Source organism: Streptococcus sp. 27098_8_66 (genome assembly GCF_041431945.1).
Classification (GTDB): domain Bacteria; phylum Bacillota; class Bacilli; order Lactobacillales; family Streptococcaceae; genus Streptococcus; species Streptococcus dentalis.
Map to the genome: position 1 here is coordinate 1 of NZ_JAPVYS010000010.1, position 57,671 is coordinate 57,671.

General features: G+C 43.2%; 56 protein-coding genes and 1 pseudogene (1 of these 57 running past the window's edge). 4 read left to right on the forward strand and 53 right to left on the reverse strand.

Going from position 1 to position 57,671, the window contains the following annotated elements:
* Positions 1–19: 19 nt before the first annotated feature.
* The 19 genes from O3642_RS07530 to O3642_RS07620 form a co-directional block, all read right to left on the reverse strand.
* Entirely contained in the window at positions 20–727 is a 708-nt protein-coding gene (locus tag O3642_RS07530) for an ABC transporter (protein WP_371605718.1), read from the reverse strand.
* 2 nt (positions 728–729) lie between these two features.
* Positions 730–1,404 (reverse strand): ABC transporter ATP-binding protein, encoded by a 675-nt coding sequence (locus O3642_RS07535; RefSeq protein WP_371605719.1) that lies wholly within the window; start codon positions 1,402–1,404, stop codon positions 730–732.
* A 288-nt stretch (positions 1,405–1,692) separates the two neighbouring features.
* Positions 1,693–2,952 carry a sensor histidine kinase gene (locus O3642_RS07540; protein WP_371605720.1) on the reverse strand — a complete coding sequence of 420 codons (1,260 nt, stop codon included), beginning with the start codon at positions 2,950–2,952 and terminating at the stop codon, positions 1,693–1,695.
* A 58-nt stretch (positions 2,953–3,010) separates the two neighbouring features.
* Entirely contained in the window at positions 3,011–3,745 is a 735-nt protein-coding gene (locus O3642_RS07545) for a response regulator transcription factor (RefSeq protein ID WP_371605721.1), read from the reverse strand.
* An 875-nt stretch (positions 3,746–4,620) separates the two neighbouring features.
* On the reverse strand, positions 4,621–6,246 hold the full coding sequence (groL, locus tag O3642_RS07550) for a chaperonin GroEL (RefSeq protein ID WP_070590330.1): 1,626 nt from the start codon (positions 6,244–6,246) through the stop codon (positions 4,621–4,623).
* Positions 6,247–6,267: 21 nt separating this feature from the next.
* The gene (gene groES / locus O3642_RS07555) at positions 6,268–6,549 is read right to left on the reverse strand and encodes a co-chaperone GroES (RefSeq protein WP_024055367.1); all 282 of its coding nucleotides are present in this window, start codon (positions 6,547–6,549) and stop codon (positions 6,268–6,270) included.
* Positions 6,550–6,678: 129 nt separating this feature from the next.
* Positions 6,679–6,972 carry a hypothetical protein gene (locus O3642_RS07560; protein ID WP_003004348.1) on the reverse strand — a complete coding sequence of 98 codons (294 nt, stop codon included), beginning with the start codon at positions 6,970–6,972 and terminating at the stop codon, positions 6,679–6,681.
* A 101-nt stretch (positions 6,973–7,073) separates the two neighbouring features.
* Complete coding sequence (locus tag O3642_RS07565; RefSeq protein ID WP_037585172.1) at positions 7,074–7,928, reverse strand: PTS system mannose/fructose/sorbose family transporter subunit IID; 855 nt, start codon at positions 7,926–7,928, stop codon at positions 7,074–7,076.
* On the reverse strand, positions 7,912–8,754 hold the full coding sequence (locus tag O3642_RS07570; protein ID WP_014712796.1) for a PTS sugar transporter subunit IIC: 843 nt from the start codon (positions 8,752–8,754) through the stop codon (positions 7,912–7,914). Before O3642_RS07570 ends, O3642_RS07565 begins: the two co-directional genes overlap by 17 nt.
* Before the next feature lie 56 nt (positions 8,755–8,810).
* The gene (locus tag O3642_RS07575) at positions 8,811–9,305 is read right to left on the reverse strand and encodes a PTS sugar transporter subunit IIB (protein ID WP_000261775.1); all 495 of its coding nucleotides are present in this window, start codon (positions 9,303–9,305) and stop codon (positions 8,811–8,813) included.
* Positions 9,306–9,319: 14 nt separating this feature from the next.
* On the reverse strand, positions 9,320–9,757 hold the full coding sequence (locus O3642_RS07580) for a PTS sugar transporter subunit IIA (RefSeq protein WP_049499847.1): 438 nt from the start codon (positions 9,755–9,757) through the stop codon (positions 9,320–9,322).
* Positions 9,758–9,897: 140 nt separating this feature from the next.
* Entirely contained in the window at positions 9,898–11,196 is a 1,299-nt protein-coding gene (locus O3642_RS07585; RefSeq protein WP_269795788.1) for an ABC transporter substrate-binding protein, read from the reverse strand.
* Positions 11,193–11,879 carry a response regulator transcription factor gene (locus O3642_RS07590; RefSeq protein ID WP_003009811.1) on the reverse strand — a complete coding sequence of 229 codons (687 nt, stop codon included), beginning with the start codon at positions 11,877–11,879 and terminating at the stop codon, positions 11,193–11,195. Before O3642_RS07590 ends, O3642_RS07585 begins: the two co-directional genes overlap by 4 nt.
* Positions 11,880–11,882: 3 nt before the next feature.
* A complete protein-coding gene (locus O3642_RS07595; RefSeq protein WP_037607173.1) occupies positions 11,883–13,199 on the reverse strand; it encodes a sensor histidine kinase in 1,317 nt (438 codons plus the stop codon).
* Complete coding sequence (locus tag O3642_RS07600; RefSeq protein ID WP_369088039.1) at positions 13,199–14,182, reverse strand: substrate-binding domain-containing protein; 984 nt, start codon at positions 14,180–14,182, stop codon at positions 13,199–13,201. Before O3642_RS07600 ends, O3642_RS07595 begins: the two co-directional genes overlap by 1 nt.
* 189 nt (positions 14,183–14,371) lie before the next feature.
* On the reverse strand, positions 14,372–14,767 hold the full coding sequence (locus tag O3642_RS07605) for a single-stranded DNA-binding protein (RefSeq protein ID WP_003004675.1): 396 nt from the start codon (positions 14,765–14,767) through the stop codon (positions 14,372–14,374).
* Positions 14,768–14,868: 101 nt separating this feature from the next.
* Positions 14,869–15,495, reverse strand: coding sequence for a YtpR family tRNA-binding protein (gene ytpR, locus O3642_RS07610; RefSeq protein WP_151379294.1), 627 nt, complete (start codon positions 15,493–15,495; stop codon positions 14,869–14,871).
* 9 nt (positions 15,496–15,504) lie between these two features.
* Entirely contained in the window at positions 15,505–15,822 is a 318-nt protein-coding gene (locus O3642_RS07615; protein WP_371605722.1) for a thioredoxin family protein, read from the reverse strand.
* A complete protein-coding gene (locus O3642_RS07620) occupies positions 15,819–16,109 on the reverse strand; it encodes a DUF4651 domain-containing protein (protein WP_150905154.1) in 291 nt (96 codons plus the stop codon). Before O3642_RS07620 ends, O3642_RS07615 begins: the two co-directional genes overlap by 4 nt.
* Before the next feature lie 143 nt (positions 16,110–16,252).
* Between O3642_RS07620 and pepA the strand changes: the two genes are divergently transcribed.
* Together pepA and O3642_RS07630 are read left to right on the forward strand one after the other, a co-directional pair.
* Complete coding sequence (gene pepA, locus O3642_RS07625; RefSeq protein ID WP_371605723.1) at positions 16,253–17,317, forward strand: glutamyl aminopeptidase; 1,065 nt, start codon at positions 16,253–16,255, stop codon at positions 17,315–17,317.
* A 245-nt stretch (positions 17,318–17,562) separates the two neighbouring features.
* Positions 17,563–19,047 carry a DUF1846 domain-containing protein gene (locus O3642_RS07630; protein ID WP_371605724.1) on the forward strand — a complete coding sequence of 495 codons (1,485 nt, stop codon included), beginning with the start codon at positions 17,563–17,565 and terminating at the stop codon, positions 19,045–19,047.
* Between the two features lie 335 nt (positions 19,048–19,382).
* On the opposite strand, the gene folK is transcribed toward O3642_RS07630, so the two are convergent.
* The 23 genes from folK to pbp1b form a co-directional block, all read right to left on the reverse strand.
* Complete coding sequence (folK, locus tag O3642_RS07635; protein WP_371605725.1) at positions 19,383–20,192, reverse strand: 2-amino-4-hydroxy-6-hydroxymethyldihydropteridine diphosphokinase; 810 nt, start codon at positions 20,190–20,192, stop codon at positions 19,383–19,385.
* A gap of 25 nt (positions 20,193–20,217) precedes the next feature.
* A complete protein-coding gene (gene folE, locus O3642_RS07640) occupies positions 20,218–20,772 on the reverse strand; it encodes a GTP cyclohydrolase I FolE (RefSeq protein ID WP_003013598.1) in 555 nt (184 codons plus the stop codon).
* 8 nt (positions 20,773–20,780) lie between these two features.
* Positions 20,781–22,091, reverse strand: a complete 1,311-nt coding sequence (locus O3642_RS07645; RefSeq protein ID WP_371605726.1) for a folylpolyglutamate synthase/dihydrofolate synthase family protein — start codon at positions 22,089–22,091, stop codon at positions 20,781–20,783.
* Positions 22,092–23,042 carry a dihydropteroate synthase gene (gene folP / locus O3642_RS07650; RefSeq protein ID WP_371605727.1) on the reverse strand — a complete coding sequence of 317 codons (951 nt, stop codon included), beginning with the start codon at positions 23,040–23,042 and terminating at the stop codon, positions 22,092–22,094.
* Between the two features lie 162 nt (positions 23,043–23,204).
* The gene (locus O3642_RS07655) at positions 23,205–23,936 is read right to left on the reverse strand and encodes a CPBP family intramembrane glutamic endopeptidase (RefSeq protein ID WP_371605728.1); all 732 of its coding nucleotides are present in this window, start codon (positions 23,934–23,936) and stop codon (positions 23,205–23,207) included.
* Between the two features lie 72 nt (positions 23,937–24,008).
* Positions 24,009–25,202 carry an acetate kinase gene (locus O3642_RS07660; protein ID WP_003013749.1) on the reverse strand — a complete coding sequence of 398 codons (1,194 nt, stop codon included), beginning with the start codon at positions 25,200–25,202 and terminating at the stop codon, positions 24,009–24,011.
* 51 nt (positions 25,203–25,253) lie between these two features.
* Entirely contained in the window at positions 25,254–26,207 is a 954-nt protein-coding gene (locus tag O3642_RS07665; protein ID WP_371605729.1) for a class I SAM-dependent methyltransferase, read from the reverse strand.
* A gap of 30 nt (positions 26,208–26,237) precedes the next feature.
* Positions 26,238–26,675, reverse strand: a complete 438-nt coding sequence (comGG, locus tag O3642_RS07670; protein ID WP_371605730.1) for a competence type IV pilus minor pilin ComGG — start codon at positions 26,673–26,675, stop codon at positions 26,238–26,240.
* The gene (gene comGF, locus O3642_RS07675) at positions 26,662–27,114 is read right to left on the reverse strand and encodes a competence type IV pilus minor pilin ComGF (RefSeq protein WP_003013730.1); all 453 of its coding nucleotides are present in this window, start codon (positions 27,112–27,114) and stop codon (positions 26,662–26,664) included. Before comGF ends, comGG begins: the two co-directional genes overlap by 14 nt.
* Entirely contained in the window at positions 27,104–27,391 is a 288-nt protein-coding gene (comGE, locus tag O3642_RS07680; RefSeq protein WP_151379300.1) for a competence type IV pilus minor pilin ComGE, read from the reverse strand. Before comGE ends, comGF begins: the two co-directional genes overlap by 11 nt.
* Positions 27,357–27,761, reverse strand: a complete 405-nt coding sequence (comGD, locus tag O3642_RS07685) for a competence type IV pilus minor pilin ComGD (RefSeq protein ID WP_003004513.1) — start codon at positions 27,759–27,761, stop codon at positions 27,357–27,359. The genes comGE and comGD overlap by 35 nt, the downstream gene beginning before the upstream one ends.
* Positions 27,751–28,068, reverse strand: coding sequence for a competence type IV pilus major pilin ComGC (comGC, locus tag O3642_RS07690; RefSeq protein WP_003013558.1), 318 nt, complete (start codon positions 28,066–28,068; stop codon positions 27,751–27,753). Before comGC ends, comGD begins: the two co-directional genes overlap by 11 nt.
* Entirely contained in the window at positions 28,065–29,096 is a 1,032-nt protein-coding gene (comGB, locus tag O3642_RS07695; protein WP_320911301.1) for a competence type IV pilus assembly protein ComGB, read from the reverse strand. Before comGB ends, comGC begins: the two co-directional genes overlap by 4 nt.
* Positions 29,029–29,970, reverse strand: a complete 942-nt coding sequence (comGA, locus tag O3642_RS07700) for a competence type IV pilus ATPase ComGA (RefSeq protein WP_003004071.1) — start codon at positions 29,968–29,970, stop codon at positions 29,029–29,031. Before comGA ends, comGB begins: the two co-directional genes overlap by 68 nt.
* A gap of 87 nt (positions 29,971–30,057) precedes the next feature.
* Positions 30,058–30,447 carry a DUF1033 family protein gene (locus O3642_RS07705; protein WP_037615753.1) on the reverse strand — a complete coding sequence of 130 codons (390 nt, stop codon included), beginning with the start codon at positions 30,445–30,447 and terminating at the stop codon, positions 30,058–30,060.
* Positions 30,448–30,668: 221 nt separating this feature from the next.
* Positions 30,669–31,772 carry a glycosyl hydrolase family 8 gene (locus tag O3642_RS07710; RefSeq protein ID WP_369088023.1) on the reverse strand — a complete coding sequence of 368 codons (1,104 nt, stop codon included), beginning with the start codon at positions 31,770–31,772 and terminating at the stop codon, positions 30,669–30,671.
* 8 nt (positions 31,773–31,780) lie between these two features.
* Positions 31,781–33,091: a glycosyltransferase gene (locus O3642_RS07715; RefSeq protein ID WP_003004511.1), complete on the reverse strand. Its 1,311-nt coding sequence runs from the start codon at positions 33,089–33,091 to the stop codon at positions 31,781–31,783.
* Entirely contained in the window at positions 33,084–33,224 is a 141-nt protein-coding gene (locus O3642_RS07720; protein WP_003004308.1) for a hypothetical protein, read from the reverse strand. Before O3642_RS07720 ends, O3642_RS07715 begins: the two co-directional genes overlap by 8 nt.
* Before the next feature lie 9 nt (positions 33,225–33,233).
* Positions 33,234–34,022, reverse strand: coding sequence for a hypothetical protein (locus O3642_RS07725; protein ID WP_003004116.1), 789 nt, complete (start codon positions 34,020–34,022; stop codon positions 33,234–33,236).
* A complete protein-coding gene (gene wecB / locus O3642_RS07730; protein ID WP_320910984.1) occupies positions 34,023–35,177 on the reverse strand; it encodes a non-hydrolyzing UDP-N-acetylglucosamine 2-epimerase in 1,155 nt (384 codons plus the stop codon).
* Positions 35,178–35,499: 322 nt separating this feature from the next.
* Complete coding sequence (gene rpoC, locus O3642_RS07735; protein WP_003013785.1) at positions 35,500–39,153, reverse strand: DNA-directed RNA polymerase subunit beta'; 3,654 nt, start codon at positions 39,151–39,153, stop codon at positions 35,500–35,502.
* Between the two features lie 159 nt (positions 39,154–39,312).
* Positions 39,313–42,882 carry a DNA-directed RNA polymerase subunit beta gene (rpoB, locus tag O3642_RS07740; RefSeq protein ID WP_371605731.1) on the reverse strand — a complete coding sequence of 1,190 codons (3,570 nt, stop codon included), beginning with the start codon at positions 42,880–42,882 and terminating at the stop codon, positions 39,313–39,315.
* 351 nt (positions 42,883–43,233) lie between these two features.
* A complete protein-coding gene (gene pbp1b / locus O3642_RS07745; RefSeq protein WP_320910986.1) occupies positions 43,234–45,705 on the reverse strand; it encodes a penicillin-binding protein PBP1B in 2,472 nt (823 codons plus the stop codon).
* Positions 45,706–45,887: 182 nt separating this feature from the next.
* Here pbp1b and tyrS point away from each other — a divergent pair, with 182 nt between their 5' ends.
* A complete protein-coding gene (gene tyrS / locus O3642_RS07750; RefSeq protein WP_320910987.1) occupies positions 45,888–47,144 on the forward strand; it encodes a tyrosine--tRNA ligase in 1,257 nt (418 codons plus the stop codon).
* A gap of 62 nt (positions 47,145–47,206) precedes the next feature.
* On the opposite strand, the gene O3642_RS07755 is transcribed toward tyrS, so the two are convergent.
* The 5 genes and pseudogenes from O3642_RS07755 to O3642_RS07775 all read right to left on the reverse strand — a co-directional run.
* Positions 47,207–47,620: a DUF3021 domain-containing protein gene (locus tag O3642_RS07755; RefSeq protein ID WP_031572583.1), complete on the reverse strand. Its 414-nt coding sequence runs from the start codon at positions 47,618–47,620 to the stop codon at positions 47,207–47,209.
* A 9-nt stretch (positions 47,621–47,629) separates the two neighbouring features.
* Complete coding sequence (locus tag O3642_RS07760; RefSeq protein ID WP_155172865.1) at positions 47,630–48,085, reverse strand: LytTR family DNA-binding domain-containing protein; 456 nt, start codon at positions 48,083–48,085, stop codon at positions 47,630–47,632.
* 18 nt (positions 48,086–48,103) lie between these two features.
* Positions 48,104–48,946: an ABC transporter permease gene (locus tag O3642_RS07765; protein WP_371605732.1), complete on the reverse strand. Its 843-nt coding sequence runs from the start codon at positions 48,944–48,946 to the stop codon at positions 48,104–48,106.
* Positions 48,946–49,812, reverse strand: a complete 867-nt coding sequence (locus O3642_RS07770) for an ABC transporter ATP-binding protein (protein WP_155172861.1) — start codon at positions 49,810–49,812, stop codon at positions 48,946–48,948. The genes O3642_RS07765 and O3642_RS07770 overlap by 1 nt, the downstream gene beginning before the upstream one ends.
* 121 nt (positions 49,813–49,933) lie before the next feature.
* Positions 49,934–50,020 (reverse strand): annotated as a pseudogene (locus tag O3642_RS07775) (winged helix-turn-helix transcriptional regulator); the annotation flags it as partial.
* A 58-nt stretch (positions 50,021–50,078) separates the two neighbouring features.
* Between O3642_RS07775 and O3642_RS07780 the strand changes: the two are divergent.
* On the forward strand, positions 50,079–50,933 hold the full coding sequence (locus tag O3642_RS07780) for a putative RNA methyltransferase (RefSeq protein ID WP_371605733.1): 855 nt from the start codon (positions 50,079–50,081) through the stop codon (positions 50,931–50,933).
* A 40-nt stretch (positions 50,934–50,973) separates the two neighbouring features.
* Here O3642_RS07780 and O3642_RS07785 read toward each other — a convergent pair whose 3' ends face one another.
* The 6 genes from O3642_RS07785 to O3642_RS07810 all read right to left on the reverse strand — a co-directional run.
* Positions 50,974–52,278, reverse strand: a complete 1,305-nt coding sequence (locus O3642_RS07785; RefSeq protein WP_371605734.1) for a response regulator — start codon at positions 52,276–52,278, stop codon at positions 50,974–50,976.
* 10 nt (positions 52,279–52,288) lie between these two features.
* Positions 52,289–53,935 carry a sensor histidine kinase gene (locus O3642_RS07790; RefSeq protein ID WP_371605735.1) on the reverse strand — a complete coding sequence of 549 codons (1,647 nt, stop codon included), beginning with the start codon at positions 53,933–53,935 and terminating at the stop codon, positions 52,289–52,291.
* 2 nt (positions 53,936–53,937) lie between these two features.
* Positions 53,938–54,549, reverse strand: a complete 612-nt coding sequence (locus O3642_RS07795; RefSeq protein WP_371605736.1) for a YesL family protein — start codon at positions 54,547–54,549, stop codon at positions 53,938–53,940.
* Positions 54,550–54,717: 168 nt separating this feature from the next.
* Positions 54,718–56,199: an ABC transporter substrate-binding protein gene (locus O3642_RS07800; protein WP_150905123.1), complete on the reverse strand. Its 1,482-nt coding sequence runs from the start codon at positions 56,197–56,199 to the stop codon at positions 54,718–54,720.
* 79 nt (positions 56,200–56,278) lie between these two features.
* Complete coding sequence (locus O3642_RS07805) at positions 56,279–57,211, reverse strand: carbohydrate ABC transporter permease (RefSeq protein ID WP_003004100.1); 933 nt, start codon at positions 57,209–57,211, stop codon at positions 56,279–56,281.
* 13 nt (positions 57,212–57,224) lie between these two features.
* Positions 57,225–57,671: the final stretch of a sugar ABC transporter permease gene (locus O3642_RS07810; RefSeq protein WP_003009701.1), read on the reverse strand. 483 nt of this gene lie beyond the right edge of the window; the window shows 447 of its 930 coding nt (coding positions 484–930); its start codon lies beyond the right edge, outside the window — the gene reads right to left on this strand; its stop codon occupies positions 57,225–57,227.

A 57,671-nucleotide genomic window follows, 5' to 3' on the forward strand; every position in this document is an offset into this window, starting at 1 on the left:
AGCCTCTTTTTAACTGCTCTTAGTTCCCCATTTTCCCTTTGGGTACGAGCAGATAGAAAAATAGCAAATTCAATCCAAATACGGCAACAAATAGCGCCAATTGAGAGACATCGATCGTTTGTTTCTCGGTCAAATCTTGGATCAGCTTTGTATAATAATAGCCTGGGAAAACCCGTTGTAGCTTGCCAACCAGGTCCATAAATCCTCCACTTGCGCCAAGCGTATCAAAGGGAATAATGGTCATAGCGGCCAAAATAATGACAGGAAAGCCAATGGTATCAATCGTCTTAGCATCTACCCTGACCCCAAGTACAAAGCCAATCACACTAAAGTAGATCCCCATCAAGGATAAGAGGAAAAATTGTACCAACAGGCTAGTCGTCACCGGAAAGTGAAAACCTAGAACAGCAACTACTAGTACTGCTAAAAAGATCAAGCTGTTCAGAATCAGTTGTACGATGCTTTGATCCCATAAATAGTTCTTGACACTATAGCTTGTAAAGTGGGATTCAAAAGAATAAAAGCCAATATCTGAGGCGATCCGCTTACTAAAGGTTGCAAGGCTATTGCCAATGACCCCGATAAATACGGCAATACCTAATAAAATACTTGGCGAAACCCCTTTTTGAAGCTGATAAAAGAAGATATACCAGCCTATGGGTAAAATAATGGTGAATAATACGAAGCGCTTATTTCGTAAAACTTGTTTTAATTGAATCTTTTTCATGCTTATTCCCCTCCTTTATTCATCTCTTCTCGGAAATACTGCTCAATGGTTTGACCAGCCTGGTGAATGTCCTCAACAGCCTTTGTTGCAGCAATTCGACCCTCTTTTAAAATCAGGACTTTTGTAAAAAAGGCATCAATTTGGTTAAAATCATGGGTCACCACAACAGATGTAAATTCTTGCTGCTCCAGTAATTTCCAAAAATTATCCACTGCTTCCAAGTCCATGCCAGTCGTTGGCTCATCTAAAAAAATCAACTTTGGATGATTCAAAATAGTTAACAACAAGGACAAGCGTCTCTTTTGACCACCGGAAAGACTGCCCACCATCTGCACTCTTGATTCTCTCAATTCGACCATTTCTAAGAGTCCATTGATATCAGCCTGCTTCAGCTGATTCATCCGGCTTTTTAATTCGACGAGTTCGGCAACAGTTAGATCCTCGATGAGCAGATCTCCCTGAGGCATCATCCCAATTTCTCTTTGAAAATCAAGCGAAGTCTTTATCGTTCCCGAATCGGCCTGGAGCTGCCCTGCGATAATGTTAAACAGGGTGCTTTTACCTGCCCCATTATTTCCCAGCAAGGCAATTTTGTCTCCTTCTTCTATCGAAAAAGACACCCCCTTTAATACAGCTTTCTCCTTAAATGATTTTGTAATAGATGCTACCTGAAACATACGATCCCTCTTTTCTTATTGATCTTGTATACAGTATACTTCAAAGGGACAGTCTTTGTAGCTCTCTGTCAGAATCGGTCAGAAAATCGTCGTGAATGGTCAAAAAAGAGGCTGGGACAAAAGTCCTAGCCTCTCAATTATTTTTGATTGTCGAGCAAGACGCAGTGGTTGAGTGGGCTCTACTACGCTGATTTCATCAGCTTTTACAGCCCTACTCAACTGTGCGGAGGTGGGACGACGAAATCGAATTCTAACGAATGACCGATTTCTGTCCCACTCTCTCTTCCATTATTCCTTCCAAAAGGTCAGGCTCTGGGTAAATCGGTAGTTTGAACTCTTGGTAGACACTGTCGTTTTGGGATATTTTTCCAGTAATTGTTGGATCTTGTACAAACCAAGACCGCGGTCTTCTCCTTTACTCGAGTAGTCCTTTTCAAAAATTCTCGCCAGTTCTATTTTTTCAGCTTTTGTACTATTTTCAACGATTAAGATGAGGGAGTTTGCCTCCTGAAGCATGGCAAGAGTCAGCTGGGGGTCGTCTGATTCGAGACTCGCTTCGATAGCATTGTCACAAAGAATGGATAAGAAGGTGATGAAATCTAAAACCTCGATGAATAAATCACGAACAGGTTCATCGATCTCGACAGAGATCCCAATCCCTTTATTTTGAGCTTCCAATAATTTTGCGGACAGAACACTTTTTACAGCTGGATTTTCAATGTGACTGAGTTTAGCAATATCAAACTTGCTATCGTAAAATTGTTGGCCACTCTCTCGGAGAACATTCTCATAGACTTCCCTGATCGCGTTGAGATCTTCATGCTCAATACTTAATTTGAGACTGGTTAAAATATTCAGGTAATCGTGACGAAAGGCACGAATCTCCCCATAGAGCATTTCGACGTGTTGGCTATAGGTGGCTAACTCCTGCAGTTGCCTATCTTTTTGTTCCAGAATTTCTTGTTTCAATCGTTCTTTAGACACTGCATTGAAATACAAGAGCATCACAAAAAACAAAATCAAATAAATACTATTTAACTGTTCCCGTAAAGCATCTGCATGAGGAATAACATCCTCAAAAACCACCAGACCTACAACACTGACTAAATACACAAACATGGAAAGATCCATCGGGAGTAAGAAACGATTAAAATACTGCCGTTGAAACCCTACTTTTAAATCTGTAAAATCTAGTTTTAACAATTTAGTGATTCCTATATAAACAGGAAAGACCAGCAATTCAAGTAGAGCATCATACCAGCTGACAGATGCCTCATGAACAAGTACGATCCCTAACATTGGAAAGACATAAAAGGCTAAGAGACGCGCAATGAGACTCTCCATGACAACCGGGTAGAGCCCGTAAAAAATATTCAAAAGGTGTCGTATGTTACGATTTCGGTAGAAACTATAGGCAATAAATACTAAGAAATAGCCAAAAAAGCCTACCGGTGGCACAAGGGTAAAGACGACTGCAAAGAAGAAGGGGCACAAAAAGAGCCAGCGCAAGGCGAACTCTTGTCTACTGATATGACGATAGATCAGCATACTGACGAAGAACTTTAGGTAAAATATTAGAACATCTAACAGCAATTCTTTCTCCCTTCTATTTTTTCAAAGCTTCCAGTAAGCCTCTGTACTTGGTCCGTGAGATCAAGCAATTGTCCCCATTTTCAAAAAAAGCTTTCTTGTCTTCTTTATCAATCTTCGTAATATTTTGTGGATTCACCACAAAGGAGCGGTGACACCGATACAAGCGGGGATCTGCTTTTTCGATATCGGCAATACTAGCGTAAAATTCCAAGCGCTCATCCTGGGTATGTAAAATGACCTTGTGAATAGTTGGAGACGTTTCAACATACAAAATCTTATTAAAGGGAACTTGTACTCGCGCCATCGCACTCTCAAATGTAAAAGCATCTTGCGCAATCGTGGTCCCAGCTTGCTCCAAGGTATAATCGATGGCTGAGCTGATTCTCTCTCTGAACTCTTCCTCACCCAGCGTTTTATCGATAAAATCCAAGGCAGCTACTTTGTACTGAAAGGTAATGGGCATGAATTCAGAGTGAGTGGTGACAAAGACAATGGTCGCATGGGGGTCTTTCTTACGAATCTCTTTTGCGATCTCTAGACCCTTTTTCTCCTCACCTTTAATCTCGATATCTAAAAAAAATAGGTGATGGGCGCCTCTCTCTGTGACAACATCCAGCAACTGGCTTGACTTCCCAAACACTTCTGGCGCTTTGCACTGCAGGGATTTTTGACGGATGAGATCCTGCAAGACCGCTTCGATACGCGATTGTTGGATCCATTCATCTTCTAACACAAAAATCTTCAACAAAGTCCTCACTCCTTCCCCTCTACGAATATGTTCTATTTTACCATAAATGATGCCTACTGAGCCACTCTTTCAAAAGAGACTTGATAGGCCTTCTACCTTTTCTCCTAAACAAAAAACTCTCCCGGAGGAATCCGGAAGAGCTTGCGCAAGGGGAATTTGAAAAATATTTTTTAATATGAAAAAGGTCGATAAAATCTATGCTATGTTCAAACTCTCATTTTACTAACAGCGATATTACGATCAAGTTTTATTGTCAATAGACATGTATGTGGGAAGTTCTCCCCTTGCAACAATGTAGACCTGTGATCTACTCTTACTAGTATACACTAGAATTATTACAAAATCAGTTAATTTGTATTGCAATTTGTTGGCAAATATTCCTCCGCCTGAAAACACCACAAACGCTTGATTCCCAAGCATCTACGCAAGTCCTCTTTAATTAGTATTTATCATTTCTGTTACAAAATTTAAAATAAAAATATTATTCCATAACAAATGAAAATTCCAAAACAAGATAAAAAGGGAGGAAAGAATCTTCCACTCCCTTTGAGCTAGTAGGACGATTAACCAGGCCGCAACATAGTGGCTACCGTCCAACGATGAGAGGCATAGCCTCAATCATTTGTAACAGTTACGACAGAAAATAAAGAAGGCCAATAACGCCTTCTTTATTTTCTTAGTAAGACACTACGGCAAGGCACCATGGTGCTTGCCATAACAATAAATGCACCTGATCAATTAATCAAGGGGTTACGACGTGAAAAGGGAGGAACGATATTTTCCTCCCTTTGAGCTAGTAAGATGATTAGGTAGGCCGCAACATAGCGGCTACCGTCCAATGATTCGGTGCTTTAGCACCAATCATTGGTATCAGGTTACATCATCCCACCCATCATGCTTGGATCCATTCCTGGTCCTGCTGGGGCTGCTGGTTCTGGTTTGTTGGCTACGACTGCTTCGGTCGTCAAGATCAGACTCGCTACGGAAGCAGCGTTTTGAAGGGCTGAACGGCTCACTTTAACTGGGTCGATGATTCCTGCATCAATCATATTCACCCATTCACCTGTTGCAGCATTGAAGCCTGTTCCGACTTCAGCATTTTTCAAGCGATCAATCACAATAGATCCTTCGTAACCGGCATTGTGGGCAATTTGGCGAACTGGCTCTTCCAAAGCACGAAGCACGATATTGCGTCCGGTCGCTTCATCCCCTTCCAATTCAAGGGCTGCGACTGCAGAGATGACATTGACAAGAGCTGTACCACCTCCGGCAACGATCCCTTCTTCAACGGCTGCGCGAGTCGCATTAAGGGCATCTTCGATACGGAGTTTCATTTCTTTCAATTCTGTTTCTGTTGCAGCACCGACCTTGATCACGGCAACACCACCAGACAATTTAGCCAAACGTTCTTGTAATTTTTCACGGTCAAACTCAGAGGTTGTGGTTTCAATTTGTGACTTGATGACAGCCACACGGTTAGCGATCGCTTCTGGGTTACCAGAACCTTCGACAATGACAGTACTGTCTTTATCGACTGAAACTTTAGCTGCTTGACCAAGGGCTTCAATGGTTGCATCTTTCAATTCAAGACCGAGATCTTCTGTGATAACAGTTCCACCTGTCAAGATAGCGATATCTTCTAGCATGGCTTTGCGGCGATCACCAAATCCTGGTGCCTTAACAGCTACGACATTAAAGGTACCGCGGATCTTGTTCAAGACAAGTGTTGGAAGAGCTTCGCCATCTACATCATCTGCGATGATCAAGAGTGGACGGTTGCTTTGAAGAATGCTTTCCAACAATGGCAAGATTTCTTGGATGTTTGAGATCTTTTTGTCAGTGATCAAAATGTATGGATTTTCAAGATCTGCCACCATTTTTTCATTATCAGTGACCATGTATTGTGAGAGGTAACCACGGTCAAACTGCATGCCTTCAACCACTTCAAGCTCGGTTTCCATTCCACGAGACTCTTCAATGGTGATGACCCCATCTTTGCCAACTTTTTCCATGGCTTCAGAGATGTACTCACCGACTTTTTCAGAACGAGAAGACACAGCAGCTACTTGAGCAATCGCTTCCTTACTTGATACTGGAATCGCATTGTTTTTCAAAGCTTCTACTGCTGTTGCAACAGCGGTCTCAATCCCACGACGGATACCGATTGGGTTCGCTCCTGCAGTGACGTTTTTGATCCCTTCACGGACGATGGCTTGAGTCAAAACCGTTGCGGTTGTTGTACCGTCACCTGCGATATCATTGGTCTTAGAAGCCACTTCTGACACCAATTTAGCACCCATATTTTCAAAATGGTCTTCCAATTCAATTTCTTTTGCGATGGTCACCCCATCATTTGTGATCAAGGGTGAACCAAATGATTTTTCAAGAACCACATTGCGCCCTTTAGGGCCCAACGTAACTTTCACTGTATCTGCTAAGACATCGACACCACGGACCATTGCAGAACGTGCATCAGATGAAAATTTAATATCTTTTGCCATTTCTCTTACCTCTTTCTTCTCTTACTCTACAATTGCAAGAATGTTTGCTGTTCCAACGATGGTGTAGGTTTCTTCCCCATCTTTCACTTCAATTCCTGCATGGCTTTCAACCAAAACGTGGTCTCCTGCTTTTACAGCTGGAGCGATGAGTTCACCACTTAGGGTACGCACACCTTCACCAACGGCAACCACTTCAGCTGTTTTTGTATCGGCCTTGCTCGCACCTGCGAGGACAAAACCTCCAACAGTCTGTTCTTTTTCTTCTACTTTTAAGACCACACGGTCTCCTAATGGTTTTAACATGTTCATTCCTCCATACGTGTTTTTAGCACTCTCTATACACAAGTGCTAACTTATGTTTCTATTGTATCACTTGGTCAGAAATAGTCAAGAAAAAAACACCTCAAAAATAAATGAGATGTTTCTAAAATATCAATTTAAAATTGTCAATTTTTGATTGAAATCATCGATCACTTTTTGAAGATTGATCCGACCGCGGTAGATGCCATATCCAAAAACAATCATGCCTAAAATTCCAACCAAGGCTAGTAAAATCCCGAGGATCAAGAGTGGGAGGAAACTTTTGTGAAAGAGATAGATCAATACCACACCAATACTGGCAATGATAAAGAGTAAGCTGAACCAACGACCAAGGTTTTCAAGCATGTGGCGTTGGTACTTGATTTCTGTTTCATATCCATTGACAAGTTCTTGTTTTGTAACCATGGGATTCCTCCTGATAAAAATTGAGAATGAAGTGCAAATAAAGGAGGTCAATTCACTTCATTCTCAAAAACTCCTACTAGCAAATTCGTTTTTTCTTTTCCTTAGTATTTAAGATGTGGATCAAAGATACCAAGGGCAACACCGATCAAAGCAACTACAACGAGAAGTAACATAACTTTGTTTGGTGAAATTTTTTTCTTAGACATCAACCACCAGCAAAGAGTGATGAAGGCTGCTGTCAAGAGACCTGGATAAACACCATCGATCTTTTCTTGGATGTTCAAGAAGACTTTTCCTTCAGAATTCTTGAATTGAAGGGCTGTTGTAACAGATACCCAAGTAGCTGCTACGGCACCGATAACCATACCACCGACAACGCTGATCGCTTTACGAAGAGCTTGTCCTTTTGGTCCTACAAGGAATTCAACGGCTTTATCCCCTAATTGGTAACCTTTGAAGAAGGCAAAGCGCATACCAAAGTAGACTAAGAGGTTCCATACGACGATATAGAAGAGGGCACCAGCGACGTTACCACCTTTAGAAAGTCCAAGGGCAATCCCCAAGAGAACTGGGATCAAGGTACCAACGACCAATGAGTCACCAATACCAGCGATTGGTCCCATCAAACCGGCACGCATACCGTTGATGGTTTCGCCATCTACTGCATCTCCGTTTGCACGCGCTTCTTCCAAACCAGCTGTGATCCCTACAACAAGAGATCCAAGTTGTGGTTCAGTGTTGAAGAAGGCCGTATAGGTTTGCATAGCATCCTTTTGTTCTTCTTTTGTGTCATACATTTCTTCTACGATTGGAAGCATAGAAGTCAAGTACCCGAAGGTTTGCATATGTTCTTGAGAGAAACAAGTCAAATGACCATAATACCAATGATGGAATGCTTTTGCTAATGTTTTCTTTGAAATTTTCTTTCTATCAGCCATTTTAAATATCCTCCTCATCATCGTCTAGGTCCACCACTCCGGCTGGAGCAGCTTTCATCGATTTGATCACTTCAAGTTCATAGTAGATTACTGCAAAGATTAATGAAACAACGGCACTGGATACCAAGTTCAATCCGAGAGATTTCGCCAAGGTAAATCCAACAAAGAATGGAATGAAGTCAGTTGCTTCTGTAACAATTTGTTTCAACAAGATGGCAATACCGACACATGGGAGAAGAGCACCGACTGTAAAGAGGGCTTTCATCCAGTAACCATCCATAGGAAGGTATTGTTTCATCAAATCAACCATGTTTTCACCGTATTTGGTGATAATCATTGTTGGAAGGAAAGAGAAGAGGAAGTGAGAGATCCAAGGGTAAACCCAGTCAACTGCGTAGAGTTTTTTGAAGTTTCCTTCTTCAACGGCTTTCCAACCAATGTGTTGCCAAACCAAGTTCATAGTAGCGGTACCGTAGAAAAGAACTGTACCGATTGTCCCAACGGCTGCACCGATTGGAGCTGCAGCTGCGGCGATTCCAGCTTCATCTGTGATGTTATTGGCATGCACAAACAAGATAGCAAGAGGAACACCGATGTAAGAGATGGCACGCACATCGGCAGATACAGTACCACCAGGTGTTACCAAGGCGATATAAACGACTTGAAGGGCAACCCCGACCATAATACCAGTTGTCACATCTCCAAGAATTAAACCTGAAATCAACCCACCGATCAAAGGACGACCGAGTGTATAGTTCCCGATACTGGAACCTCCCATACCAGGCATTGAAGACAAGCTGGCGAAAATACCAAGCAAGATTGCTTGAATCCATGAAATTGTCATAACAAACGCTCCTTTTGTTTGTAAATATATTTACCTAACAGATAGGACTGTTAGTTTTAAAAACCAAATTTTGATTTGAAATCATCCCAATACCCGATAGAAACATCTGGCAACAATTGGAATTTCACCTTGTAGCCTGCTGCTTGAATGGCTTGGAAGGCTTCTGCTTCTTCCTGAGTGATGGATTGGTTATTTCCCAATTTTACAGCTCCAGGACGATCATTTGCAGGGCCTACGATGATTTCTTTAACATCACCTGGGACAAACCCTTGGTCGACCAAAATTTCCTTCATATCGATTGGATTTTTGGTGATCAAGAAGTAACGACTATCTGATTCTGTTACTTTTGCTGATTTTTCTTTAAAGGCTTCCTTTGTCCATACAAAGGTTTTCTTGTCTGATGCGCCTTTGTAAGCTTGAATCAAAACCTTGTTTGATGCTGCTGCATCATTTACGGCAATTAAACCATCACATGGTTTTTCCTTTGCCCAGCGTGTGACTGTTTGACCGTGAATCATGCGGTCATCAATCCGTACAAATGTTACTACCATAAGGTACCTCCCTATTAAATATCGTCATCATCTTCTTCAGCACTTGTGGCTGAAACTTCAAAAGGCTGTAGTGCAGATCGTGCTTCTGATAAGATGGTGGCTGACAAATCGTCTCCATCGAGCACATCCTTCATCACAACTGCCGTCAAGGCCATGGTGAGGTTCATCCCACCAAGGATCAAGGCTCCATCAAGCTTTCCGGCTTCTTCTAGAACCGTGGCTGCAGTGGTTAATGGACTCCCCCCTACAATATCTGCCAAGACCAAAACAGAATCATCAGCTGTCAATCCTGAAATGCTCTCTCTGAAATCAACTGCGAAGTCATCGACTGATTTTCCTTCTTTGAGTCCAACTGCGATGACCTGATCCAACTTGTCACCAGCAAACATGGCTAGTGATGTTTTTAGACCTTCTGCCAGTCCACCATGACTGACCAAAATGAGGTATTTCATTTTTCTACGCCTCCTTTATTTGACTCTATTGTAGACTATTTGAAAGCGCTTTTACATTGTCAAATGTCACATTCCCAATATGACATTTAGCAATAAAAAAATGACATCTGTCACTTGACAAAATGCCATCTTATTTTACTCTAAACTCCTACCTGTAGACTACTTTCAATCTCCCTCTGAATTTGAGGCAAGCGGTTCTCGACATCCTGATCGCGCAAGGCATTACCAATCAAGTAGTCTAGCTTTTCTAACACCTCTTTTGAGACATTTTTCGGACTACTTTCAACAGCTTGTTCCATGATGCGGTTCAAGGTCTGATTGGTCAAGGAATCCGTTCCAAAATCATCTACCTGCAAGAGGTCTTTACTAGAGCGACTCTTGACTACCTGTGGCATGACAGAGATCCCCTGGGATTGGGCAAAGAGAGTTTGTTGAATTTCTGGATCCTCTGTTAAGAGTTGCATCAATTCCCAAGCCAACTTGGAATGAGAACTTCGAGCCGACATAGCAAAAGAAGTCGTCGTGACCAAGGTTGCCTTGGTCGTTTTTGACTTAGCAGGCATCGGGATACAGGTCCAGGTGAAGTTTGAATATTTAGAAACGTGGTAGGGATAAGGTTTATAGGTCCGATATTGGGCCAAGGTCATGGGGTAGAAGGCAACTTTCCCCTGGTCAAAATCTTTAGAGCTCACCTTGTAATTTTTATTTAGATCTTCCAATTTTTGCAGAAAAGTCAAAGACTCTTTCACTTCTGGAGCTGTCAGCTTGAGCATGCCTCCTTGAAAGAGATGACCTCCATTTGCCGCCAAGGCTTCTTTCCAGGTGTATTCTGTGCTCCCAAATTGGTCCAATTGCCCATCTCCATTGGTATCTTTGGTTAGTTTCTTGCAAATCGTATAGAACTCTTCAAGGGTCCAACCTTCTTTGGGAACCGCGATGCCTTCTTTATCCAAGAGATCTTTATTGACACACATCAAAATCGGATTGCTTTCATAAGGTAAGGCATAGGTTTGCCCCTGATAGACACCCGATTCAAAGGCAACGGGATAAAATGTTGCTTGATCTTTTCGATCCATATAGCCGTTTAACTTTTCTAATACGCCTCGCGCTGCTAATAAAGAAAGATCTTGCTCAGAGACCATAAACACATCCGGCGTCTTTCCTGAGACAATCTTTTCAGAGAGCCAGTCTGAATAATCCGACTGCGGAATCCCGTTTTCATACTCTACACGGACATGGGGATGGGATTTTTCAAATTTTTGAATCGCTCGATCCAAGGCATGGGAACGTTGACTGGTCGGCACATCCCAGCTAGAACCTGCATAAACACCGATATGGAGTACGGTCGGTTGCTGTTTCCACCAATAAAAACCTGCGCTCGCACAGAGCACAACAAGGAGGCCAATCCCCCAACAAAGATGCTTTCGCTTCAATTTCATTCTGTATTTCCTTTAGAAAAATCACGTCTCGTCACTCCTGTTTGGACTGACCAGATCGCTAATTGCGTTCGATCTCGTAGGTTTAATTTCGCCAAAATCGTTGATAAGTAATTGCGCACGGTTCCTTCTGATAAGAAGAGTTTGGCTGCAATTTCTTTATTGGACTCCCCATAGCCGACCTCTTGGATAATACGCCATTCCGTCGTGCTCAAATCCTTGACATTGTCCTCATCTACAGCAATAGAGAAGTTGGTTTTGGCCATTTGTGAGAAAATTTGAAAGACTTTACTAGCGATATTCGGGTTGATCATGGCTCCGCCTTGATACACCACCTTAATCGCTTCATAGAGTTCCTCTGTCGAGGCTCCCTTTAAAAGATAACCTGAAGCACCATACTTGAGTGCACTATAGATAAATTCATCATCATCAAAGGTCGTTAAAATAATAATTTTGATATCCGGATAGTGCTCTTTGACTTCTTTTGTCGCCAAGACCCCATCCATACCTGGCATCCGAATATCCATTAAGATCAGGTCAGGATGTGTCTGTGGAATGCTAGACAAGACGTGATTCCCATCTTCCACTGTGGCCACCACTTCGATATCGGGGTGGGCTGACAAAATAATTTTCAGAGATTCTCGAATCAAGGCCTGGTCATCTGCCACCATTACTTTTATTACCATCTCTTATCTCCCTTCTTTATATTTCGGTAAACTGACGCGCGTGAAAAATCCATCGCGGCTTTCAAATTGAAGCTGTCCTCCCAGGATGGAAATACGCTCCATCATCTGTTTGAGTCCATAGCCATAAGTCAAGGTTTCAAACCCAACCCCATTGTCCTGCAACTCGATCAGGTAATCTTCTTCATCCTCAAAAAAATGAAGGCTCATCTGACTGGCATGGCCGTGGCGAACCGCATTGGTCATAGACTCTTGGATCACACGAAAGATCGTATCTTCAATCATGACGTCCATATCGACATCGACCCATTCATAGTGTAAATCAACCTGCAACTTGGAAAGCGTCTGGTACTCGCGGATCATCTTTTCTAAAGCATCTTTGAGGGTTCGTCCCTCAAGGGCACCTGGACGGAGGCGGTTGAGAGAGCCTCTCACATCCTGGATTCCTTCCCGGACAACTTCTGATACGCTTTTTACCTGCTCTTTTGCCCGATTGGGATCGATATCAATCAAGACTCCGACAGCATCTAAGCCTGCCGAGATCCCTGTTAGCGCATGCCCCAAGGTATCGTGAATCTCCCGAGCAATCCGCTTGCGCTCCCGATCTTCTGCAATCTTCTCAGACAAGGCCATATAGTTGTTCAACTCCGTATTCACCTTCGAAACCATGGCCAACTCTTCTTCTACTTCGTGGTTTTCTGCAAGAACATTCATAATATAGAACAAAAGCGAAATAATGAAGAGCACCATATTCAAGGCATAGAGGGAATTCTTTAAGAAAAAGGCCAGAATCCGGATGGAGGCAGGGTAAAAATGAATATAGACATCCAGAGAAGGAATCGGAAAGAAAAGCGAAAAGACGTCTGAATTGGTCACAAGAAGCATCAAGAAACTCACTAGGATAAAGGCAAACCAATACTTGCGGTCTCGCTTGGTATTCAACTCTTTGGAACCATAGAAGATATCCGCAAAAACCAAGAGAATAAGCCCGTTATAAGCTACATTTTGGACCCACATCAAGAGCAACATCAGGAGGATCTCCAGAATATTCCACTTATCAAAAATGGACCATCGACTCGTTTGAGACCGATAACGACTCATGGAGATCAAGGCAATCCCAGCAAATAAGAGTGCAGACAACCAAAAAGTTGTAGAGGGCGCAAAAGGAATGCGCTCTAAGCGTTCTACTAATAGGGAAGCTTGTCGTTGAGCAATGATATAATTGGTTGCTTGAAGATAGATGATACTGTTGAGCATCACAGCGATAAAATTCACGACCATCAGAATGGCCAAACTGTATCTCACACCTCTAAATTTTCTCATTACTGCCACCCATTCACATCAAATTGATCGATGTTTTCCTTTGTCATCATTTGAACCGGAATGGTTATTTCTTTTTGGTAGCTCTTCCCATCAGCCATATCTTGGATGACCTCCATCACCCGGTCTCCCATCTTCAACGGAGACTGGGCAACGGTTCCTACGACATCATCTGTCGAGTGCAGCAAGGCTTTCATATCTGGTGAACCATCAATCCCATAGATCGCAATGGGATGGGTGATCCCTTGCTCCTTGATCGCTGCTAAAGCTCCTATAGCTGAACGGTCATTCAAGGAGACTAGAGTATCGACATTCCCCCCTGACTGCAAGAACTTACGGACAGCTGGCATAGCGATCTCCGTCTGACCCTTGGTTTCTAGTTCCGAGATAATCTCATATGACCCATGTCCTTTGATGGTATCCTTAAATCCCTGAATCCGCGTATCTGCTGAAACAGTCCCCTTATGCTCCAAGAGAAGGATCCGAGCATTTGAAGAGCGTTTCATCAGCTCTTTCGCAATCAAGACTCCTGCTTGGTAGTTGTCGGAGACAATGCTGGCATCCGGCTTAAAATGCTTCAGCTGGGTATCAACTGCAATGATCTTAATTCCTTGTTTTCTAGCTTTTTTAAGAGCCCTTAAAATCGGCTGACTATCCCCTTTGACCGGATTAATCACAATCACATTTACTTTTTGAGCGCAAAAATCATCGATCTGCTGGCTCTGCCTTTTTTCATCCAATTCCGGATCTCGGACATAAACAAGAGCTCCTTTCTCATCGGCAATTCGACTAATTTCCGAATGAATACTTTTATAGAACTCATTGTTCATGGTCATATATGTGACACCGATCTTGGTCTGATCCTTGATGCTACTGGTTTGACAAACGGCATAGATCCACAAGAGGATGCAGGTCACTGGAATCACCAGTAAAACCCGTTTTAGCAGCCATTTCAACCGTTCTTTTCTTTCTTCTTTCTCCTTCAAACTCCATTCCTTTTCTGAAAATTTTGAATATATATTACTTTATTCTACTACTTTTTCAAGATAAATGCTGGCTTTTATTGTACAGATGCATTTATTTGATTCGTTTTTAAAAGAGTAATTCCCGAATGAAATCCCTACCAAGTATCAAAAAAGCTGGTCTATAAACGAACCAGCTTTCTTTTTTTGTTTCTAAAAAGGAAGATCTTCCTCTTCTAAGATGATATCGGCTAAATCTCCCGTTCCACCATTTTCACGCATCGCTCGCTGAGCGCGGCTCTCTAGCAACTGAAAACTTTGGCAGAGGACCTCTGTCACATACTGCATGACCCCATTTTTCTCGTAGCGGCGCGTCCGAATCTCTCCATCCAAAGAGATCAGGCTCCCTTTGCTAGCATAACTAGCCATGGTTTCAGCCAATTTCCCCCAGACAACGACATTAACAAAATCAGTCTCTCGCTCCCCGTTTTGATCCTTGTAGCGACGATTGACTGCAACAGTCACTCGGGCAACGGATTTATCTGTGCTGGTTTTGTGCAATTCTGGAGCCGCCACCAAGCGACCGATTAAAATAACTTTATTATACATCATTTACCTCCTATCTATTTATTCGAAAAAATTTCAAAAAATGGAGGTGACAAATCAAAATCAAAAAAATCTAGGATTCAAAACATCCTAGATTCTTCTCTTTATTCGTGCCAGTGACGATCAGGATCAAAAGGTGTCCCTGCTACTTCTGCATCATCCAATTCAATAATGCCTCGTTTTTGAGGAGCATTTGGCAAGTGCAATTCGCGAGGACTGCACATCATGCCATAACTTTTTTCTCCACGAAGGGCCCCTGGGAAAATCAAGCTGCCATCCGGCATCATGGCACCTGGAAGAGCGACAATGGTCTTTAGACCCACTCGCGCATTTGGAGCTCCTGCTACGATCTGAACTGTCTTATCTGGTCCAACTGCTACTTGGCAGATATTCAAGTGGTCACTATCTGGATGGGCTACCATTTCAAGGATTTCTCCCACCACAAATTTTGGTTCCAGATCATTGACCAAACGTTCTGCGAAGCCTTCTTTTTCCAATTCTTGGTTCAAACGATCCACTTGCTCATCTGTCAAAAAGACTTGGCCCTTGCCTTCGATGGCGAAGAAAGATGAGGCATCAAAGATATTCCAGGCAACGGTTTCTTGCTTGTCCTCACGGAAAACGCGAGCCACTTTTCCTTTTCTCTCCACCGCGAGCTTTGCATCTCCACTATTTTTCAAGGTCAGCATCAATACATCGCCAACTTGTTCTTTGTTGTATGTTACAATCATGTTCTTCTCCTATTTTAATCCTGCTAAGAATGTTGTAATCTGGGCTTTAGTTTTCCGATCCCGATTGACAAACCGTCCGATTTCCTTATCCTTTTCCAGAACCACCAAACTAGGGATCCCATAAACATCCCAGACTTTCGCCAGATCCATATAGGCATCTCGGTCAATTAAGATAAAGGTAAATTCGGGATTTTCAGCCTCAATCTCCGGCAAAAAAGGCTTGAGATAACGGCAATCCCCACACCAGTCAGCTGAAAAGACAAAGACTTTCTTGCCCTCTTGCTCTACACAAGAAGCAATTTCTTCTAGAGAATTTGGTGTAATCATAGTTTTTCCTCTTCGTACTGCAAAAGACCATCCTCATAGACAAAGCGGTAATGGCGCTCATCTTCAAAAATGACGCCTCCTACTAAACGCTCTTCACTAGACTCGTAGAGTTCCACATACAAGGTCGCAATCGTCCCCATAGCTTCCATTTGCTCCCGTACTTCTGCTACCAACTCTTCTTGAGTACGGAGACGCTTTTGATCTTTGGCAATTTTATAAACACCGGCCGCAAGAGCTCCTGCACTTGCTACAGCCAGACTAGACAAAATAATTTTTTTAGCTTTCATAGTGCCTATTGTAACACAAAATAAGCAGAGGGACAATGGTCTAGGCTGGATCTCCTCCTTCAGTTTTTCGGGACCGATTTCTATAATAACGCTACCATCCTTGTAGAAAAAGTGATAAAATAGCATCAGAAAGAAGGTAACCTATGACTGATTTATTTTCTAAAATCAAAGAAGTAACTGAAATCCCTGCTATCTCAGGTCATGAAGCTCCTGTACGGGATTATTTGCGCCAACAATTGACCCCTCATGTGGACGAAATCGTGACAGATGGTCTCGGTGGGATCTTTGGAGTCAAACACTCAACAACTGCCGACGCTCCTCGTATCTTAGTAGCTGCCCACATGGACGAAGTTGGTTTTATGATCAGCGAAATCAAAGCTGACGGAACTTTCCGTGTTGTCCCAATCGGAGGTTGGAATCCGATGGTCGTTAGCAGCCAACGCTTCAAACTCTTTACACGTGATGGACGTGAATACCCTGCTATTTCCGGATCTGTTCCTCCACATTTGACACGTGGTACAGGTGGACCAACCGTACCTGCCATTAGCGACATCGTCTTTGATGCAGGCTTTAGCTCTAAAGCCGAAGCTGAAAGCTATGGGGTTCGTCCTGGAGATACCTTGGTCCCAGATAGCTCTGCGATTCTCACTGCTAATGGTAAAAACGTCATCTCCAAAGCATGGGATAACCGCTACGGCGTCTTGATGGTCAGCGAATTGGCCAAGAGCCTTTCTGGACAAGCTTTAAACAACGAACTCTATGTAGGGGCTAACGTTCAAGAAGAAGTAGGACTTCGTGGTGCCCACACTTCAACCACTAAATTTGATCCTGAAATCTTCCTTGCTGTAGACTGTTCGCCAGCGGCCGATGTCTTTGGAGACCAAGGTGCGATTGGGGAAGGAACACTGCTTCGCTTCTACGATCCAGGTCACATCATGCTACCAAATATGAAAGATTTCTTGCTCACTACTGCTGAAGAAGCGGGCATCAAATTCCAATATTACTGTGGTAAGGGTGGAACCGACGCCGGTGCCGCACACTTGAAGAATGGTGGAGTGCCATCTACCACCATTGGTGTCTGTGCCCGTTACATCCACTCTCACCAAACCCTCTATGCCATGGATGATTTCTTGCAAGCGCAAGCCTTCTTGCAAGCATTGGTTAAGAAATTGGATCGCTCTACAGTTGATTTGATCAAACACTATTAAACAACATCGATCACGAAGCCCCGTAAGGGGCTTTTTTAGGGGGGAAACAAGGTTCTCTTTGAAACTTTCCAGCGTGAGTCACCATTAAGCCCTTTGGCATCCACACTCCCCTTAGGAAAGTATCTTAGAATATTTTATCTTCCATCTGTTTTCTGATATAATATGAAAGAATGAAATGGTAGGGAACGGAACACTCATCCTTGGATTCGTGTGGCAGACCCTTCGCTTATATACAGGAGTTTTACATGAAAAAACAAGCTTTTAGTTCTGAAAAGTATTTGAACTTGCAACGTGACCACATTATTGAGCGGATCAACCAATTCGATGGCAAGCTCTACCTTGAATTTGGTGGTAAGATGTTAGAAGACTTTCACGCTGCTCGTGTCCTCCCTGGATACGAACCAGACAATAAGATCAAGCTGCTACAAGAATTGCGCGACCAGGTGGAAATTGTCATTGCCATCAACGCCAACAACATTGAGCACTCAAAAGCCCGTGGGGATCTAGGAATTTCTTATGACCAAGAAGTACTGCGTTTGATCGACAAATTCAATGAATTGGGGATTTTTGTAGGCTCTGTCGTAATCACCCAATATGCTGGACAAGCTGCAGCAGATGCCTTTCGCAAACAACTGGACAAGAGCGGGATCGCCTCTTATCTCCACTATCCGATCAAGGGCTATCCGACTGATATGGACCACATCATCTCTCCTGAAGGGATGGGGAAAAATGACTACATCAAAACTAGCCGCAATTTGGTCGTTGTGACAGCTCCTGGACCTGGTTCTGGTAAGCTTGCAACTTGTATGTCCAATATGTACCATGACCAATTAAATGGGATCAAATCAGGTTATGCCAAGTTTGAAACCTTCCCAGTATGGAATCTTCCTTTGCACCACCCAGTTAACTTGGCTTATGAAGCAGCGACTGCAGATCTAGACGATGTCAATATGATCGATCCTTTCCACCTTCAAACCTATGAGGAAACAACGGTCAATTACAACCGCGATATCGAAATCTTCCCTGTCTTGAAGCGAATGTTGGAACGCATCTTAGGAACCTCTCCTTATGCTTCTCCAACAGACATGGGCGTCAACATGGTTGGCTTTGCCATTGTGGACAATGACGCTGCGATTGAAGCTTCCCAACAAGAAATCATCCGTCGCTATTACCAAACTATTTTGGATGTCAAAGCCGAACGCGTCGGTGAAGGAGCTGTCAAGAAGATTGAGCTCTTGATGAATGATTTAGGGATTACTCCAAATGACCGGAAAGTGACCATTCTTGCTCGTCAGAAAGAAGAAGAAACAGGCGAGCCAGCCTTGGCCCTTGAATTACCAAACGGCGAGATGGTAACCGGAAAAACCTCTGATCTCTTTGGCCCAACCGCAGCTCTCTTAATCAATGCAAGCAAGAAATTGGCGCATATTGATAAAGAAACCAAATTAATCGAGCCAGAATACGTCCAACCGATCCAAGGCTTGAAGATCAATCATTTGGGTAGCCGCAACCCTCGTCTTCACTCAAATGAGATCCTCATTGCCCTTGCCATTACAGCCATGAGCAACGAAGATGCTAATCTTGCTATGCAAGAATTAGGCAAGTTGAAAGGTAGCGAAGCCCACTCAACCGTGATGCTGACAGACGAAGACAAGAATGTCCTTCGCAAGCTCGGGATCAATGTCACCATGGACCCTGTCTACCAGTACGATCGCTTGTATCGTAAATAAACTAAGACAAACAAAAACAATTCCTACTAGAGGGATTGTTGAGAGCGTAGAGAAACGAATCTTTAATAAAATCTAATCAATTCTTTAAAAATTATACTCGTTATAGTTATTCAATTATATTCTGAAATTTTCCGCTGTGAGAAAAGTTCCTGAAACAATACAGTTTCAGGCACTCGGAATTATTGAGACCTTAGGCTCAATAATTAGTCATGGAACTTCGTAGAAGTTCGCTGACATCCGTACTCACCTAAGGAAAGTTTTTTAATAAGACTTTGTCTTCAATCTCAACAATCCCTCGAACAGGGATTGTTTTTTTATGATGCAAAGAAGAGGGACTATTTGACAGCCTCCCATAATTGGCGAATGGCCTTTCTTTGAACAGGGTCCACAAAATGAGGAGCAATTTCATTCAAAGATTCTAGGACAAAGGCACGTTCTGCCACATAAGGATGTGGCAAGATCAAGCTCGGACTGTAACAAATGGTGTCCTCCATATAGAGCAGATCTAAATCAATCACACGTGGTCCCCACTTGACCTCACGGATACGTCCCATTTCCTGCTCAATGGCAAGTAAAGCCTCTAATAAATCCTCTGGGGTCATCCAGGTTTCAACTTCTGCCACCTGATTCAAAAAGGTGTCCTGCTCCACTCCTCCCCAAGGTTCTGTTTCAATCCTTGTGGATGTCTGAAGAAGTCGAATGCCTCGATCCTTGATTTTTTCTAGCGCCGTCTCTAGTTGCAGTTGTTTATCTCCCATATTGGTGCCAAGCCCAATAAAGGCCCGTTTTTTCTCCCGTTCGATTGTCACCAAACAAGTCTCTAATGGCAAGGGAACAGGAGCCCAAGGTTTTTTCAACTCCAGACGAACTTTTTCTACGAAGGCATAGCTTTCGAAAATCTTTTGAACCAACTGAAAGGCCACCGTTTCAATCAGATCGATCTTTTCTGCCTGCATCCACTCAGTCAACTGTTCCGCCAAGATCCCATAATGGATCGAAGCTTCCAAATCACCTGTGCGGGCAGCACGAGTCATCTCATAATCTACCCATAGGTCTAGGACAAAGCGTTGTCCTAATTCTTTTTCTGTTGGAAAAACACCGTGATAGGCGTATACCTCTAAGTCCTTGATCCGTAATTGATCCACTCTCTTCACCTCTTATAGCCAGCCATTAGTGGCCCATGAGTTTATAGGCTTCATTTTTTAAGTCTTTATCTGTCGCAAGCAGTCCACGCGCAGCAGTTGTCACTGTAGCGGTCCCAGGTTTACGGACACCACGCATGTTCATACACATGTGCTCTGCTTCTACCCAGACAAGTGCTCCTTGTGCTCCAAGATATTCCATCAAGGCATCTGCGATTTCTACCGTCAAACGTTCCTGAATCTGTGGTTTTTTAGCGTATACTTCGACCGTACGAGCCAGTTTTGAAAGCCCAGCCACACGACCATTTGGAATGTAGGCAATGTGCACTTTTCCATAAAATGGCAAAAAGTGATGCTCACACATGGAATGGAAGAAGATATCCTTCTCGACCACCATATTGTTATCAATGATTTCAAATGATTTAGACAGGTGCTCTTCTGCTGTCTGCCCTAGTCCTGCAAAGATTTCTTGGTACATCTTTGCAATGCGGATCGGCGTTTCCTGAAGTCCCTCACGGTTCTCATCTTCACCGACTGCCTCGATGATCATTTTCACTGCTTCTTCAATTTTCTTTGTATCCATATCATCTCCTAGTTGGATTTTTCTGTTTTTAATAAATAAGGTCGTACCTGGCTAAGGAAGTAGAGCGACCCCGTTACAATGAGGAGCTCATCACCTTTAGCTTGCCAGTTTTGTAGAAACTCTTGCCAGTTGACTTCCTCAAGCTGATGGTTTTTCGCAGCAGCTCTTATCTCTTCTTGAGAATAGGCTCTTGGATCTTCAAAGCTCGTGAGGATCAAGCGACTATTTTCTAGTTTCTGCCACTGAATGAGCATCTCTTCTAAGGCTTTGGTCCGGATGCAGGTAAAAAGAATGGTCTTTTTTTGACTTGGGAAAAGTTCCCGAAGACTTGCGATTAAAGGCGCAACGGCGTGGGGGTTATGGGCCCCATCTAGCAAGATCATGGGATTCTGCGAGACCACTTCCATCCGGCCAGGCCAGACGACTTGATGCAAGGCCTCATCCACTAACTCTCTTGACAAGAGTTCACGCCCTTCTCTTTCAAAAAGTACATCACAGATACTGATCGCAAGAGCTGCATTGCTGGCCTGGTGATGACCTAAGAGCGCTACTTGATAGGAGGCTTTTTTTCTTTTGGAACTGTGATAAGAAAAGGATTGGCCCGATAAACAAGAGGCCTCTAGCTCAACTTGGTAATCTCTGTCATAGGCTGTTATCGGTGCCTGCTTCTGAATCGCAATGCCTTCAATGACTTGGCTGGCTTCTGTTTCTAATTTCCCTAGAACCAGAGGAATTCCTGGCTTAATGATGCCAGCCTTTTCACGGGCGATGGAAGCCAGATCTGGCCCAAGAAGGGCGACATGATCCAAGCCAATCGAAGTGATCGCGGTCAGAACGGGCTGGCAGACGTTAGTACTGTCTAGTCGTCCCCCCATACCGACTTCCATAATCACATAATCCAGCTCCTCATGAGCAAAATAATCATAGGCGATCGCCGTCATCACTTCAAATTCCGTCAAACCTTGAAAGATGTCTCTTGATTCTTCAGCTTCCAAGAGCTGTTGGTAGCTATCCAGATAGGTTTGCAGGTCTTGATCGGAGATGGCTTCGCCATTAATGGTGATCTGGTCATTGTAATGGATCAGATAAGGAGAGGTAAAGACTCCAACGCGTAAACCTGCCTGCCTCAAAAGTTGGGACAAGGTAGCAATGGTAGAGCCCTTGCCATTAGTCCCCGCAACATGAATGACCCGACAGTCTAGGTGAGGATTTCCTCTCAAAGCCAAGAGAGCTTCCATGCGCTCCAAGCCGAAATGTGGATCTTGGGAACGATAGGCTTCTAGCCAACGAAGATCCAACTGATGTTCTTTTGTCTTCATTTACTTGTATTGTTTTAAATTAGTATCTGCTGCCTCTTGGGCTTGGAAAATGGCTTGGCCCAGACTGGCTGCCATCTTGTGTAGGGGAATATCATGCACCCGCACCACTTCGACTCCTTGACTAGCTGCAATACTCGTCAAATGGCTCGAAGCCAGGTCCCGATTCCAAAAACCAGTCTCCGTTGCAGGATCTGTCTCAAATCCAGCTTCTTCAATAATATTGACCACAAAGCGTTTGCGGGAGACCCCTAGAAAGATCGGATACCCCTTTTGGTGAATCGTCCCAAGTTCTTGTAATAAGAGTAAGTTCTCGCGCTTGGTCAAACCAAAGCCGATCCCAGGGTCTAGCATGATCCGTTCCGTCTGGACACCGGCTTCTTTTGCGACCGCAAGCGAGCGGTCAAAGAAGGTCCACATCACGTCTTGAATCGGCTCTTGAGCCATCTGTTGAAGTTCTTGCTCTGAAAAGACTGGTTCGAAACCAAAACGTGGAAAGATAGTGGAACTTGGATGATGCGGTCTTGCCATCACTGGATTAAACATGAGAACCGCGCTGGCTTCATGCTCCGCAACCACAGCAGCCATCTTAGGATCTCCAAGAAAACCAGTAATATCGTTGACAATATCAGCTCCAGCTTCGAGCGCTGCCGCCGCCACCTGGGACTTCCAGGTATCCACTGAGACCAAGACATCACTTTCTTTCCGAATGGCTTCGATCACCGGAACCACACGGTCAATCTCTTCTTGGATCTCTACATAATGACTACCTGGTCTGGTTGATTCTCCTCCGATATCGAGGATCTGAGCTCCTTCTTGGATCAGTTTTCTCGCCTGCTGCAAGGCTGCATCCACACTCGTATACTTACCGCCATCAGAAAATGAATCCGGAGTGACATTTAAGATCCCGCAAAGAAGGGTCCCTTGGCCACTCAGCCATTTTTTATCAATCATTTTCGTTCTCCTTTGATTCCCTTCCTACAGCATGATTGCGAATAAAAGAGGCTAGAACAAGTGTTCTAAACCTCTGAGTCTACTCTCCATACGGATTTCTGATTTTATCTGACCTTCTGTAGGATGGTTCTGCATCAAAACTCATTGGTACCTACCATTTTATCATAATTTATCATGGAAGAAAACTCTCCATACTGGCAATAAACAAAGGAGTATGACCACCGGATAGTAATAGGCCAGCGCATTCAAGGTCATATGAAGGCAAATGCTATACTCGATCCGCTTGTAGCGATAAGCCACCCAAGTTAAGATCAAGGACATGCCTCCGTAAGCTACCCATTCCCCTAGGGTACTCGGACCATGCAAGTAAGTAAAAAAGAGAGCACCGGCTAGGTAACCGATCGGTTCTGCCCCTCGAAAGATCAAACGAGGGATGATGGCCCGACAGAGCAGCTCTTCTAGAATCGGAGCGACAAGGATCACGACCATGCCCATAGCAAGAAAAGGAGCATGAGATTGTAGTTCATTCAGAGCCGCTTGGTTTGCCGTCGTACCACCTGCCTCTTGTTTCAACAAGGGATAGGCGAGCAGGTTATTAGCCATCAACAAGAGAAGAAAAAGAAAATTTCTCCCCAGAGCCGGCCAGGTTATGACCCGAACATCCAAGTTCTCCAGAGGGCTCATCTTAATGACCCTATAAAAAACAAAGAGCACCGCCACTGTCACCAAGAGAGTGAGGATGGTGACCCACCTTGCATCCATTCCTTCTTGAAGGGAATAAACCATGGTGATGAGGGGAAATTGTGAGAGAAAGAATAAGGGCATAAAAAGCAGGAGCCAGAGGGCATTCTTACATAATGGGTGCTCTCGAACAAAAGACTGTATATTTTTCAATGGACAACCTCTTTCTTGTATAAAATAAGAAGGCTGGGGCTTTCGCCTCCAGCCTTCTCACTTTATTTCAGTTTACTGATTTTTGAAACGTTCAACGTCACGCGCAATCACCAACTCTTCATCAGTTGGAATAACCAATACCTTCACACGGGAATCATCTGTGGAAATATCTCCAACAACTCCAAAGACGTTCTTTTCAGGGTCGACCTTGCAGCCAAACCAGCTGATCCCATTGATAATAGAAGAACGAACGTTTACTGCATTTTCACCGATTCCTGCTGTAAAGATGATGGCATCTGCACCGTTCAAGACAGCCAAGTATTGACCGATGTATTTTTGCAAACGATCGATAAAGATATCGTAAGCCAATTTAGCTTTTTCGTCTCCATTCTGCATCGCTGTATGAATATCCCGCATGTCGCTAGAAGATTCAGAAACACCCAGAAGACCTGATTCACGATTGAGGATGCGGCTGATATCTTCAGGCTCACTGAAATCCTCTGTATGTTCCATCAAGTAAGGAATAATCGCTGGATCGAGATCCCCTGTACGGGTTCCCATCATGACTCCACCTAGAGGGGTGAAACCCATTGAGGTATCGACAGAGATTCCTTTGTCAACTGCTGTAACAGATACACCATTTCCAACGTGGCAGGTGATCAATTTCAATTCTTCTAATGGTTTCCCAAGAAGTTTAGCAGCTTCACCAGCTACATACTGATGACTGGTCCCATGAGCACCGTACTTACGGACCTTATTTTCTGTGTAATATTTGGTTGGAAGAGGGTAACGATAAGCTTTTTCCGGCATGGTTGTATGGAAAGAAGTATCAAATACCACAACACTGGTAATATTTGGACAAATCTCTCTAAAGGCACGAATTCCAGCTGCATTTGCAGGATTATGAAGAGGTGCTAATAAAGACAATTCTTCTACTTTTCGAAGGACTTCGTCATCTACCAAGGCAGAATCCTTGAAGTATTCTCCACCAGCAACGACGCGGTGGCCCACACCTGTAATCTCATCGTAGGATTTGATAATATCAAAACGAATCAAATCATCCAACAAAATTTTTACAGCTTGTGTATGGTCCTGGATATCTAATACTTGTTTTTCAGAGCGTCCATCAAATTTAACAGTTGAAATAGAATCCTTCAAACCGATCCGTTCAATCAACCCTTTTGCAAGAACAGTTTCCTCTGGCATTTGGTACAATTGCCATTTCAAACTAGAGCTTCCTGCATTAATAGAAATTGTTTTCGACATATATTCACCTCATTAAGCGTTTTCACTTCCTCTATTATATCAGATCTTTGATCAAATTTCACTATCCTTTAACCAGTTTTGGAAACTTTCCATAAAGTGAACCACCTGGTCTTGATTCTGGAGATCGGTAAACGGATAGACAAAGGGCTGAACAGACTCTTCTTCTTGTTTTCGTAGGACGAAAATCGTCTTAGCATAGGCTGGATTTGAAAAAAGAGATTCTGGCAAGATCAGCATGGCAAGGAGTTGAGCCTTGTCTTTCAACCAAACTTTTAAAAGATCACTCTGAGGGCTCGTCAAGAGGTTATTGGGGGCTAAAAAGATAGCTACTCCTTGAGGTTTCAGGTATTTCAAAGCCTGTTCCATCATGAGGTGATGGGCATAGGTATGGCCTTCGGAGCTCGCTACCTGATAGCGCTGTGCAATCGCATCATCTGGATAGTAACCAATCGGAAGATCACTAACGATCAAGTCACTTTCTTTCAACACTTGCGGACGCACCGCATCTCCTTGTGCAAAGACAACGCTAGACTCCATCACATCTGCGATACTAGCAGATAAGTCAATCAAGAGATCATCCACTTCCAACCCTAAGTAATCGATCTTGAGACGACTATTATTGACAATAGTCTCAGCGAGATTTCCGGTCCCACTTCCCACTTCTAAGACATCCAGTTGGTCGCTTTTAGCCAACTGATCGATCAAAAATGTAATGATAAAACCAATCGCATCCGGTGTGAACTGGTGATTCGCTTGCAAAGGTTCTGTCTGAGCAGCTTTCATAAATAGAAATTGGTAGGCTCTGCGCCATTCTTCCTTACTTAAACCTAATTCTTTTAATTTTTTGCTATTGTTTTTAACAATGTCTAGATCCGTCTTGCCATCCAAATACATGGTATTTTGTTCAATCAAGGCGTCATAAAAGTTGGTCGACAATTCATTTTGAATACTTTGAGTGTTTTCCAATAGATAGGTATAGGCTTGTTCAATTTTTTCGAAATTCATGATTTCCTCCGCACCCTATCATACCAAAAATTAGTCTTTTTCGCTATTTTCTGCTGGCTCCTTGGTCTCGTTTGACGTCTCTTCAGAAGTCGTTTCGGTCCCTGCCTTCTCCTTATCTTTCTGTGTCTTCTTCTTTTCTTTTTTAGCTTTCTTGCTTTCTTTTTCTTCCCTTACAGGAAGGACAAACTCATAGCTTTCGCCATTTATCTCAGTCTGAACATGCAGAAAACCAGTGTCCTGCTGTAGCTGAACAACTCCAGACTTTAAGTGAATATCCGATGTTTTCTCATCACTCTTTCTTTTTTCAAGAGCCAATTGCACCAACGCATAGGCCCGAAGACGCTCTTGACTCGTCTTTAAGATTCGTCTTTCCGCAACCTGACGGTGCAGGTAAAACTGAAGCAAGAGACTAAAAATCGCTGCCATCAAGAGAGCGTAGAGTAAGACCCCAGCCTTAACTTTTTTCATTTTGTATCGCTGGTACCACATGGTAGACATACTCCCTTTCTAGACCATCTTCAAAATTCAACCGCAGATGAATCAACTCTCCCTCCTGCCAAATCTGACTAGAGTGAACCCCTGAAATCATAGGCTGATAGCCCCTGCCCTTATCATCTGTTTTTCGGATATCATCTCCTTTAGATTGACCAATGGCAATTGGTTTTTGATCCTGAACCAAGTAGATATGGTTGTTCTCCACTTTTTCAAAATGACTCCGGTCCAATTCCACCTGCAATTGTTGCTGAAAAAGTATCCATTCTTCCTGCTTTTGATGAGCCTGGTAGTCCAATTCAGCATGCAGAAGCTTGGTCAAGCCTTGAAAGACCAACACTCCCCCACTGAGCACCAAGAGAGCGACCAAGGCTTCGAGCAGGGTAAAGGCCTTGACCTTTCCTTTATTCCACATGCAGCACCACCTTTCCTTGATGATAGACTGTGAGTTGATCGCCATCTTTTTCGACTTGAACCTGAATACCATTGGCCTCCAGATGATTTTGCCCCGTCTGAAGCGCCATTTGAGCGACCGACAAGACTTCTACCTCTTTGAAATCCGCTAGTCGCTCCTTGCGCGAACGGCGGATCTCCCCTAACAATAAAGTCGTAATCATGGCAAATAAACCCAAGGCTACCAGAGATTCTAGGAGAATACTAGCGGGAACGGATGCTTTTTTTAATTTTCCCATTTCCAAGTGAAAGCTGATAAGTCACCACTCCTCTCTGTGTCTGAAAGTGAACATTGGCTAGCGAAGAATTGCCACCTGCTCGGTCCAATCGAATAGTTTTAGGATCTTGCAAAATGACAGAATCAGGAATCTCCACCGTCTGGTAGGGCGTTTGAATCTTCCTTGCAGTCACTTCAACATCCAATTCCGTTTGCCTTGCCAATGCTATCTTTTGGCTTTCTTGATAGAGATGTTCAAACTCTGCAAAAAATACTTTTTCTTCCACCTGCTGAAAGCTCGTCTTGATCGATCCCGATAAGCCCAGATAGATAAAACTGACGATCATCAAGGTCAGAAGGGTCTCCACCAAAGTGAAGGCCTTAATCTGCAACCGCACGAGTTTCTCCACTATTTTTCGCATAATAGGCACGGTAGGATTCAGCTTGTTTGTTGGTAATATTTCCATCCGCAATCAGTTTTGCTAGAGTGGCTTGGTCATTGGTATGATTGAGCTCATACAATTCAGCCTGGCTTTCGACCACCTTCACAACCGCTGCATTTCCTGTCTCTTTCACGGAGTCTTTTTGCTTGGTCAAATTCGGCACAAAGAGCAATAAGAGCACACTGATGATCAATAAGACCACCAACATTTCAATAAGTGTAAAAGCTTTAACCTTATAGGTTTTTATTTTTTTCATAAATGAACCTCCATATTTTGATAAATCGGCAGCAACATGGCTGCATAGAGTAACACAATCACAAGAGCCACAAAGATAAACACCAAGGGTTGTATCACATTCATGGCCTTGTGAACCCGACGAAAGAAATCTTCCCATGTTTTTTCAGCGTAGATCTCTAGTTCATTTCCGAGCTTTGATTTGACTTCACCATATTCAATCATAAGGGGCAATTCTTCTTTGAAAAAAGGATACCCCCCGACCGTCTCTGAAAAAGACTGGCCACGGTCTAAAGAAAGAGCTAAGTCCCTTCCAATTTCTTGAAAAAGCTGGGATTTTTGGTCCTGCATCATGGAAAAAATCTGAGACAACTCCAATCCTTGCCCAATCAGATTGCCCCATTCTCTAGCATAATAGGCTGTCAAATAAGCTTGAATCATGCCTTTTCCGAAAGGCAGATGAGACAAGGTTCTAAAAACGTTGATCTTGCCTGACTTTCGATAATAGAGAAAGCCGAGTAAGAAGAAGGTCACCAGTCCCGCTCCTAAGGCCAAAAAGAGTTGGGGGAAGGAACTGATCAATTGCGTCCCAATATTTTGAGCATCCATTTGAGGGAGCAAGTAATTGCGCAAGCCTAGCATAATCAGAACTAAAAATCCAAGCAAGATGAGAGGATAGGTGCTCACCTCAATCAGCTTTTTCTTGACCTTGCGCATGTTTTCTAAGTAAGCACTGATTTTCTCCAAGCTCAATGAAAGATTGCCATGGAGCTCAGCGAGAGACAGCTGTGTCGTCACTGCATCTGAAAAACCGATCCCCGCCATCATCTCTGAAAAACTCCGCCCCCGAGAAAGGTCCTCTCGCATCTGGGAAACCAAACGACTCTCCACTAGGTGAGAGCGATCCAGAAAATCGACGATCTCAGACAGATGAAAACCACTCGAATAAAGATTCAAAAACAATTCAATGATTTGCTTTTGTTTAGCGGTAGATAATTTTTTCGGCTTGCGCCTGAGCCAGCTGGATATATCCCGATTGAGCCAAGAGATCCATTTGTTGGTTCCAGCGGCTGGCTGAGTGCTCTTGGTAGTTTTCCGTCGCAAAATCGACCACACCTCCTCCTGCAATTAATCGTTGGTAGCAAATACCTTGTAAAACAATCTTGAGCTCTTCCTCGCTCACTCCAAGTTCTAAGAGCCTCTCATAAACACCTCGAACGCTCTTGGCATGAATAGTAGAGAAGACGGTGACTCCTGTCAAACTAGCTCGTACGACTGCACGAGCTGTTTCCTTATCTCGGATTTCTCCAATAATGAGAAGGTCCGGCCGATGGCGCAAGGAGAGTTTGATCAGGTTGTCATAGGTCATGCCGATCTGGTCATTCAGCTGGAGCTGAAGCATATTCTCTTGCTTGATCTCGACAGGATCTTCAATGGACATGACTTGCTGGTCCGCAAAGCGCTCTTGCGCCAACGCATGCATGAGAGTGGTCTTTCCCGAGCCAACGGGACCCGCAAAAAGATAAAGCCCACGACCAGCCAATTTCTTCTGCAAGTCCGGCAACTGGTCAAACCAAAACCGCAATTCACGTTCCTCATCATGCAAGAGCCGAATGACCAAGCTTTCATAGCCACGATAATCCCCCACTGTCGACAAGCGAATCGAAACCACTCCATCCTCTAATGGGTAATCACACGATCCTAGCTGGCTGCGCCTTTTTTCTCCTACATTCATCCCTGCTGCAAATTTGAAGTGGCTAATAATAGCTGTCATGTCCTCAAAAGGGAAGGACTGTACAAAACGTCTCTCATCTCCCACCCTCATAAAAACCTGGTACTCCTCCTTCCGAGGAATGAAGTAAAGATCCTGAGCTTCTTCCTTTTTCCCCAGGCGGATCAATTTTTTTGCAATTTCTTGAACCATAGTTCCTCCTCTCACTTATACTATTCGAAAAAGAAGACAAAAAAAGAAGACTTTCTAGATCGCTCTAAAAAATCTTCCGAATTTCTCTTATGACAGGGTCGTCCCCTTTTTTGAATCGATTGTATATTGACAAGAACGGTGTTTGCGACTGCCTTTTTCCTTTTCATAACCTGGACGGAGCTTGCTTTTAGGGATCTTATGCTCGTCTTCTAAGAGGACAAGCGAGTGGAAAAACTGCACATCATCACTGCAGTCCTCACACCACTCTTGCTCTTTGGTATCCCAAAAGATTGTCATGAGATCACTCCGACTCTTATAACTTGGAAAGTGTGCATTCAACTCCAACCATTTCTGCTTGTAGTATTTCAAAGCCTGGTAATAGTCTTCAAACTTCCGACTACTCACGATATCTTCTTCCCAACCTTCTAAAAACCACCAGGGTTCACAGTCCCCGTACATTTCAATTACTCGATACATTAACTCTTCCATCCTTTGTATCCTCTATTATATAGAAAATCCTTTGAGAATAAAAGTTTTCTGCTCAGAGCATCATTTTTCAGGTAATTTTCAATTGATTTTTGCTATTTTTTTCAAAAATAGACTACTTGATTTCTCTTGGGTCCTTTTTTCGAGAATCAAAAAAAGAGCTTCCCAACAAAATGGCGAGCCATCTTGGGGAACTCTCTCTTCTCAAGTATTTAGAACAATTCAAGTGCAATCATAGTTGTCATGGTTGCATCGTAATAGTTGTTCAGAGGTAGATCTTGTGTAAAGATATACTTGTTCTGTTGAACCAATTTCAAATAGCCTTTTTCTTGTTCAGAGGCATAGACAATCGGTGCCAAAAAGCTTGCTGCCTGATGAATATTCAGGGCCTTCCCTTTCAAATCATAACCCGCATACAGGTTTCTTTGACTCTTGAAAAAGTTTAGCATCTTTTTCACCAATTTTTGACTGTCTGCGTCCTTGCTTTGAATAAGGTTGTATGGAAGACGACAAGCGTTATAAGAATAGGCACCATCATACTTGGATTCAATCGTCTTGGGATCCGCTACACGCGTTCCTTGCTCATCTACCCAGATGAAATCAGGTAGTAAACCTGTTTTTGTTTGGGAGCTAATCGTTTGGAGTTGCTGCAACATCTTTTCTTTGATAGCCAACCACTTCGAATCTTTTGTCACTTCATAAAAGATCTGGAATTGTGCTGGCAATGTATCAGACGTCCGCATCAAATGATAAAATTCCGAATCCTGATTGGCCCAATTTCCCACCGTTAATACACCGTTTTCTTCATTGTAATTGTATGAGAGAACATCTTCTAAAATCGCTTTTGCTTGTGCTTGGTAGTCTTTAGCTTGCTTTGGCCATTGCCGAGCAGCTTTTAGAAGAGCATAGGCAATGTAGAGATCCCCATCTGTTGCGTTATGCCCCTCAACACTCGCCTCCCCATTGGCAATAGTTTGTTTCCAAGACATCAATTGGGTGCCTTCTAAGCGATGATTTAGATAATATTGATAGAGTCGGTCAAAGTCTGCTTGTTGGGCTTGTCCTTTTTCGGCAGCTGCGACAGTAATCAGCATTCCATAACTTTGTGCCTCGGATAAAACCACCGTTTGATTGCGATCATTGGTAGTTCGAACATAGGATTCTTTCCCTTTTGAAACAACAAAATGCTCATTCCACTGACGATAAATTCGATTTCGCATCTCCACTTTACTTCTCGTTCTCGCTAAAAACAAGGTCAAACAGAAAATGCAAAGGATGACTAGAAACCATACATATCTCATCTTTTTCGTATTCATAATTTCTCCTATCCTGCGAATCGTTTTGTTTTAACCCATTTGGTTTCTTTCCGGTGCAATAGTTTATCCATCACAATCGAAGAGATGGCATCAATTGACACAATGATAAACAGTTGAGAATAGGTGAAATAGGCAGCTAGGGCTAACCAAATTTGCTTGGTGGTTGCTTGACCAAATTGTGAGGCAAGAGCCACATTAATCTGAAGAAGATAAAGCCCAATCATCAAGACCCAATTGAAGAGCATCAACTGCGCAATATAGATATTTTCAGAATCAAAAGCAAACGGAATCTGAACACCTGGTACCACTGTATGGATACACATGGCCAGAATATTGGCAAAAAAGATCAAATCAGATAAGATGATCGCTGCATTAAACCAGAAGAAAACACAGGAATAGTTAGTCACTTCTAACTTCACGCGCCAATTTCCCTTACCAAATAAATGCTTGAAGTTAGAAAGAACCACTTCATAATTCCCTTTGGCCCAACGTTTCCGTTGCATATAATAACTCTTCAGAGTTTCCGGCTCTTGTTGGAAGGCTTCTGAATTATAGGCTAGCGCAATCAACTTCCCACTTTGCATAATCTTGAAGGAAATATCGGTATCTTCTGTTAAGGCACCATTTTTCCATCCTCCAATACTCTTGACAAACTCAGTTTGAATAATGAAATTGGTTCCTGGAATCCGTCCAATCTTGAAGAGATGCCACATGCCCACATGATGAACCCGTTGGGTGACAACAATCTCTTGGTTGATACAGCGGGTCAAGAAGTTTTGATTGGCATTCCGTGTTTTATTGCGACCGAAAGAAGCCACATGACGTTCTGGATCTTTGAGCACTTCTTTCACAAGGAAATAAAGAGCATTCTTTTCAGGCATGGCATCTGCATCATAGACGCAGATATAGTCTCCAGTCGCCATCGCCAAAGCGTCATTTAGCACACCGGCTTTCCCACCTGTCCCACTTCGATTGATAATGGTCAAATCACGTCCTGCATACTCTGGCAATGCTTTAACCGCTAAACACTCTTCATAGGTGCGATCGGAACAATTATCCGCAAAGAGCAGTAATTCTACACGATCATGTGGGTAGTTCATATCAAGGATCGCTTTGGCGGTTTGTGCAATAACCACATCTTCATTATGGGCGGGTACGACGATCGTCACTTTTGGATAATAAGGAAGCGGATCCGTATTGACACGAAAATCACTGTGTTTAAACCAAAAATGAACAGCTGAAAAGAGGATTACTAGGCCCCATGCTAAGGACAGCCAAATCGAAATCAAGGCAATAATCATCACAATTTGACTAATCATGGTCCACCGCCTTAAAGTTTTTATTGACACGGCGGTAAATCACCGTATAAGCTACAAATAATACAATAAAGCACAAGGCAAAAAATACACTAATGCCTACAGCTATATTAAAAAATATATTTGTAAGAGACATGTCTTCCTCCTAATATTCCACAATAATATCTGTTTCAAGTTGACGTTTTAAGTAACGAATCACTTCTTTATAGCGATAGTATTTAGTTCGATTGGATTGATCCACTACAAGAAATCCTGACTGAAATTGGATGCCCTGAATTCCATCTTCTCCTTGGAAAACCAGTCCTTCCAACTGCGGTTTTAAGACCGTCATATAATTGCTCTGCAGATCCTGCTCACTATTAGAAGATAAGATCAAAAAATTACCGTCTGATACATAATACAAGCTTTCATTTGGTTTCAGATGATGCGTTAACAAATAGTTGATTTGGTTCAAGGTCCGATTGTATTCCCTCGGTTGCAATTGGAAGAACAATTCCTCGTGCGACCAGTGAATGAGTAAGGCTTGAATCGTATCATTGGTTTGTCCGCTGTAAGAAGCGATGCGATTGCGGTAATCTGCGTAAGCTTCTGGCTCTTGATCCTTTACTTTTGCAATCTCTTTAAAGAGGTGATAACGAATTTGAATCAAGATTCCAATCAAGATCGGAAAACTAAAAAGTAAGAGTAAGGCTTGATGGAACGGGATATAGACAACACCCGCCACCAAAAAGACAATCCCTAGGGCAAATGACAACAGGATGGTCCATGTCAACAATAAATCCGATAAAACAATGGCAGAAAATAATCCTAAAACAAAGAATAATCCTTCTTCAATCAGAATCTCTCTTGCAAAAAACAAGCAGTAAAGTAAAAGAAGTACTTCAAAAACAATCAAAATCAGCAACCATCTACTTAACTTTTCCGTTTTTTTCATTTATTCTTTCTCTCCCTCATGAAATTCTTCGGCAGCCTCCCCCTGGCCAAAGGAATGTTTAATGGCTTGTACGATTCGCTCAGAAGCTTTTCCATCCCCATAAGGATTTCGGGCATTTGCCATTTGAAGATACAGGCTTTCGTTGGTTAAGAGCTCTGTCATCGTCATTTTGACGACGGCAGGATCCGTTCCAACTAATTTCAAGGTCCCTGCTTTGACCCCTTCTGGGCGTTCCGTTGTATCGCGCAATACCAATACCGGTTTTCCTAATGATGGTGCCTCCTCTTGCACCCCACCTGAATCCGACATGATAAAGTAACTTCTAGAAGCTAAGTTGTGGAAGTCAAGCACATCTAAAGGTGCGATGAGGTGGATCCGATCATGATCTCCTAATAGATCGTTTGCCGCCTCTTGGACCGCTGGACTAAGATGCACTGGGTAAACCACTTCAATAGTCGGTTCTTGATCCACCATTTCTCTCAGAGCCCCAAAGACCGCTCGCATGGGTTGGCCTTGATTTTCTCTTCGATGCATGGTGACCAGGATGACTTTTTTAGCTGGATCCAATTGATCCAACACTTCGTGGTGATAGTCCTCTTGAACCGTGAGTTTCAGCGCATCAATGGCAGTATTTCCTGTCACCACAATAGAGGATTCCGGATGATTTTCTTTTAAGAGATTGGCCTTACTTTCACCCGTCGGCGCAAAATACAGATCCGCTAAATCATCCGTCATTTGACGATTCATCTCTTCTGGATATGGAGAATATTTATCAAAGGTTCTCAAACCAGCTTCGACGTGACCAATGCGGACTTGGTTGTAAAAGGCAACCAGACTCGCCGCAAAGGTGGTTGTCGTATCTCCATGGACGAGCACCATATCCGGCTTTTCTTTTTTGATAACTGGATCTAATTGATTCAGAATTTTAGAGGTAATGTCTAATAAGGTCTGGCTTTTCCCCATAATATCCAAATCGTAATCAGGTACGATGTTAAAGGTTTCTAAAACCTGGTCCAGCATTTGACGGTGCTGGGCAGTGACCACTGTGATGGTCTCAATAACCTCCTTTTGTTTTTGCAACTCCAACACCAAAGGGGCCATTTTAATGGCCTCCGGTCGCGTCCCAAACACAACCATAATTTTCAATTTTCCCATAAACTTCCCCCGTCGACATGCATGTAATTCGACATTTTTTTAATTTGTGTACATCTTTTTTCATTCTACTGCCAATGACTTGAATTGTCAAACCGATTTTGGGTTTTATAAAGAAATTACTAATAGTTAGTCATTTTATTATTTTGAAGTTTAGAATACATATCCATTTTATCACTAATTGTAAGCAAATAAGACATTGCTTTTTACGGGCTAATATTTTTGGTAAAAAAATAATTCAATAATTATACAATTATTTTTCAAATAATAAATTTTTATAATTTTTTCAAAAAAAAGCCGGAACTTGTAGTTCCGACTAATTTTCTTATTCTTCTACGACTTCAGCTGTTTGAACTTCATCAACTGTTCCATCTGTTAATGGCACTTCTTCGATAATTTCAACTTCATTAATCGCTTGTGGTTCCAAGTTACGGTAACGAGCCATACCTGTACCTGCAGGAATAATCTTACCAATGATAACATTTTCCTTAAGTCCAAGGAGATGGTCTTTCTTACCACGGATCGCTGCGTCTGTAAGAACACGAGTTGTTTCCTGGAAGGAAGCCGCAGACAAGAAACTGTTGGTTTCAAGTGAGGCTTTGGTAATTCCCATAAGGACTGGACGAGCAGTCGCAGGAACTCCACCAGAAATAAGGACATCCTTATTGGCATCTGTAAAGTCTGTAATGTCCATCAGAGTACCCATGAGAAGGTCTGTATCTCCTGGATCCATGACACGTACTTTACGGATCATTTGACGCACCATTACCTCGATGTGTTTGTCGCCGATTTCTACCCCTTGGCTACGGTATACTTTTTGTACTTCCGCAAGAAGGTAAGTTTCAACAGACAAGACATCACGAACGGCAAGGAGACGTTTTGGTTGAATAGATCCTTCTGTCAGAGCATCACCACGAGAGACTTGATCTCCCACTTCGACTTTCATGCGGGCAGTGTAAGGGACAACATATTCACCCTCACCAGTTGCTCCGCTAACAAAGACTTTCTTGGTCCGTGTAGAAGCATCTTCTTCGATCGCTGTGACTTCCCCTTTGACCTCAGTGATGACTGCTTCCCCTTTTGGATTGCGGGCTTCAAAGATTTCTTGGACACGAGGAAGACCTTGAGTGATATCGGTATTTGAGGCAACCCCACCCGTGTGGAAGGTACGCATGGTCAACTGTGTACCAGGTTCCCCGATAGATTGGGCAGCGATAGTTCCGACTGCTTCACCTACTTCAACCGCATCACCCGTCGCCAAGTTGATACCATAACAGTGACGGCAGACACCATGGCGAGTGTTACATGTAAAGACAGAGCGGATAGTGACTTCTTCCACACCAGCATTGACAATTTCACGTGCTAGGTCTTCTGAAATCAAGGTATCTGGACCAACGATGACTTCACCTGTTTCAGGATGTTTAACAGATTTCTTGGTATAACGACCAGTCAAACGTTCTTCGAGTGGCTCGATCATTTCCTTACCATCAGTAATGGCACGGATCACAAGTCCACGGTCTGTTCCACAGTCGTCTTCACGAATAATCACGTCTTGGGCCACGTCAACCAAACGACGAGTCAAGTAACCTGAGTCGGCTGTCTTCAAGGCCGTATCGGTCATCCCTTTACGGGCACCGTGAGTTGAGAAGAACATTTCGAGTACTGACAAACCTTCGCGGAAGTTTGACAGGATTGGCAATTCCATGATCCGTCCGTTTGGAGCGGCCATCAAACCACGCATACCGGCAAGTTGCGAGAAGTTTGAAATGTTACCACGGGCTCCAGAGTCCATCATCATAACGATTGGGTTCTTCGGATCTTGGTTATCCACCAAGCGTTTTTCCAATTTTTCACGGGCTGCACGCCATTCAGCTGTAACGGCATTGTAGCGTTCGTCATCTGTGATCAAACCACGACGGAATTGTTTGGTGATTTGTTCCACACGTTTGTGAGATTCTTCAATGATTTCTGCCTTGTCTTCAACGACCGGAATATCGGCAATCCCCACTGTCAAACCAGCAAGGGTTGAATGATGGTAACCCAAGTCTTTCAAACGGTCCAAGAAAGCAGACGTTTCAGTTGTACGGAAGCGTTTGAAGATTTCTGCGATGATATTTCCAAGATTTTTCTTCTTGAATGGAACGTTTAATTCCAATTTCTCAATCGCTGCTTTGACATCTTGACCAGTCTCCAAGAAGTACTTAGCTGGAACGCCTTCTGTCAAGTTGGCATTATTTGGCTCTTGAAGGTATGGAAGTTCTGCAGGCATGATATCGTTAAAGAGGATCTTACCAACAGTTGTCAAGAGAATCTTGTGTTGTTGCGCTTCTGTCCATGGTTTGTTCAAGCTATCTGTCGCAATTCCGACACGTGTATGCAAGTGAACATAGCCATTGCGAAGAGCCATCACCGCTTCATCACGGTCTTTAAAGACCATGCCTTCGCCTTCACGACCAGCTTCTTCCATAGTGAGGTAGTAGTTCCCCAATACCATATCCTGAGATGGGGTAACGACCGGCTTCCCGTCTTTTGGATTCAAGATGTGCTCAGCAGCCAACATCAAGATGCGAGCTTCTGCTTGAGCTTCTTCTGAAAGCGGTACGTGGATGGCCATTTGGTCACCGTCAAAGTCGGCATTATAGGCTTCACAGACAAGTGGGTGCAAGCGAAGGGCTTTCCCGTCAATCAAGACAGGTTCAAAGGCTTGGATCCCTAAACGGTGAAGGGTCGGTGCGCGGTTCAAAAGAACTGGGTGTTCTTTGATCACTTCTTCTAGGATATCCCAGATGCGTTCATCTCCACGTTCGACCAAGCGTTTTGCAGCTTTGACGTTTTGCACGATATCACGCGCAACGATTTCACGCATGACGAATGGTTTGAAGAGCTCGATCGCCATTTCACGTGGCACACCACATTGGTACATCTTAAGAGTTGGACCAACGGCGATAACGGAACGTCCTGAGAAGTCAACCCGTTTACCGAGCAAGTTTTGACGGAAACGTCCTTGTTTCCCTTTGAGCATGTGGCTCAATGATTTCAATGGACGGCTACCTGGTCCTGTGATTGGACGACCACGACGACCGTTATCGATCAAAGCATCAACGGCTTCTTGGAGCATCCGTTTTTCGTTTTGCACGATGATACCAGGGGCATTCAACTCAAGCAAACGTGCCAAACGGTTGTTCCGGTTAATCACACGACGATAGAGGTCGTTCAAGTCAGAGGCAGCAAAACGGCCACCATCCAATTGGACCATCGGACGAAGATCTGGTGGAATAACCGGAAGGATGTTGAGAACCATCCATTCTGGCTTGTTACCAGATTTGTAGAAGGCATCCAAGACATCCAAACGACGAACAGCCTTCACACGTTTTTGACCAGTTGCAGTCTTCAATTCTTCTTTCAAGAGAGCAATTTCAGCTTCCAAATCCACTTGTTTCAAGAGGTCTTGGATCGCTTCTGCACCCATCTTAGCCACAAAGGAACCTGGTCCGTATTCACGCAAGCGTTCACGGTATTCACGTTCTGTCATGATGGATTTGTGCTCAAGTGGTGTATCTTTTGGATCGATCACCACGTAAGCTGCGAAGTAAATAACTTCTTCAAGGGCACGAGGGCTCATATCCAAGGTCAATCCCATACGAGAAGGGATGCCTTTGAAGTACCAGATGTGTGATACAGGCGCTTTCAACTCGATGTGTCCCATACGTTCACGACGAACCTTGGCACGTGTTACTTCAACCCCACAGCGGTCACAAACGATCCCTTTGTAACGGATCCGTTTGTATTTCCCACACGCACATTCCCAGTCTTTTGTAGGTCCAAAGATGACTTCATCAAAGAGACCTTCACGTTCTGGTTTCAATGTACGGTAGTTGATTGTTTCAGGTTTCTTGACCTCTCCATAAGACCATGAACGGACCTTGCTTGGAGAAGCTAGGGTGATTTGCATACTTTTAAAACGATTTACATCAACCACTATTTCTTACCTTTCCTTGTTTTCATACTTGTTTCATTTGGATACAGCTTAGGTGGGGGAAGAAAAGAAACTTTCTTTCCACCTCCTTGTGTCTGTATCTTGTTATCGAATCATCCTGTCAGAAGCATTCGTTTCTCACAGGACAATCATTTTTACTGATTATTTTTCTGATTCTTCAGCATCAAAGGCTGCTTTTGCTTCCTTGGTTGCTTTTTCACGTGCTTTTTCAAGGTCATCCACATGAATCACATCATCGTCTTCCCCTTCATCAAGGTCACGAAGTTCCACTTCTTGATCATCTTCGTCCAAGACACGCATGTCAAGACCAAGTGATTGCAATTCTTTGACAAGAACGCGGAAGGATTCTGGTACACCTGGTTTTGGAATTGGTTTACCTTTGGTAATCGCTTCATAAGCTTTCAAACGTCCGTTGACATCATCTGACTTGTAGGTCAAGATTTCTTGAAGGACATTTGATGCACCATAAGCCTCAAGGGCCCACACTTCCATTTCCCCGAAACGTTGTCCACCAAACTGAGCTTTCCCTCCGAGTGGTTGTTGGGTAACCATTGAGTATGGTCCGACTGAACGGGCATGGAGTTTATCATCAACCATGTGGTGAAGCTTGATCATGTACATGACACCGACAGAAACACGGTTGTCAAACGGCTCACCTGTACGTCCATCGTAAAGGATGGTCTTGGCATCGCTATCCATACCAGCTTCTTTCACAGTATCCCAGAGATCTTCTGAGCTTGCTCCATCAAAGACTGGTGTTGCGATGTGAATACCCAAGTTACGAGCTGCCATACCAAGGTGAAGTTCCATAACCTGACCGATATTCATACGAGATGGCACCCCAAGAGGGTTCAACATGATATCAACCGGTGTACCATCTGGAAGGTAAGGCATATCTTCAACTGGAACAATACGAGACACAACCCCTTTGTTTCCGTGACGACCAGCCATCTTATCTCCGACGCGGATCTTGCGTTTTTGTGCGATGTAAACACGAACCAACATGTTGACACCCGATTGCAATTCATCTCCGTTTGCACGGGTAAAGATCTTAACGTCGCGAACGACCCCATCTCCACCGTGAGGTACACGGAGTGATGTATCACGCACTTCACGAGATTTATCTCCAAAGATCGCGTGAAGGAGACGTTCTTCAGCAGAAAGGTCTTTTTCACCCTTCGGTGTGACCTTACCGACAAGGATATCGCCTTCTTTTACTTCCGCACCAATACGGATAATACCTGTTTCATCCAAGTCACGAAGAGCATCTTCCCCAACGTTTGGAATTTCACGAGTAATTTCTTCAGGGCCTAACTTGGTATCGCGTGTTTCTGATTCGAATTCTTCCAAATGAACAGATGTGTAGACATCGTCTTTCACCAAGCGTTCGCTCATGATAACGGCATCCTCGAAGTTGTACCCTTCCCATGTCATGTAGGCAACGATTGGGTTTTGTCCAAGCGCCATTTCACCTTTTTCCATAGAAGGGCCATCAGCGATAAAATCACCTTTTTCAACGACATCGCCAACTTTTACAAGAGTACGTTGGTTATAGGCCGTACCTGAGTTTGAACGACGGAATTTTTGGATATGGTAAACATCAAGAGATCCATCTTCCCGACGAACTTCTACCTTGTCCGCATCTGCATAAGTAACTTTACCATCGTATTGAGCGATAACAGCCGCTCCAGAGTCATGTGCTGCTTGGTATTCCATACCAGTACCCACATAAGGGGCTTTGGGATCAATCAATGGCACAGCCTGACGTTGCATGTTGGCACCCATGAGGGCACGGTTGGAGTCATCATTTTCCAAGAAAGGAATACATGCAGTCGCAACGGCAACTACCTGTTTTGGAGAAACATCCATATAATCAACACTTGATGCTGGATATTCTTGGTTAACCCCTTGGTGGCGTCCCATGACAACTTTTTCTGCGAAAGTTCCATCGGCGTTTAATTTTGAGTTAGCTTGCGCAACTGTGTATTCATCTTCTTCATCAGCTGTCAACCAAACGATTTCGTTAGTTACTTTACCAGTTGCACGGTCTACCTTACGGTATGGTGTTTGAATGAAGCCATATTTGTTCAAATGTCCATATGAAGACAAGTTGTTGATCAAACCGATGTTTGGTCCTTCAGGTGTTTCGATTGGACACATACGACCATAGTGGGTATAGTGCACGTCGCGCACTTCATATCCGGCACGGTCACGTGTCAAACCACCAGGCCCTAAGGCAGACAAACGACGTTTGTGTGACAACTCAGAAAGTGGGTTGTGTTGGTCCATGAACTGTGACAATTGGGAAGATCCAAAGAATTCTTTAATCGCTGCAGTTACTGGACGAATGTTGATGATTTGTTGTGGTGTCAAGGCATCATTATCTTGTACAGACATCCGTTCGCGAACGTTTCGCTCCATCCGTGAAAGTCCAAGACGCACTTGGTTGGCAAGCAATTCACCAACAGCACGAATCCGACGGTTTCCAAGGTGGTCGATATCATCTACACGGCCAAGACCTTCTGCAAGGTTCAAGAAATAGCTCATCTCTGCCAAGATATCAGCAGGTGTGATGATGCGCACTTTGTCAGATGGGTTAGCATTTCCGATGATGGTGACAACGCGGTCTGGATCTGTCGGAGCGACAACTTTGAATTTTTGCAATTCTACTGGCTCTGTCAAAACAGCAGCATCATTTGGAATGTAGGTGATTTTGTTCAAACCGTTATCCAATTGTTCTGAGATGCTGTCAATCACATCGCGCGTCATCACTGTGCCAGCTTCTACAAGAATTTCCCCTGTTTCAGCATCCACCAATGGTTCTGCGATTGTTTGATTCAACAAGCGGTTCTTGATATTGAGTTTCTTGTTGATCTTGTAGCGACCAACTGGTGCCAAATCATAACGACGTGGATCAAAGAAACGGGCTACCAACAAGCTACGTGAGCTTTCCGCTGTTTTTGGTTCACCTGGACGAAGACGCTCGTAGATTTCTTTGAGGGCTTCATCTGTCCGTGAGTCCATTGGGTTTTTGTGGATATCTTTTTCGATGGTATTGCGAACCAATTCGCTGTCCCCAAAGATATCAATGATTTCATCATCTCCTGAAAATCCAAGAGCACGCACAAGCGTTGTAAATGGAATTTTACGTGTGCGGTCGATGCGGGTGTAGGCAATGTCTTTTGAGTCGGTTTCAAGTTCTAACCAAGCCCCACGGTTAGGGATAACAGTTGATCCATAACCAACCTTACCATTCTTGTCCACCTTATCATTGAAGTAGACACCTGGTGAACGGACCAACTGAGAAACGATAATCCGTTCTCCACCATTGATGATGAAGGTTCCCATTTCAGTCATGATTGGGAAATCACCAAAGAAAACTTCTTGGGTCTTGATTTCACCTGTTTCTTTGTTAACCAAACGGAAGGTCACAAAGATTGGTGCTGAGTAGCTGGCATCGTGGATGCGCGCTTCTTCAAGCGAATACTTGGGTTCGCGGATTTCATAACCCACAAATTCCAATTCCATTGTATCCGTGAAGTTTGAGATCGGAAGCACATCTTCAAAGACTTCCTTCAAGCCATGATTCAAGAAATCTTTGAATGAATCTGTCTGGATTTCAATCAAGTTTGGTAAATCAAGAACCTCTTTGATTCTTGAAAAACTACGACGGGTCCGATGTTTCCCGTATTGAACGTCATGTCCTGCCAAAGTTTTTAGCTCCTTTTTCCATACTAGGATAGCTTGGTAGCATCACTCCTACCACCTATCCGGTTTTAACTACAATTGTGTGATTTGCATCACGTGAAGAGTTGTCTCTTCATCTCATTCGTCGCTTTTTGCAATTTTTAGAAAAATTAAATTTGTGTAACAAACTACAAGTTTCTTAAAAAATAGGCACAAAAAGAGCAGCTAAATCGACTTATTCAAGTAAGATTTAACTGCTGTAAGCTCTTATTTGGACAATATTTCAAATAAAGCACACGACAAATTAGTTGTCACTATTATACCGTTTTTTCCTTCAAAAATCAAGACTTTCACTAGGTTTTCTACGAGATAAGACTAGCGCCGATTGTCACGATTTGAGCTGTTTCGATTTGAGCTGTTTCGATTTGAGCTATTGTTTGATGAACTATTTGTTGTTGAATTGTTCTTATTATTCGACTGATTCCCACTGGTATTGCCCAGCATCGCCGCCCAAGCACTTTGATAATCGCTATCCGATCCTCCGATTGCAAAACGATATTGAGTAGTTGGAGCTCCGTTTTTAGCCCAAAGGCTCGTCACCATTTGACCGCTCACATCGATATCCCGGCCATTGACATTGACGCGACCTGGTCTTTCACCAGTCGCTTTGAGCACTTCAGAACGGATCACACTCTTATCGAGAGTGAATTTATCCTGAATCCCAAAGAGACTTGGATCTGCTTGGTAGATAGCATTCGCCAACTGCGCCATGTATTGAGCATTGTTGTTGTAGCCGGTCAAGGTCTGCATGGAAGCATTGTTGTCATGGCCGATCCAACCTCCTAAAGAAACACTTGGTGTGGATAACATCAACCACATATCCCCATTTGAGTTGGTCGTACCGGTTTTTCCAATCCAGTCAGCACCCGCCAGTGTTGGATTGATTTGGCTAATCCGTGACTTAAAGGTCGTTGTAGCACCAGACGTAATAACCCCTCGCAAGAGATCCTGCATAATCGTTGCCGTTGCTGGAGAGTAGACACGAACAGGATCTGCCTCGTGCTTGTAAACCACATCTCCATCTCGATCAATAATTTGCTCTACCATGTAGCGTTTGAGGTAGTCCCCATTGTTAGCAATGGTTTGGAAACCATTGGTATGTTGGGCAACGGTGACCTCAATTCCTCCGCCCATCGGCAGACTCTCAATGCCATATTCAGGAATATCATACCCCATTTTCTTCATGTAGGATGGAACATCCACACCCTTTTCGCGAAGAGTTCGGTAAGTCCAGTAAGCTGGAATATTCCACGAGGTATTGAGGGCCTCACGGAGATCCATCATCGCTGTCCCTCGGCTATCCACGTGCATGATTGGCTCACCACTTGAGAAATTAGTTGGGTAGTTAGAAAGGATGCTATTGCTTCCCATCAAGCCTTGGTCGATCGCAATCCCATAAGCCAACAGTGGCTTAATAGTAGATCCTGGTGAACGCTCTGTATCAAAGGCATGGTTGTTTTGGTTACCATCAAAATTACGTCCGCCGATAAAGCCTAAAACGGCACCTGTTCGGTTGTCCATAAGGACATTCCCAACTTCTACAAGTCCCGTTCCATCATCCAAGACGCTTCCAAAATTCGCTACTGCGGCCTGCATCGCATTGTGAACCGGTTTGTTTATAGTGGTTTGGATGGTGTAGCCACCTTCGCGCAACTCACTCTCAGCTAATTCTTGATAAGCCTTGACGGTTTCATTGTTTTTTAGGTCTTGCTTGGTTACATTGTCTCGCTTGATCAAGTAGTCATACATGGCCTCTTTAGCTTCTGCCATGGCTTGGAAGTAGAGGTAGTCATGCGGTGTTTTCTCGATACCATCTGGATCGATGAAGTCTTTGGTTAAGTCGTACTTAGCATAGGTTTCATAGTCTTTTTCCGACAAGACTCCCGTCCGGTACATGTTGAACAAGACATCTTTAGCACGCGCCAAACCTAACTCTAGGTTTTCCTTGCTCTTTAGGCTACCATCAGCAGCATAAGGGGAGTAGACAATCGGACTTTGTGGCAAGCCAGCGATAAAGGCCGCTTGTGGAACGGACAAGTCTTTCGCAGAGACGCCAAAAATCCCCTGAGCTGCGGCTTCCACACCTGCAATATTTTGTCCCCGATTATTGCGTCCAAAAGGCGAGACGTTTAAGTAGGTAGTTAGGATTTCATTTTTATCCATCCCCCGCTCTAAAGCCAAGGCATCGACAATCTCTGTCGCCTTACGAGTAAAGGTTGGAGCATCTCCCACGACTTGCTGTTTGATCAACTGCTGGGTCAGGGTTGATCCCCCACTAGAGGAACCCACACCGGCTACAGATCCAAGCGTCGCCCGAAGAACAGCCTTGGGCACAACCCCCTTGTGGCTTTCAAAATTCTCATCCTCAGTAGCGATCACAGCCTTTTTGACATTATCAGAAATGGCATCTCCAGCTACCGGCGTGCGGATCAGATCACTGTCTACTTCTGCAATCAAGCTCTTATCGGAATAGGTTAGTTTTGAAACACTGCTGACATTGCGAACCTGCTGGACCAATTCTTCTGTCTTCGGAACCTTGACATTGCTAAAGAGGCTCGCTGCATAACCAATCCCGATCCCTGCGCCAAATAAAAAGAGGCACACGAACAGGGCGATCATCACATCCCACAAGAGTTTGAGGGTCCTCAAAAAGGTCGCAAAAACATCACCGACAGACCAGTTACTTTCCTCATTTTTTTCCTTATTCGGAGTCTCTGTATACATATTTTCAAAGAATTTTTGAACCTTCTTCCAAAATTCTTGCAACTTCTCTTTTAATTGATTCACTGATTCTTTCTCCTTGTTCCCTATATTATAGCAGATTAGGCACTTTATTTTCAATTACAATATCATAAAAATTGTCGCTCATTCTTCTTGGGTAAGGACAAGAAAATGATGGAAAGCATTGCCATTTCCGTGGTTTATGGTAGAATAGAGAAATGAATAATCTTATAAAGGAGAAAAGACATATGCACATTTTTGATGAGCTAAAAGAGCGTGGTTTGGTATTTCAAACGACGGATGAAGAAGCCTTACGCAAAGCACTGGAAGAAGGTCAGGTTTCTTATTATACTGGTTATGATCCAACTGCTGACAGCCTTCATCTTGGTCACTTGGTTGCCATCTTGACGAGTCGTCGTCTTCAACTAGCAGGCCACAAACCTTATGCGCTCGTTGGCGGTGCGACTGGTCTCATTGGTGATCCGTCCTTCAAAGATGCTGAACGTAGTCTCCAAACAAAAGAAACTGTACAAGAATGGGTTCGCTCCATTCAAGGGCAATTGTCTCGTTTCCTCAATTTTGAAAATGGTGACAATAAAGCCGAAATGGTCAACAACTACGATTGGTTCGGAAGCATTAGCTTTATTGACTTCCTTCGTGATGTCGGAAAATACTTTACGGTCAATGCTATGATGAGTAAAGAATCTGTTAAAAAACGGATTGAGACAGGGATTTCTTACACAGAGTTTGCCTACCAAATTATGCAAGGCTATGACTTCTACGTCCTCAATCAAGAACACAATGTAACCCTTCAAATCGGTGGATCTGACCAATGGGGAAACATGACAGCCGGTACTGAGTTAATGCGTCGTAAAGCAGATAAAACCGGTCATGTTATGACTGTGCCTTTGATCACAGATGCAACTGGTAAGAAATTTGGTAAATCAGAAGGCAATGCGGTTTGGCTCAATGCAGACAAAACATCTCCATACGAAATGTACCAATTCTGGATGAATGTGATGGATGCGGATGCTGTGCGCTTCTTGAAGATCTTCACATTCTTGTCACTTGATGAGATTGAAGAGATCCGTAAACAGTTTGAAGCTGCTCCTCATGAACGCTTGGCTCAAAAGATCTTGGCGCGTGAAGTGGTCACCCTTGTCCACGGTGAAGAAGCCTACAAGGAAGCCCTCAACATCACAGAACAACTCTTTGCAGGAAACATCAAAAACCTTTCTGTCAAAGAACTCAAACAAGGCCTTCGTGGTGTGCCAAACTACCAGGTCCAAGCAGAAGACAACCTCAACATTGTTGAACTCTTGGTCACAGCTGGTGTGGTAAATTCTAAACGCCAAGCCCGCGAAGATGTTCAAAATGGTGCTATCTACGTTAACGGCGAACGCATCCAAGATCTTGACTATGTCTTAAGCGATAGCGATAAATTAGAAAATGAATTGACCGTTATCCGTCGCGGTAAGAAAAAATACTTTGTTTTAACTTATTAAGAAAGTAAAACCACGAAGTTTGGTATGAACTTCGTGGTTTTCTTATACACTTTTTTCTGGGACTATTTCCCTTTTCTGCGATGCAACAAAGCTTGGTTGATTCGTTGAGTTTTTTTATGGAGCTGCCAAATCTGATAAAGCCAGATCAGGCCGTAAATAGCTAGAAAGATCAACCAAGGAATCGGGCTCCGTAAGGCTGCCCCCCAGCCAAAAAATAAGTAGGTCAATGCTAAGATGGTAGCTGTCACAACTAAATGCAAGATCACACGCAAACTATAGGTCAAAAACTCTTCTTCCTCAAGAATGAATGTCAAGACCCCCATTGTCCCACTCATCAAAAAGATCGCTAGGATGTTGCGGACATTTACAGCGGGATAGACGATGTTGGGATAGACATGGGATAATAACACCAAACACAAATAAAAGAAGGAACCTGTCCTCATACCAGATACAAAATAAGCTATAACTCGTTTCATCACTTTCTCCTATACCCCTAAATAATCCATCAAGGATTTGACATATTTCCGACTGACACTTGATTTCACGCCGCGTGTCAGTTTAGCCATCATATTGCCTGAAAAACTATCCGATAGCGATTCCAAATGGTCGATATTCATCACCGCGTGGCGGGATATCTGTAAAAAATTACGACGATTAATCCGATGTTGAAAATTTGTCAAAGTATCTCTGACGGTAAACGTTTTGTCTGTCGTATAAATGGTTAGCTGATTCTTATCAATCTCGGCTAAAATAATGTCATCAATTTTCACCATGATCAAATGATCATCTGTTTTGATAGGAATCACTACTTGATTCACTGTCGAAAACTGTTCGAGATAGTCCATCACCTCTCGTGCTTGATCAGATAATTGCTTGGCTTGAATGACCACACAGGGGTTGTTTTCTGGGATATCCTGTTTTTCCTCAAAACGAATCTTCATTCCTACTCCAATTCTCACTTACTTTCTTTTACTCGATCTTTTTGCCAAGGAAATCCAAATCCCCAAAGCTAGAAGAATACCTCCTAACACTATAAGGTATGTTTGTTCCTTTGTCAATAAAGCTTGCCATTTGAGCTGAACACCCATTTTTTCTTGAAATTCTCGAAGAAGATTATCTTGACCTTTAAATGTTTCATTTAATGCTTCTTTCATGAGTACTTGCCGATAAAGTGATGCAATATAAGTTGCTGGCGTGCACTTCATTAGAAATTGTGCAAAATCAGGTAGAACACCTAAAGGTACATAAGTCCCTACCAAAAAACCAGAAGCTGTCCCCACTATGGTCGAAAACTTCCCAAGACTGTCTACGGATTGGAAAAAATAAACAAAAATGGCATTCACTAAACTAGAAAGCAGGCTACTAAGCAACATGATGAGGAGTACCTCAGGTAATAGAGAAAGGGTTGGAACTTCTCTAAAATAGCCACACATCAGCACATACATAAGGGCCTGCATGAAAAAAGAGATGATGATTGCGCTCGTTAGATACGAAAATGGTAACCGCCACTTTCCCTGATCCGATAAATAAAGATCCTGATCTACTTGATGTTCACGGTCCTTTACTAACTGAGTCAGGGCAGCCAGACTTGTCGTAATCCCTGTCACAGCCAGCGTCCCACTCATTAACCAATTATTTAACACAGGACCACTATTGGGGAGCTGAGCCCAAGCATCTGTTAGATTTTTTTGAAGAAAAATAATATAAAGAACAAAGGAAATCAAGGCTCCCAACAGAGAGAAGAGAACTCCTGAACGATTTCTGAAGTACAATAAAAAATTTCGCTTTAGTAAGGCTAGCATTAGCGAACCTCCCTTCCTGTAAGTGCAATAAAGGCATCATCCATGGTCCCTGGGCGAAACTCAAAATGGGCTATTCTATCTCTAACTTGTGCCAGGTAATCAATGGCTTCCCTTTCACTCTCGGGTTGAAAAACATATTCTAATGGTCCTTGTTGTTCTACTGACATTCCCGAAGATTTGAGACTTTCTATCTGCTGTCTCTCCTTGAAACGAATCTTCAAGATGTTTTTTGCATACTGGCTCTTAATATCTAGTGCTGATCCTTGAGCAATCACTTCCCCACGGTCTACAATATAAATTTGATCAGCTTCATCTGCTTCGTCAAGATAATGCGTGGTCAATACAACGGTCATTCCCTCTTCTCTCTGCAATTGATAGAGCAAATCCCAAATAGACTTCCGGGTTTGGATATCCAAACCTGTCGTTGGCTCATCTAAGAACAAAAGGTCTGGACTGTGTAGTAGAGCACGCGCAATGTCAACCCGACGCTTTTGGCCACCTGAAAGTGTCCCATATTTCTGTTTTTGGAAAGCTGATAGGCCTAGCCGATCAATAAGATCAAACACACGATTTGGTTTTAGGTCTTTGTACTGTCTGGCACGAATGGTCAGATTTTCCCTAACCGTTAGCATCTCATCTAAGACACTAGTCTGGAAGACCACACCAATTTTAGTACTTGGTTCATAGATGATTTCACCTTGCGTTGGTTGTTTCAAACCAATCAACATGGAAATCGTTGTTGATTTCCCCGCCCCATTTGGTCCTAGAATCGCATTAAAGGTTCCCTTTTCAAACTGTAAATGAATATTGTTTACGGCTAAATGATTTCCATATCGTTTACTGATGTTTTTAGCTTGTAATATCATGTTCTCTCTCCTTTTGATAGAACCAGTCTAACAAAAAAGCCATTTAAAAAACGGCTTTTGGGGATAAGTGGTCAAAATGAGAACATAAGTGGCAAGATGAAAGAGACAAAAAGAAGAAAATTTATTGTAGCCATTCTTTTCCCCATTGATTCAAGTCCTTTAAAATTGGCATCAGTGAATTGACTTTTTCTGTCAGCTCATATTCTGTTTGGTAGTCTATTAGAGCATCGGTTGCTATCTAGAGGTTCTTTTGTTACACTACTAATATGAATACACCGATTAAACCAAAATTACAACGATTTCAAACAGCCACTGCTTTTGCCTGTCCCATCTGTCAACTGGACCTAGAACTTGTGGGGACCAGTTTTAAATGTCCCAAGTGCCATTCTTTTGATTTGGCGAAATTTGGCTATGTCAACCTGGCTCCCCAGATCAAGCAATCAAAGGACTATGACAAAGAAAATTTTCAGAATCGCCAGCTGATCTTAGAAGCAGGTTTTTATGAGCCGATTCTAACAGCGATCGGACAAAAAATTCCGACCAGTGATGCCAAGATTCTAGATACCGGTTGTGGAGAAGGCTATTACTCCCGAAAGCTACAAGAGGCTTATCCCGAAGCTACTTTCTATGCATTTGATCTTTCCAAGGAATCTGTGCAACTAGCTGCCAAGAGTGACACTAGCTGGAAGGTCAATTGGTTTGTAGGAGACTTGGCTCATCTACCCATTCAATCCAAGAGTATGGAGGTCATTTTGGACATCTTCTCCCCGGCTAATTACGCTGAATTTGAGCGTGTCTTAAAGGCTGAAGGGGTGATCATTAAGGTCGTCCCAACCTCTTCTCATCTGAAAGAAATTCGTCAGCTGGCCCAAGATCAATTGACCAAGCAATCCTACTCCAACCAGGAAATTTTGGAGCACTTTAAAGACCACTGCCAGATCCTCTCATCCGAAACGGTCAGCCTCACCAAGAGTTTAACTCCTGAAGAACGCCAAGCGCTCCTCGCCATGACCCCTCTTCTATTTCACGTTGACCAAGAAAAGATCGACTGGAATCAACTCACAGAAATCACCATTGAAGCGGAGCTGCTGGTTGGGAAAATCAAGATACAAAGGACGTAAAATGAAAAGTGAAAAGGCTGAGACAAATCGTCTCAGCCTTTTACTCATCTTCTGCCTGCTCTGTCATGACTTGTAAGCGATAGGTTTTAGGCGATTTTCCACAGAGTTTACGGAAAACCTTGTAGAAATAGCCCACATTGCTGTAACCGACTTTATAGCAGATATCTTCAATGCTGTCATTGGTCGATAAGAGGAGCTGCTGGGCGGCCTTAATTCGCTGTTTGTTGAGGAGTTCTGCGAAAGTCGCATTGGTTTCTCGTTTAATCAATTGGCCTAAATAGACTGGATTGATAAAGAGACCCTGACTGATGTCCTTGAGTGACAGCTCTTTTTGGTAATCACGGCTAATCACTTGGAGGACACTCGCTACATTTTCATTCATCCGATAGTGGGATAAGAAACGGGACAACTCTTCCTGGATAAAGCCAATCATCTCGCTAAAAGTGGCAGTTTCTTGGACTTTCTTGACTACATCAGCTAAATTATCACCTTGCAGGTATTCAAACAAATGAAAGACATCCATCAAAAATTGGATAAAGAGCTGCTTGGTCAGCGAAACCTTAGGTGTCTTCTCAAGGATCATTTTTTCCAACCAATCCAGTTCTTCTAAGATCTGTTGGATATTTCCTTGCATGATCACCCGGTAGGCCGGCTCGTAGTAATGGAAGACCTCTTCATCTTGATTGAGAGGGGTCGCCCCATAAAAGAGACTCCGCTCCACTAGGTCCTTAAATTGACGAAAGTGCTCCTTATAAGGAGGCTCAAAGGCCTTCTCAATCATGGCTTCTTCTTCTTGATCTGAGATAAAGAGTTGAAGATTTTGCCCGAGAACTTGGTAAGACGAGCTGATAAAGCCTTTTTTCTCCTTAGAAACCCCAATCCACAGTGAGTTTCGTCCTGCGATATACCGACAAAACTCTTCCTCAGAGATGTCATCGTGAATCAAGCGGTTGGCCAACTCTTGGCTTGGTTGCTGGATTTGGTGCTGAATTTTTTCTAGAATATTGCCCATCTCCACCTTATTGACAGGTTTGAGCAGGTAGTCTGCCACGCGCAAATTGAGGGCTGTCTTGACATATTCAAAATCCTGATAGCCTGACATAATGATAAAAGCAGCATCTGGGATCAAATCCTTCATCTCTGCAATCATCTGAAGTCCGGTCTTTCCAGGCATATTGACATCCGTGATCACCACATCCACCGGATGTTCTCGCACATAATCAAGAGCCTGGTCTGCATCTTCAGCAGTTGCGACCACTTCCATATTCCAGTGGTCAAAGGGGATTAATTTTTTTAACCCTTCTGTAATCATATACTCATCGTCTACTAATAAGACTTTGTACATTCTGTCTCCTTTATTCATCTTGAATGGTTATCGTATAGGTCACTCCATGGTGAGGTTGGGAGAAGACTTGGATATGGTAGCGATCTCCAAAGTAGAGTAGCATGCGCTCATGGACATTGACAATTCCGATGGACTGCCGCCCACTCTTTTCTTCGATTTCTGAGCGTGGATTGCGATTGGCTAGTATCTCTTGAATTTTTTCTAGCTGTTCTTCTTCCATCCCGCGCCCATTATCAGTAACTAGAATCATGACTTGCCCTTCTCCTTGCAAGACTTTGACACTAATCACATTGTCCTTGCGTTTGTGGTCCACCCCATGGGCAAAATAGTTCTCGACCAAAGGCTGGATGGTGAATTTGGGAATCTTCATCTTTTCCAAACCTGGATCGATCTTAAAGCCATAGGCAATCGATTTTGGATAACGCACCATACAGAGGTAGCTGTATTTGCGACAAAATTCGAGCTCATTTTCAACTGTCGCCACTCGCTCATCTGAGATATTATTGCGTAAGAGACTACTAAACTCATAGATAATATCGCCCAACTCTTCTTGCTCTTGCATGACGGCATACATCCGGATAAATTCCAGTGTATTGTACATGAAGTGGGGATTGATCTGAGCTTGTAGGGCCCGCATATTGGCATCCTTTTGGCTGAGCTGCAGCTGGTAGATATCCCGAATATTCTTATCCATATTGTCTAACATGGTATTAATCATATTCCCAATAACCAGCAGTTCTTGGTCCTTGGTCGAGGTATCAATCCGTCGTTCACTATCGCCTTGACTGATCAGATTCATGGTATCGACCAAATCGAGGACTTGACGTTGATAATTTTTGAAAATCTGACCTAATAACAAGTAAAGGATCAAGAAAATTAGGAAAGCAATGGAGAGAAAAGTGGTCAGGTTAGCGAGACCCTTTTTGACCAGATAACTTTCAGAAACAGCTACATCCACCTTGTAGCCATAGATCGTGCTACGGGTTTGCCATTTAACATCCTTTGATTGTCCCTTATCCCCTTCATGGTACATCTCTTTCCCAAAGGGAGTGAAGATCCGCACAGCGACAGGAAGATCGCCTCTGGCATTATCAATCGCTGCCGTCAAAATTTCCTGGTCCAGCGTCATATAAGCAATCCCAACTCCAGCACCCGTTGTCGGGTCTGTCAAAGGAACTGGAATAGCTGTTGCAGGAGCCTTGTAATGGTCCGCTGAGACCTGCTTGCCTCCCTTTGATTGCCGGGTAGAGACAAATACCGTCTTGTAATCAGACAAGGTGACATCGATGCCCTCGATGTTTTTATTGCTCAAATAGAGGCTGTCAATATTCTTATGTAGGGACAATTGGATATAGGAAGGGAATTGGGCATTCAATCGCCAAGTCTCATACTCCGATGGTGACAAGGTAAAATAGCGATAAATCCCTTCTAATTTTGCAGGGTTTTCAACGAGGCTACGACCTTCTTGTGTGACCCGTTGATAAGAGGTCTCGAGATCCGTCACCACTTCGGTCAAGACCCGTTGGGCGATCCGGTCGGCTTCAGCTTGCTGGTTTTTCCAAGAGATCCCCGCAACGACCAGGCCCATAATAGTCAAAATGACCACCATGACATAGGCGTAGAATTTTAAAAGCGTACTTAACCAAATTTTTTTCATCGTTAGGATACCAATTTTTCGTGGATGTTTTGATAAACAGGGTCAAAGATATCATTGACAAAGAAATGCCATACACCGATCAAGACGAAAAAGAGAAGGGCTGGCATATAGTAGCTAATGACGCCAAGTAGCGCAGTTCCAAGGATGAGCTTCAGAACCGGACGAATGTCCAGCAACATTCCGATCAAACTAAGCTTGATACTATTGGCATAAGAGAGATCAAAATGCACTTGCAATTTCAAATAAACAGCGTAAGCTAGAGGCGCAACCAAGAGAAAAACCAGATTAAACAAGAGAACCAAAATTTGGAAGAAATTCAAGTGAGGAATCTGGATCATGAGGTACATGCCATAGAGAAGAACCCCTTCAATGGCAAAGAAGGTGTAAAAGACTTGATTGGTTGGGCGTAGATTTTCTTTGAAGAGTTCCCAAGCGCGTGACCAATGATAGTCTTTGTAGGACATGCCATTTTCCGCATAGAGGCTCATAACTGTGGTGCCGGCCGGTCCTACTCCTAGCAGAACACCTCCACAGATCGTCAAGACCCAAAAAATCCCTGTTACCAGCATGGCAACATAGACTCTCGTAAAAATGAACTCGATGATTTTTCCCATCATTCAGCCTCTTTTCCAATTAGTCATTCTATTATACCATAAAAATAAAACGCTTCCTCTATTTGCATTGGTAAATTGAAATATTGATTTTCATTTACAGGACTCATTTTCATAAAGACACAAAAAGGCTCTGGAGATCCCTCCAAAGCCTTTTCGCACTACCTGTTCTTATTTTTTAGAAGCAAGGAATTCGTCGTATTGTTTTTGCATTTCGTCAAGCACTTTTTGGTAAGCACCTTCTGATTTCAATTTTTCAAGCATCTTAGGAACTTCTACTTCAGGATCCACAGTACCAGTATTGATCGCACCTGCGAATTGGTTCAAAGTATTTGTAAGAGCTGTGATTTCTGATTTCACTTTATCTGTGTTAAAGATGAAGCCAAGTGCTGGAGATTCTTTTGCAGTTTCCAAGTCTTTCTTAGATTGTGCAATTTGTTCATCTGTTACGTTTTCGTTGATGTAAAGAATCCAGTTGTTACCAGTGTTCCATCCAGACATGTGAGTGTTTCCGTTGTAGCCATCCAAGACTTTGACACGGTTTTCTTTGCCAGGAACTTTTTCCCAGTTCTTGCCTTCTGGTCCATAAACAAGGCCGTTCAAGAGTTCTGGATCAGTGTTCAAGAGGTTCAACACTTCCATTGCTTTTTCTTTGTTCTTAGAGTTGTTTGAGATAACAAAGTTAGCTACTTGAGTAGTATTGTTCTTCTTGTACAGTTCAGTAAATGGTTTGATTTCGATCTTACGGTTTGCTACACGAGAAAGCAAGCTGTTACCGTAGTCAGCTGGTCCTACTGTTTCTTCACGAACCAACCATGTATCTTGAGAAAGATCATAACCAGTGTCGCTCGTTGCTACGTCTTTTGGAATGTATCCTGCTTCGTAGTATTTGTGAAGAGTCTTCAAGTTTTCTACATAACGAGGAATGGTGTAACGGTCAACGATCTTAGTAGTATCACCTTTCAAGTCAACAACGAATGGAAGTCCATCAACAGCCACGTAGTCGAAGTCATCTGAAGGTCCGCCGTAGCTCTTGTTCATTGCAAATGGAACAACGTTTGGATCTTTTTCTTTGATGGCTTTCAAGACTGGTTCAAGAGAAGCATAGTCTTTCACGTTTGAAACGTCGATACCATATTTTTCAAGAAGTGGTCCGTTAAACGCAAAGTTTTGAGAAGATGCAACGTTAGCTGCTACTGGAACAGCATAGATCTTACCGTTTACAGTGTTCCCTTTGATGTAAGCTGGGTCAAGTGCTTTGTAAAGGTCTTTCCCTTCTTTCTTGTACAATTCTGTCAAGTCAGCATAAGCACCTTTTTGAGCGTTGATAACGTAGTTATTAGCAAAGGCGATATCATAGTTTTCACCAGATGAGATGATAACATTCATTTTTTGTGCGTAGTCACCCCAACCAAGGTATTGGATATCCAATTTTGCGCCGACTTTCTTTTCAATGATCTTGTTGGCATTTTTAAGAAGAACATCCAAGTTATCTGGTTTATCACCGATTTGGTACATCTTGATGATTGGTTTCCCGTCTTCAGTTGTTGCTGATTTCTTGTTATTACCTGTAAGGCTTCCACAAGCAGCAAGAGTAGCTCCAAGAGCGATGACACTAGCAGATGCTAACGCGTATTTTTTCCAATTTTTCATAAGAAAAATCTCCTTTATGTTATTTTCTTTTTAGACTAAGTTATGAGTTGAAAATCCTGCTGATTTTCAATAAACGATGTTATTCTTTCACACCACCGATGGTCAAGCCTTTTACAAAGTAGCGTTGGAAGAATGGATAGAGAATGGCGATTGGCACTGTTGCCACAACCACCATGGCCATACGTCCTGTTTCCCGTGGGATGGATTGTACAGCTCCTGCCAATTGGCCGGATACCCCGACGTTTTTAGCGATGTAATCCATATTGTTTTGGATTTGCATCAAGAGGTATTGCAATGGGTAAAGGTTGTCACTCTTAATATAGAGGAGGGCGTTGAACCAGTCATTCCAGAACCCTAAAGCGGTGAACAAACTGATGGTCGCAATCCCTGGAAGAGACAATGGCAAGCAGATTTGGAAGAAGATCCGTGTTTCACTTGCCCCATCGATCCGAGCGGATTCAAGGATAGCTTCTGGAATGGTCCGTTTAAAGAAGGTCCGCATCAAGATGATGTTAAATGGACTGAGCAACATTGGGATAATCAAAGCCCCGATGGTATCACCTAACTGCAAGAGTTGAGTGGTGACAATGTAGCTTGGAACCAACCCTGCACTAAAGAGCATACTAAGGAGTGAAAATACGGTAAAGAACTTGCGGTATTTAAAGGTACTCCGTGAGATAGCGTAAGCATAAGTTGTGGTGATAAAGACATTACATGCTGTTCCCACAATGGTCACAAACAAGGTAATGAAGAGGGCTTGCAAGATTTTGTCTTTGAACTGTACCAAGAAGAGGTAACCATCAAATCCAAATTTTGCTGGCCAGAATTGGAAGCCATGGACTGCCAAACTTTGTTCGTCTGTCAAAGAGATCATGACAACGAAGATGAAGGGAAGCACACAGGTCAAGCCGACCAAGGTCAACAACAAGGTAAAGAAGAAGTTGCTCTTCTTACTGAAAGAATGGATCCCGACATTATCAATTTTTTCTTTTTGAATGGTTGATTTTTTCATACGATCCTCCTTTCTAGAAGAGAGCGGCATTCTTATCAATGCGACGGGCAATGATATTTGAGATTAACACAAGAACCAGCCCGACTACCGATTGGTAAAGACCGGCTGCTGCTGTCATCCCGATATCCCCTGACTTGGTCAAACCGTTGTAGACATAAACATCAATAACGTTGGTTACACTATAGAGAGCTCCAGCATTATGCGGGATTTGGTAGAAAAGACCGAAGTCTGCGCGGAAGATATTTCCGACTGCAAGAATGGTCAAAACCGTAATCAAGGAAGACAACTGAGGAATGGTGATGTTGCGAATGCGTTGCCACTTAGACGCACCATCCACGGTCGCTGCTTCATAGTAAGTTGGGTCAATTCCCATGATGGTTGCATAATACATGACACTGCTATAACCAAAGCCTTTCCAGATTCCTAAGAAGAGGAGAAGCGCTGGCCAGATCCACAATTC

What these genes read in the sequence shown, in the direction of transcription:
- O3642_RS07530 (WP_371605718.1), bottom strand. Translation starts at nt 727, where the DNA reads ATGAAAAAGATTCAATTAAAACAAGTTTTACGAAATAAGCGCTTCGTA.
- O3642_RS07535 (WP_371605719.1), bottom strand. Translation starts at nt 1,404, where the DNA reads ATGTTTCAGGTAGCATCTATTACAAAATCATTTAAGGAGAAAGCTGTA.
- O3642_RS07540 (WP_371605720.1), bottom strand. Translation starts at nt 2,952, where the DNA reads ATGCTGATCTATCGTCATATCAGTAGACAAGAGTTCGCCTTGCGCTGG.
- groL (WP_070590330.1), bottom strand. Translation starts at nt 6,246, where the DNA reads ATGGCAAAAGATATTAAATTTTCATCTGATGCACGTTCTGCAATGGTC.
- groES (WP_024055367.1), bottom strand. Translation starts at nt 6,549, where the DNA reads ATGTTAAAACCATTAGGAGACCGTGTGGTCTTAAAAGTAGAAGAAAAA.
- O3642_RS07560 (WP_003004348.1), bottom strand. Translation starts at nt 6,972, where the DNA reads ATGGTTACAAAACAAGAACTTGTCAATGGATATGAAACAGAAATCAAG.
- O3642_RS07565 (WP_037585172.1), bottom strand. Translation starts at nt 7,928, where the DNA reads ATGAGGAGGATATTTAAAATGGCTGATAGAAAGAAAATTTCAAAGAAA.
- O3642_RS07570 (WP_014712796.1), bottom strand. Translation starts at nt 8,754, where the DNA reads ATGACAATTTCATGGATTCAAGCAATCTTGCTTGGTATTTTCGCCAGC.
- O3642_RS07575 (WP_000261775.1), bottom strand. Translation starts at nt 9,305, where the DNA reads ATGGTAGTAACATTTGTACGGATTGATGACCGCATGATTCACGGTCAA.
- O3642_RS07580 (WP_049499847.1), bottom strand. Translation starts at nt 9,757, where the DNA reads ATGAAATACCTCATTTTGGTCAGTCATGGTGGACTGGCAGAAGGTCTA.
- O3642_RS07585 (WP_269795788.1), bottom strand. Translation starts at nt 11,196, where the DNA reads ATGAAATTGAAGCGAAAGCATCTTTGTTGGGGGATTGGCCTCCTTGTT.
- O3642_RS07590 (WP_003009811.1), bottom strand. Translation starts at nt 11,879, where the DNA reads ATGGTAATAAAAGTAATGGTGGCAGATGACCAGGCCTTGATTCGAGAA.
- O3642_RS07595 (WP_037607173.1), bottom strand. Translation starts at nt 13,199, where the DNA reads ATGAGAAAATTTAGAGGTGTGAGATACAGTTTGGCCATTCTGATGGTC.
- O3642_RS07605 (WP_003004675.1), bottom strand. Translation starts at nt 14,767, where the DNA reads ATGTATAATAAAGTTATTTTAATCGGTCGCTTGGTGGCGGCTCCAGAA.
- ytpR (WP_151379294.1), bottom strand. Translation starts at nt 15,495, where the DNA reads ATGATTGTAACATACAACAAAGAACAAGTTGGCGATGTATTGATGCTG.
- O3642_RS07615 (WP_371605722.1), bottom strand. Translation starts at nt 15,822, where the DNA reads ATGATTACACCAAATTCTCTAGAAGAAATTGCTTCTTGTGTAGAGCAA.
- O3642_RS07620 (WP_150905154.1), bottom strand. Translation starts at nt 16,109, where the DNA reads ATGAAAGCTAAAAAAATTATTTTGTCTAGTCTGGCTGTAGCAAGTGCA.
- pepA (WP_371605723.1), top strand. Translation starts at nt 16,253, where the DNA reads ATGACTGATTTATTTTCTAAAATCAAAGAAGTAACTGAAATCCCTGCT.
- O3642_RS07630 (WP_371605724.1), top strand. Translation starts at nt 17,563, where the DNA reads ATGAAAAAACAAGCTTTTAGTTCTGAAAAGTATTTGAACTTGCAACGT.
- folE (WP_003013598.1), bottom strand. Translation starts at nt 20,772, where the DNA reads ATGGATACAAAGAAAATTGAAGAAGCAGTGAAAATGATCATCGAGGCA.
- O3642_RS07645 (WP_371605726.1), bottom strand. Translation starts at nt 22,091, where the DNA reads ATGAAGACAAAAGAACATCAGTTGGATCTTCGTTGGCTAGAAGCCTAT.
- folP (WP_371605727.1), bottom strand. Translation starts at nt 23,042, where the DNA reads ATGATTGATAAAAAATGGCTGAGTGGCCAAGGGACCCTTCTTTGCGGG.
- O3642_RS07660 (WP_003013749.1), bottom strand. Translation starts at nt 25,202, where the DNA reads ATGTCGAAAACAATTTCTATTAATGCAGGAAGCTCTAGTTTGAAATGG.
- O3642_RS07665 (WP_371605729.1), bottom strand. Translation starts at nt 26,207, where the DNA reads ATGAATTTCGAAAAAATTGAACAAGCCTATACCTATCTATTGGAAAAC.
- comGG (WP_371605730.1), bottom strand. Translation starts at nt 26,675, where the DNA reads ATGAAAAAAGTTAAGGCTGGGGTCTTACTCTACGCTCTCTTGATGGCA.
- comGF (WP_003013730.1), bottom strand. Translation starts at nt 27,114, where the DNA reads ATGTGGAATAAAGGAAAGGTCAAGGCCTTTACCCTGCTCGAAGCCTTG.
- comGE (WP_151379300.1), bottom strand. Translation starts at nt 27,391, where the DNA reads ATGGGAAAATTAAAAAAAGCATCCGTTCCCGCTAGTATTCTCCTAGAA.
- comGC (WP_003013558.1), bottom strand. Translation starts at nt 28,068, where the DNA reads ATGAAAAAAATAAAAACCTATAAGGTTAAAGCTTTTACACTTATTGAA.
- comGA (WP_003004071.1), bottom strand. Translation starts at nt 29,970, where the DNA reads ATGGTTCAAGAAATTGCAAAAAAATTGATCCGCCTGGGGAAAAAGGAA.
- O3642_RS07705 (WP_037615753.1), bottom strand. Translation starts at nt 30,447, where the DNA reads ATGTATCGAGTAATTGAAATGTACGGGGACTGTGAACCCTGGTGGTTT.
- O3642_RS07710 (WP_369088023.1), bottom strand. Translation starts at nt 31,772, where the DNA reads ATGAATACGAAAAAGATGAGATATGTATGGTTTCTAGTCATCCTTTGC.
- O3642_RS07715 (WP_003004511.1), bottom strand. Translation starts at nt 33,091, where the DNA reads ATGATTAGTCAAATTGTGATGATTATTGCCTTGATTTCGATTTGGCTG.
- O3642_RS07720 (WP_003004308.1), bottom strand. Translation starts at nt 33,224, where the DNA reads ATGTCTCTTACAAATATATTTTTTAATATAGCTGTAGGCATTAGTGTA.
- O3642_RS07725 (WP_003004116.1), bottom strand. Translation starts at nt 34,022, where the DNA reads ATGAAAAAAACGGAAAAGTTAAGTAGATGGTTGCTGATTTTGATTGTT.
- wecB (WP_320910984.1), bottom strand. Translation starts at nt 35,177, where the DNA reads ATGGGAAAATTGAAAATTATGGTTGTGTTTGGGACGCGACCGGAGGCC.
- tyrS (WP_320910987.1), top strand. Translation starts at nt 45,888, where the DNA reads ATGCACATTTTTGATGAGCTAAAAGAGCGTGGTTTGGTATTTCAAACG.
- O3642_RS07755 (WP_031572583.1), bottom strand. Translation starts at nt 47,620, where the DNA reads ATGAAACGAGTTATAGCTTATTTTGTATCTGGTATGAGGACAGGTTCC.
- O3642_RS07760 (WP_155172865.1), bottom strand. Translation starts at nt 48,085, where the DNA reads ATGAAGATTCGTTTTGAGGAAAAACAGGATATCCCAGAAAACAACCCC.
- O3642_RS07765 (WP_371605732.1), bottom strand. Translation starts at nt 48,946, where the DNA reads ATGCTAGCCTTACTAAAGCGAAATTTTTTATTGTACTTCAGAAATCGT.
- O3642_RS07770 (WP_155172861.1), bottom strand. Translation starts at nt 49,812, where the DNA reads ATGATATTACAAGCTAAAAACATCAGTAAACGATATGGAAATCATTTA.
- O3642_RS07780 (WP_371605733.1), top strand. Translation starts at nt 50,079, where the DNA reads ATGAATACACCGATTAAACCAAAATTACAACGATTTCAAACAGCCACT.
- O3642_RS07785 (WP_371605734.1), bottom strand. Translation starts at nt 52,278, where the DNA reads ATGTACAAAGTCTTATTAGTAGACGATGAGTATATGATTACAGAAGGG.
- O3642_RS07790 (WP_371605735.1), bottom strand. Translation starts at nt 53,935, where the DNA reads ATGAAAAAAATTTGGTTAAGTACGCTTTTAAAATTCTACGCCTATGTC.
- O3642_RS07795 (WP_371605736.1), bottom strand. Translation starts at nt 54,549, where the DNA reads ATGGGAAAAATCATCGAGTTCATTTTTACGAGAGTCTATGTTGCCATG.
- O3642_RS07800 (WP_150905123.1), bottom strand. Translation starts at nt 56,199, where the DNA reads ATGAAAAATTGGAAAAAATACGCGTTAGCATCTGCTAGTGTCATCGCT.
- O3642_RS07805 (WP_003004100.1), bottom strand. Translation starts at nt 57,211, where the DNA reads ATGAAAAAATCAACCATTCAAAAAGAAAAAATTGATAATGTCGGGATC.